This window comes from Mesorhizobium sp. B2-4-19 (assembly GCF_006441315.1).
Taxonomy (GTDB): domain Bacteria; phylum Pseudomonadota; class Alphaproteobacteria; order Rhizobiales; family Rhizobiaceae; genus Mesorhizobium.
In genome coordinates this window covers 1-56329 of record NZ_VFUV01000002.1, presented here as the reverse complement: position 1 = coordinate 56329, position 56329 = coordinate 1, and the positions used below count along the sequence as shown (strand labels likewise).

At 63.1% G+C, this 56329-nt stretch carries 52 protein-coding genes, 2 tRNA genes and 1 pseudogene (1 of these 55 cut by a window edge); 22 read left to right on the top strand and 33 right to left on the bottom strand.

The window, feature by feature from the left end; genetic code table 11:
* Positions 1-685, top strand: partial view of a pyridoxal phosphate-dependent aminotransferase gene (locus tag FJ546_RS03515; protein WP_095787326.1) — the 3' portion only. The gene continues 482 nt to the left of window position 1, outside the view; only the last 685 of its 1167 coding nucleotides appear in the window; its start codon lies off the left edge, out of view; the stop codon is at positions 683-685.
* Positions 686-718: 33 nt separating this feature from the next.
* On the opposite strand, the gene hemA is transcribed toward FJ546_RS03515, so the two are convergent.
* Positions 719-1996, bottom strand: a complete 1278-nt coding sequence (hemA, locus tag FJ546_RS03510; RefSeq protein ID WP_140888106.1) for a 5-aminolevulinate synthase — start codon at positions 1994-1996, stop codon at positions 719-721.
* Between the two features lie 278 nt (positions 1997-2274).
* Between hemA and galE the strand changes: the two genes are divergently transcribed.
* Positions 2275-3270, top strand: a complete 996-nt coding sequence (galE, locus tag FJ546_RS03505) for a UDP-glucose 4-epimerase GalE (protein WP_140888105.1) — start codon at positions 2275-2277, stop codon at positions 3268-3270.
* Between the two features lie 103 nt (positions 3271-3373).
* Positions 3374-4624 carry a D-amino acid dehydrogenase gene (locus tag FJ546_RS03500; protein WP_140888104.1) on the top strand — a complete coding sequence of 417 codons (1251 nt, stop codon included), beginning with the start codon at positions 3374-3376 and terminating at the stop codon, positions 4622-4624.
* A 28-nt stretch (positions 4625-4652) separates the two neighbouring features.
* On the opposite strand, the gene FJ546_RS03495 is transcribed toward FJ546_RS03500, so the two are convergent.
* The 7 genes from FJ546_RS03495 to FJ546_RS03465 form a co-directional block, all read right to left on the bottom strand.
* Positions 4653-6029: an FGGY-family carbohydrate kinase gene (locus FJ546_RS03495; protein ID WP_140888103.1), complete on the bottom strand. Its 1377-nt coding sequence runs from the start codon at positions 6027-6029 to the stop codon at positions 4653-4655.
* Positions 6026-6343: an L-rhamnose mutarotase gene (gene rhaM / locus FJ546_RS03490; RefSeq protein ID WP_140888102.1), complete on the bottom strand. Its 318-nt coding sequence runs from the start codon at positions 6341-6343 to the stop codon at positions 6026-6028. Before rhaM ends, FJ546_RS03495 begins: the two co-directional genes overlap by 4 nt.
* On the bottom strand, positions 6343-7338 hold the full coding sequence (locus FJ546_RS03485) for an ABC transporter permease (protein ID WP_140888101.1): 996 nt from the start codon (positions 7336-7338) through the stop codon (positions 6343-6345). The genes rhaM and FJ546_RS03485 overlap by 1 nt, the downstream gene beginning before the upstream one ends.
* Positions 7335-8312, bottom strand: a complete 978-nt coding sequence (locus FJ546_RS03480) for an ABC transporter permease (RefSeq protein ID WP_140888100.1) — start codon at positions 8310-8312, stop codon at positions 7335-7337. Before FJ546_RS03480 ends, FJ546_RS03485 begins: the two co-directional genes overlap by 4 nt.
* Entirely contained in the window at positions 8309-9850 is a 1542-nt protein-coding gene (locus FJ546_RS03475) for a sugar ABC transporter ATP-binding protein (protein WP_140888099.1), read from the bottom strand. Before FJ546_RS03475 ends, FJ546_RS03480 begins: the two co-directional genes overlap by 4 nt.
* 84 nt (positions 9851-9934) lie before the next feature.
* On the bottom strand, positions 9935-10930 hold the full coding sequence (gene rhaS / locus FJ546_RS03470) for a rhamnose ABC transporter substrate-binding protein (protein ID WP_095775218.1): 996 nt from the start codon (positions 10928-10930) through the stop codon (positions 9935-9937).
* Between the two features lie 56 nt (positions 10931-10986).
* On the bottom strand, positions 10987-11790 hold the full coding sequence (locus tag FJ546_RS03465) for a DeoR/GlpR family DNA-binding transcription regulator (RefSeq protein ID WP_010913443.1): 804 nt from the start codon (positions 11788-11790) through the stop codon (positions 10987-10989).
* Between the two features lie 184 nt (positions 11791-11974).
* Between FJ546_RS03465 and FJ546_RS03460 the strand changes: the two genes are divergently transcribed.
* From FJ546_RS03460 to ggt, 3 genes are all read left to right on the top strand, one after another.
* Entirely contained in the window at positions 11975-14077 is a 2103-nt protein-coding gene (locus FJ546_RS03460) for a bifunctional rhamnulose-1-phosphate aldolase/short-chain dehydrogenase (protein ID WP_140888098.1), read from the top strand.
* A gap of 100 nt (positions 14078-14177) precedes the next feature.
* Positions 14178-15470: an L-rhamnose catabolism isomerase gene (gene rhaI, locus FJ546_RS03455; RefSeq protein WP_140888097.1), complete on the top strand. Its 1293-nt coding sequence runs from the start codon at positions 14178-14180 to the stop codon at positions 15468-15470.
* Between the two features lie 99 nt (positions 15471-15569).
* Positions 15570-17309, top strand: a complete 1740-nt coding sequence (gene ggt / locus FJ546_RS03450) for a gamma-glutamyltransferase (RefSeq protein ID WP_140888096.1) — start codon at positions 15570-15572, stop codon at positions 17307-17309.
* A 45-nt stretch (positions 17310-17354) separates the two neighbouring features.
* On the opposite strand, the gene FJ546_RS03445 is transcribed toward ggt, so the two are convergent.
* The 6 genes from FJ546_RS03445 to FJ546_RS03420 form a co-directional block, all read right to left on the bottom strand.
* On the bottom strand, positions 17355-17696 hold the full coding sequence (locus FJ546_RS03445; RefSeq protein WP_095775222.1) for a hypothetical protein: 342 nt from the start codon (positions 17694-17696) through the stop codon (positions 17355-17357).
* 384 nt (positions 17697-18080) lie between these two features.
* On the bottom strand, positions 18081-18500 hold the full coding sequence (locus tag FJ546_RS03440) for a hypothetical protein (RefSeq protein WP_246686734.1): 420 nt from the start codon (positions 18498-18500) through the stop codon (positions 18081-18083).
* A gap of 323 nt (positions 18501-18823) precedes the next feature.
* Complete coding sequence (locus tag FJ546_RS03435; protein WP_140888095.1) at positions 18824-19264, bottom strand: hypothetical protein; 441 nt, start codon at positions 19262-19264, stop codon at positions 18824-18826.
* 213 nt (positions 19265-19477) lie between these two features.
* Positions 19478-20302: an alpha/beta hydrolase gene (locus FJ546_RS03430; protein ID WP_140888094.1), complete on the bottom strand. Its 825-nt coding sequence runs from the start codon at positions 20300-20302 to the stop codon at positions 19478-19480.
* A gap of 10 nt (positions 20303-20312) precedes the next feature.
* On the bottom strand, positions 20313-21800 hold the full coding sequence (locus FJ546_RS03425) for an NAD-dependent succinate-semialdehyde dehydrogenase (RefSeq protein WP_140888093.1): 1488 nt from the start codon (positions 21798-21800) through the stop codon (positions 20313-20315).
* A 16-nt stretch (positions 21801-21816) separates the two neighbouring features.
* Positions 21817-23043, bottom strand: coding sequence for an iron-containing alcohol dehydrogenase (locus tag FJ546_RS03420; RefSeq protein WP_140888092.1), 1227 nt, complete (start codon positions 23041-23043; stop codon positions 21817-21819).
* 202 nt (positions 23044-23245) lie between these two features.
* Here FJ546_RS03420 and FJ546_RS03415 point away from each other — a divergent pair, with 202 nt between their 5' ends.
* The 3 genes from FJ546_RS03415 to FJ546_RS03405 are packed head-to-tail and all read left to right on the top strand — an operon-like array spanning position 23246 to position 24742.
* Positions 23246-23947, top strand: a complete 702-nt coding sequence (locus FJ546_RS03415; RefSeq protein WP_140888091.1) for a GntR family transcriptional regulator — start codon at positions 23246-23248, stop codon at positions 23945-23947.
* A gap of 11 nt (positions 23948-23958) precedes the next feature.
* Entirely contained in the window at positions 23959-24183 is a 225-nt protein-coding gene (locus FJ546_RS03410; protein WP_140888090.1) for a hypothetical protein, read from the top strand.
* The gene (locus FJ546_RS03405) at positions 24149-24742 is read left to right on the top strand and encodes a DJ-1/PfpI family protein (protein ID WP_010913455.1); all 594 of its coding nucleotides are present in this window, start codon (positions 24149-24151) and stop codon (positions 24740-24742) included. Before FJ546_RS03410 ends, FJ546_RS03405 begins: the two co-directional genes overlap by 35 nt.
* Before the next feature lie 135 nt (positions 24743-24877).
* Here the strand turns inward: FJ546_RS03405 and FJ546_RS31485 are convergent.
* Positions 24878-25020: pseudogene (locus FJ546_RS31485) on the bottom strand (integrase); the annotation flags it as partial.
* Positions 25021-25343: 323 nt separating this feature from the next.
* On the bottom strand, positions 25344-26171 hold the full coding sequence (locus FJ546_RS03395) for an oxidoreductase (protein ID WP_140888089.1): 828 nt from the start codon (positions 26169-26171) through the stop codon (positions 25344-25346).
* Positions 26172-26292: 121 nt separating this feature from the next.
* Between FJ546_RS03395 and FJ546_RS03390 the strand changes: the two genes are divergently transcribed.
* Positions 26293-27183, top strand: coding sequence for an AraC family transcriptional regulator (locus FJ546_RS03390; RefSeq protein ID WP_140888088.1), 891 nt, complete (start codon positions 26293-26295; stop codon positions 27181-27183).
* 384 nt (positions 27184-27567) lie between these two features.
* On the opposite strand, the gene FJ546_RS03380 is transcribed toward FJ546_RS03390, so the two are convergent.
* Both FJ546_RS03380 and FJ546_RS03375 read right to left on the bottom strand, forming a co-directional pair.
* Positions 27568-27643: transfer RNA gene (locus tag FJ546_RS03380), tRNA-Phe, on the bottom strand.
* Positions 27644-27955: 312 nt separating this feature from the next.
* Entirely contained in the window at positions 27956-28828 is an 873-nt protein-coding gene (locus tag FJ546_RS03375; protein WP_095775269.1) for a helix-turn-helix domain-containing protein, read from the bottom strand.
* A 104-nt stretch (positions 28829-28932) separates the two neighbouring features.
* Between FJ546_RS03375 and FJ546_RS03370 the strand changes: the two genes are divergently transcribed.
* From FJ546_RS03370 to FJ546_RS03350, 5 genes are all read left to right on the top strand, one after another.
* Complete coding sequence (locus tag FJ546_RS03370) at positions 28933-30204, top strand: extracellular solute-binding protein (RefSeq protein ID WP_140888086.1); 1272 nt, start codon at positions 28933-28935, stop codon at positions 30202-30204.
* A 94-nt stretch (positions 30205-30298) separates the two neighbouring features.
* The gene (locus FJ546_RS03365; RefSeq protein WP_010914049.1) at positions 30299-31159 is read left to right on the top strand and encodes a sugar ABC transporter permease; all 861 of its coding nucleotides are present in this window, start codon (positions 30299-30301) and stop codon (positions 31157-31159) included.
* Positions 31156-31992 (top strand): carbohydrate ABC transporter permease, encoded by an 837-nt coding sequence (locus tag FJ546_RS03360; RefSeq protein ID WP_019860421.1) that lies wholly within the window; start codon positions 31156-31158, stop codon positions 31990-31992. Before FJ546_RS03365 ends, FJ546_RS03360 begins: the two co-directional genes overlap by 4 nt.
* Before the next feature lie 8 nt (positions 31993-32000).
* Positions 32001-33080, top strand: a complete 1080-nt coding sequence (gene ugpC, locus FJ546_RS03355; RefSeq protein WP_140888085.1) for a sn-glycerol-3-phosphate ABC transporter ATP-binding protein UgpC — start codon at positions 32001-32003, stop codon at positions 33078-33080.
* A gap of 35 nt (positions 33081-33115) precedes the next feature.
* Positions 33116-35143 (top strand): aldo/keto reductase, encoded by a 2028-nt coding sequence (locus tag FJ546_RS03350; protein WP_140888084.1) that lies wholly within the window; start codon positions 33116-33118, stop codon positions 35141-35143.
* Positions 35144-35166: 23 nt separating this feature from the next.
* Here FJ546_RS03350 and FJ546_RS03345 read toward each other — a convergent pair whose 3' ends face one another.
* Entirely contained in the window at positions 35167-36222 is a 1056-nt protein-coding gene (locus FJ546_RS03345; protein ID WP_181167811.1) for an AraC family transcriptional regulator, read from the bottom strand.
* A 66-nt stretch (positions 36223-36288) separates the two neighbouring features.
* Here FJ546_RS03345 and FJ546_RS03340 point away from each other — a divergent pair, with 66 nt between their 5' ends.
* The 6 genes from FJ546_RS03340 (at position 36289) to FJ546_RS03315 (ending at position 45271) form a co-directional block, all read left to right on the top strand.
* Positions 36289-37755, top strand: coding sequence for an alpha-glucosidase/alpha-galactosidase (locus tag FJ546_RS03340; protein ID WP_140888082.1), 1467 nt, complete (start codon positions 36289-36291; stop codon positions 37753-37755).
* 102 nt (positions 37756-37857) lie between these two features.
* Entirely contained in the window at positions 37858-39939 is a 2082-nt protein-coding gene (locus tag FJ546_RS03335) for an ABC transporter substrate-binding protein (protein WP_140888081.1), read from the top strand.
* A gap of 116 nt (positions 39940-40055) precedes the next feature.
* The gene (locus FJ546_RS03330) at positions 40056-41063 is read left to right on the top strand and encodes an ABC transporter permease (RefSeq protein WP_140888080.1); all 1008 of its coding nucleotides are present in this window, start codon (positions 40056-40058) and stop codon (positions 41061-41063) included.
* A complete protein-coding gene (locus FJ546_RS03325) occupies positions 41064-42203 on the top strand; it encodes an ABC transporter permease (RefSeq protein WP_140888079.1) in 1140 nt (379 codons plus the stop codon). It begins immediately after the preceding gene.
* Positions 42204-42213: 10 nt separating this feature from the next.
* Positions 42214-43881, top strand: a complete 1668-nt coding sequence (locus FJ546_RS03320) for an ABC transporter ATP-binding protein (RefSeq protein WP_140888078.1) — start codon at positions 42214-42216, stop codon at positions 43879-43881.
* Between the two features lie 19 nt (positions 43882-43900).
* Positions 43901-45271 (top strand): alpha-glucosidase/alpha-galactosidase, encoded by a 1371-nt coding sequence (locus tag FJ546_RS03315; RefSeq protein WP_140888077.1) that lies wholly within the window; start codon positions 43901-43903, stop codon positions 45269-45271.
* Positions 45272-45286: 15 nt separating this feature from the next.
* Here FJ546_RS03315 and yacG read toward each other — a convergent pair whose 3' ends face one another.
* From yacG to FJ546_RS03270, 9 genes are all read right to left on the bottom strand, one after another.
* Positions 45287-45484 carry a DNA gyrase inhibitor YacG gene (gene yacG, locus FJ546_RS03310; protein ID WP_140888076.1) on the bottom strand — a complete coding sequence of 66 codons (198 nt, stop codon included), beginning with the start codon at positions 45482-45484 and terminating at the stop codon, positions 45287-45289.
* On the bottom strand, positions 45481-46107 hold the full coding sequence (locus FJ546_RS03305) for a Maf-like protein (protein WP_140888075.1): 627 nt from the start codon (positions 46105-46107) through the stop codon (positions 45481-45483). The genes yacG and FJ546_RS03305 overlap by 4 nt, the downstream gene beginning before the upstream one ends.
* Positions 46108-46129: 22 nt before the next feature.
* A complete protein-coding gene (gene infA / locus FJ546_RS03300; RefSeq protein WP_006200926.1) occupies positions 46130-46348 on the bottom strand; it encodes a translation initiation factor IF-1 in 219 nt (72 codons plus the stop codon).
* Between the two features lie 196 nt (positions 46349-46544).
* The gene (locus FJ546_RS03295) at positions 46545-47015 is read right to left on the bottom strand and encodes a low molecular weight phosphatase family protein (protein WP_140888074.1); all 471 of its coding nucleotides are present in this window, start codon (positions 47013-47015) and stop codon (positions 46545-46547) included.
* Positions 47003-47488, bottom strand: a complete 486-nt coding sequence (locus FJ546_RS03290; RefSeq protein ID WP_140888073.1) for a UPF0262 family protein — start codon at positions 47486-47488, stop codon at positions 47003-47005. The genes FJ546_RS03295 and FJ546_RS03290 overlap by 13 nt, the downstream gene beginning before the upstream one ends.
* 6 nt (positions 47489-47494) lie before the next feature.
* On the bottom strand, positions 47495-48787 hold the full coding sequence (hisD, locus tag FJ546_RS03285) for a histidinol dehydrogenase (RefSeq protein WP_140888072.1): 1293 nt from the start codon (positions 48785-48787) through the stop codon (positions 47495-47497).
* A gap of 7 nt (positions 48788-48794) precedes the next feature.
* Positions 48795-49226, bottom strand: coding sequence for a DUF2948 family protein (locus FJ546_RS03280; protein WP_019860404.1), 432 nt, complete (start codon positions 49224-49226; stop codon positions 48795-48797).
* A 167-nt stretch (positions 49227-49393) separates the two neighbouring features.
* On the bottom strand, positions 49394-50686 hold the full coding sequence (murA, locus tag FJ546_RS03275; RefSeq protein ID WP_140888071.1) for a UDP-N-acetylglucosamine 1-carboxyvinyltransferase: 1293 nt from the start codon (positions 50684-50686) through the stop codon (positions 49394-49396).
* Between the two features lie 128 nt (positions 50687-50814).
* Positions 50815-50991 carry a hypothetical protein gene (locus FJ546_RS03270; protein WP_140888070.1) on the bottom strand — a complete coding sequence of 59 codons (177 nt, stop codon included), beginning with the start codon at positions 50989-50991 and terminating at the stop codon, positions 50815-50817.
* Between the two features lie 163 nt (positions 50992-51154).
* Here FJ546_RS03270 and FJ546_RS03265 point away from each other — a divergent pair.
* Positions 51155-51229: transfer RNA gene (locus tag FJ546_RS03265), tRNA-Thr, on the top strand.
* Positions 51230-51263: 34 nt separating this feature from the next.
* Here the strand turns inward: FJ546_RS03265 and FJ546_RS03260 are convergent.
* The 5 genes from FJ546_RS03260 to FJ546_RS03240 all read right to left on the bottom strand — a co-directional run.
* On the bottom strand, positions 51264-52016 hold the full coding sequence (locus FJ546_RS03260) for a GGDEF domain-containing protein (protein ID WP_246686732.1): 753 nt from the start codon (positions 52014-52016) through the stop codon (positions 51264-51266).
* 161 nt (positions 52017-52177) lie between these two features.
* Positions 52178-52876 carry a thermonuclease family protein gene (locus FJ546_RS03255; protein ID WP_140888069.1) on the bottom strand — a complete coding sequence of 233 codons (699 nt, stop codon included), beginning with the start codon at positions 52874-52876 and terminating at the stop codon, positions 52178-52180.
* Between the two features lie 42 nt (positions 52877-52918).
* A complete protein-coding gene (locus FJ546_RS03250; protein WP_246686731.1) occupies positions 52919-53857 on the bottom strand; it encodes an ABC transporter substrate-binding protein in 939 nt (312 codons plus the stop codon).
* 589 nt (positions 53858-54446) lie between these two features.
* Positions 54447-54815 carry a hypothetical protein gene (locus FJ546_RS03245; protein ID WP_140888067.1) on the bottom strand — a complete coding sequence of 123 codons (369 nt, stop codon included), beginning with the start codon at positions 54813-54815 and terminating at the stop codon, positions 54447-54449.
* 72 nt (positions 54816-54887) lie between these two features.
* Positions 54888-56329 (bottom strand): type I secretion C-terminal target domain-containing protein (locus FJ546_RS03240; RefSeq protein ID WP_140888066.1); only part of this gene is annotated, 1442 nt, incomplete at its 5' end.

Below are 56329 nucleotides of genomic sequence, written 5' to 3'. Positions count from 1 at the left end.
CACGCCGCGCACCAAGGCGCTGTTCATCAACACGCCGTCGAACCCGACCGGCTGGACCGCCGATCACGAGACCTTGCAGGCGATCCTCGACCTGGCGCGCGCCAAGAACGTCTGGATCATCGCCGACGAGATCTATTCGCTGTTCCACTATGGCCATGGCCGTGCGCCGTCCTTCCTCGACATCGCGACGGAGGAGGACCGCATCCTGTTCGTCAACTCCTTTTCCAAGAACTGGGCGATGACCGGCTGGCGCGTCGGCTGGATAAAGACGCATCCGAGCCTGCAGCAGGTGTTCGAGAACCTGATCCAGTATTCGAATTCCGGTGTTGCCCAGTTCATGCAGCGCGGCGCGGTGGCCGCGCTTGACGAGGGCGATGGCTTCGTCGCCGAACAGGTGGAGCGGGCGAGAAAAGCGCGCGACCTGGTCTGCGGCATTCTCGGCGCCACCGGCCGCGCGCGGTTTGCCGTGCCGCAGGGCGCCTTCTATCTGTTCTTCACCGTCGACGGCATCACCGATTCCCGCACCGCCGCTTTCGACATCGTCGACAAGGCCAATGTCGGCCTGGCGCCCGGCACTGCCTTCGGCCCGGGCGGCGAAGCCTTCCTCAGGCTGTGCTTTCACCGACGCCTCGACCAGATCGAGGAAGCGGCGCACCGGCTGGCGAAATGGATGAAGACTATTTAGCCAGCCCGCGTTGGCTGGCAGTCGAGCCGCGTTTCAACCGCCGGACTTGGGCACCAGGAGCGGAACGATCCGGTCGCTCTTGGCGACGGCGGGCCGTCCTGTCGAGCCGTAGGGAATGCCAAGCGCGTCCCAGGTCTCGACCAGCGCGTCCTGCAGCTCGGCGATCAGCGCATCCGAATGGAACGGTGTCGGCGTGATGCGCAGACGTTCGGTGCCGCGCGGCACGGTCGGATAGTTGATCGGCTGGATGTAGATGCCGTGCACACCGAGCAGGCGGTCGCTGGCCATCTTGCAGAGTTCCGGATCGCCGACCAGCACCGGCACGATATGGGTTGGCGACTCCATCACCGGCAGGCCGGCGGCCGACAGGATCTGCTTGGTCCGCGCTGCCTGCCGCTGCTGGGCGTCGCGCTCGGCCTGCGAGTGCTTGAGATGGCGGATCGAGGTGGTGGCCGCGGCCGCGATCGCCGGCGGCAGCGCCGTGGTGAAGATGAAGCCCGGCGCATAGGAGCGCACCGCGTCGATGACCGCACTGGTGCCGGTGATGTAGCCGCCCAGCGTGCCGAATGCCTTGGCCAGCGTGCCTTCGATGATGTCGATGCGGTCGGCCAGGCCTTCGCGCTCGGTGATGCCGCCGCCGCGCGGCCCGTACATGCCGACCGCATGCACCTCGTCGATATAGGTCATGGCGTTGTAGCGCTCGGCGAGCTCGACGATCTCCCGGATCGGCGCGATGTCGCCATCCATCGAATAGACGCTTTCGAAGACGATCAGCTTGGCGCGTTCGCGCCCCGCCGCCTGCAGCAGGCTTTCCAGATGCGCGACATCGTTGTGCCGGAAGATCTTCTTTTCCGCGCCCGAGCGCCGCACCCCTTCGATCATCGAGGCGTGGTTCAGCTCGTCCGAGATGATCAGGCAGTTGGGCAGAAGCCGGGCGATGGTCGAGATCGAGGCTTCGTTGGAGACGAAGCCGGAGGTGAAGACCAGGGCCGCGTCCTTGCCGTGCAGGTCGGCGAGCTCATGCTCGAGCTCGACCAGCGGATTGGAGGTGCCGGAAATGTTGCGGGTGCCGCCGGCGCCCGAGCCCATCTTGCCGGCCGCGTCCTGGAACGCGGCGATGACATCGGGGTGCTGGCCCATGCCGAGATAATCGTTGGAGCACCAGACGGTGATTTCCTCGGCGCGGCCATTGGCGCGCCAGATGGCGCGCGGAAACTTGCCCGCGATGCGCTCGAGGTCGGCGAAGACACGATAGCGACGCTCCGCGTGGAGCTGGTCGATCGCTTCTTCGAAGAACCGCTGGTAGTTCATGTCGGCTTCCCAATTTTGCGCGGGATCATAATCATTGGCCTATTGGTCGTCCACCGGGCCGTTTTGGTCAAAATGCCACGCCCCGCACCTGTTCCTAACGATGACGGATCGTGGCCTATTCCCACTCCAAGAGACGCTTTGTGGATCACTTTTGTTTCAGCACGATGCCACATTTGGTGAACGCCGGTTACCAAGGGTTCTAATGGCCATGCGGCAGGCTTTCCAGTAAGGCGGTGTTTGAGACAGTTTCCGATAAATCTTGAGATGCGAGGATGCGGATGACGGTTTTGGTGACAGGCGGCGCCGGCTATATCGGCAGCCACATGGTCTGGGAACTGCTGGATGCCGGCGAAAGCGTGGTCGTGCTCGACCGGCTTTCCACCGGCTTCGAATGGGCGGTAGCGCCGGAGGCAAAGCTCGTCGTCGGCGACGTCGCCGACAGGGAATTGGTTGGTTCGATCATCAGGGACAATCATGTCGACGCGATCATCCATTTTGCCGGTTCCATCGTGGTCCCCGAATCGGTCGCCGACCCGCTCGCCTACTACGAGAACAACACCTCGAAGACGCGCACGCTGATCGAAACCGCGGTGCGCGAGGGCGTGCCGCATTTCATCTTTTCCTCGACCGCCGCCGTCTATGGCGGCGCCGGGCTGGAGCCGGTGCGCGAGGATGCCCGCCTGGCGCCGGAATCGCCCTATGGCCTGTCCAAGCTGATGAGCGAGTGGATGTTGCGCGATGCCGGCCTCGCGCACGACATCCGTTACACGGCGCTGCGCTATTTCAACGTCGCCGGCGCCGACCCCAGGGGTCGCACCGGCCAGTCGACACCGGGCGCCACCCACCTCATCAAGGTCGCCTGCGAGACCGCGCTCGGTAAGCGCCCGTTCATGCAGGTCTTCGGCACCAACTACCCGACGCCGGACGGCACCTGCATGCGCGACTATATCCATGTCAGCGACCTGGCAGCTGCGCATCGCCTGGCGCTGCAGCGGCTGCGCGCCGGCGGACAGAGCCTCGTCGCCAATTGCGGCTACAGCCATGGCTATTCGGTGCTCGAGGTCATTGAGAGCGTGCGCCGCGCCTTTGGCCACGATTTCGAGGTGAAGATGGGCGACCGGCGCCCCGGCGACGCCGCGGCGGTGGTCGCCAATTCGGACCTTGCCCGGGCGGAACTCGGCTGGACGCCGCAACGCGACGATCTCGACCAGATCGTCAAGGATGCGCTGGCCTGGGAGCGCATCCTGACGACCAAAAATTCCGTTAGGAACTGACCTGTTGGGCCAAGGGCTCGCAGGGCGCGCCTATACGCGTTATTGAGGCTCGTTCAGGGTGGTGTGCAAAGGCGCGCTGCCAGTATGATCCTCGAGGGCGCGCATGAAGGTTTTGGTGCTTGGAGCCGGCGTCGTTGGCACGGCCGCCGCCTACTATCTGGCTAACGATGGCCACGAGGTCACCGTGATCGAGCGTCATGAGGCGCCGGCGCGGGGCACCAGCCAGTCCAATGCAGGCCTGGTGTCGCCGGGCGATGCCACCGCCTGGGCCTCGCCGTCGGCCCTCAAGACCTTCATTCGGGGCCTCTGGAACCACGACCTCGGCATCAAGGTCCGTTTGAGTCTCGATCCCTATTTTTATGCCTGGAGCCTGCGCTTCCTGCGCGAATGCACCGTGGCGCGCCTGCGTGCCAACACCAACGTCAAGCTGAGGCTCGCGCTGTACTCGCGCGACTGCATCAACGCCCTTTCTGCGACGACCGGCATCCACTACGATGAGCGAAAGCGGGGGATCCTCTATTTCTTCCGTACGCAGAAGAGCCTGGACACCGGCACCGACAATTACCGCTACCTCGGCGAGCACGGACTGCCGATCGAGATCGTCGGCCGCGACCGGCTTGTCGAACTGGAGCCGGGGCTTGCCGGCGTGAAGGAGAAGATCGCCGGCGGCGTCTACTCGCCGATCGACCAGACCGGCGATTCCCGACAGTTCGTGGAAAAGCTCGCCGCCCATGCCGTCGAAAAGCTCGGTGTGAAATTCCTCTACGGCACGACGGTCGAGGGTCTCGACATAGAGGACGACCGGGTGCGCGCGGTGATGACTTCGGCCGGACCGGTGACGGGTGACGCCGTCGTCATCTCGATGGGGCCGGAAAGCGGCCTGCTTGGCCGCCGTTACGGCATCGACCTGCCGGTCTATCCGGTAAAGGGCTACACCGTCACCGTTCCGCTCGAGGACGAGAGCAAGGGGCCGACCATGGGTGGCGCCGACGAGGACCGGCTGATCGGTTATTCGCGGCTCGGCAACCGCTTGCGCATGTCGTCCACGGCGGAATTCACCGGCTTCGACCGCAGCTTCAAGCCGCGCGATTTCAGCTCGATCCTGAACACGGGCAAGGATTTGTTTCCCGGTGCGTTCGACGAGAAGAAGGCGCTGCTTTGGGCGGGCCTGAGGCCGATGATGCCGAACTCCGTCCCCGTCTTCGGGCAGGCGAAATACCGAAACCTCTATCTCGATACCGGCCATGGCCATCTCGGCTGGACCATGGCCTGCGGCTCGGGAAAGTTCCTGGCGGACCTCATCGCCGGCCGCAAGCCGGAGATCGATCCGCAGGGGCTGCTCTACGCGAATTGATGGACATTGGTCGTGGTGTCGAACATACCTATCCCCGTGCTTCGACCGCTGCGCGCCACGCGCTGACGTAGCCGGCCCAGGCCGGGTCGGTCGGCGGTTCCAGCCGCTCGCCTTTGCCATGAGCCGTTACCTGGTCCGTTGCCAGCAGTGCCGCGCCGATGCTGGTTCCCGTGGCGGCTTCGGAGGCGACGACAGTGCGCGCGGTCGCCGCCGCCAGCATGCCGATGAACAGGCGATTGCGGGCAAACGGCCCTTCGACGGTGGTCGGGCCATCGGCGCCTATCAGGTCGAGGCAGGTCGCCGTCATCAGTGCCAGGTAGAACGAGATGGCGGCAAATCGCTGGCCATTATTCATGCCGTCGGCATTGAGCCATGTCGCCGCCTGATGCGGGAACGGCCCTGATCCCTGCTGCGTCGACGGCAGCAGCAATGTCTTCCGCGCCAGCACGGCCCGGACATCATCGTCACTCCAAGTCTCCGGCCGGCCTTCCGTCAGCACGGAAAACTCGCGACCGCCCATGAAGCGCGCTGAAGGGACCGGGTCGCCCAGCGCATTGACATTGACCAGCGTATCGCGCGCCGCATCCAACGCAATCTCTCTGCCGCCGACCGCCATCGACACCACCCAGGTGCCGGTCGAGACGACCGAGAACGGTGGCGCGTCGGACAGGAGATGCGGCAGCAGCGAGGCGTTGGAATCGTGCAGGCCGCAGATCACAGGGATTTGCGCATCAAGGCCGGTGCGCGCGGCAAGCGCCGGCAGGATCGGACCGAGGCGATCCCTGGCCGGCCGCACCGGTGCCATCAGGTGGCGCCAATCCAACCGATCGACCAGCGACGAAAAGTCAGCATGCCATGGGTCCCACAGATCGGTGTGGCAACCAAGCGAGGTCGCTTCGTTGGCGGCGACGCCGGTCAGGCGCAGCGCCCAGTATTGCGGGTACATCAAAATCGCGGCCGCATGCGCGAACGCGGCCGGAAAGCGCTTCTGCTGCCAAAAAAATTGCGCGCCGAGATTGAGGCCGAGCGGCAGGCGCGGCGTGCCGGTCTCGGCGAAGGGCGGTCGAACAGCGTCATAGTCCGCCGCCAGCCTGTCGGGGCCGTCGAACTCATAGTCGAGCACCGGCAGCACCAGTTCGCCAGAGGCGTCGACCAGCGCACCTGTCGCGCCATGGGTGGTGATCGAGATGGCGTCGATGCGCTGTTCGCGGTTGAGGCCGGCAAGGCTGTCGAGGATGAACGCCCACAGCGCCTCGACATCGTGATGCGGGTAGGGCGCTTGCCGCACAGGCGCATTCGCCATCCGGCGCAGTGCCACTTCGCTCAAGGTTGCGAGGTCGACCAGCACCACCTTGGCGTTGGTCTTGCCGATGTCGATGACGGCGATGTGGCGCAGAGCACTCATGCCATAAGGAACACAGTTTCCAGCGGCACGGCCACCGGCTCGTTGTCCGGCTTCGTTTCCATGATGTCGGCCATATATGCCCACCAGCGCTGCATCACCGGGTGCTTCGGCAATTCGGCCATGCCGTGATCGTCGCACCGCCACAGCACGCCGAACAGGATGTTGGTCTCTTCATCGAGATGGATCGAATAGTCGGACACGCCGGCCTGTTTCAAGAGCGCGACCAGCGACGGCCAGATCTCGTCATGGCGCTTCCTGTACTCGGCCTTCATGCCCGGTTTGAGCTTCATCTTGAACGCGTATTTCTCAGCCATCAGTTGCTACCTCGCAGCCGCCGCCAGACGATCGGCAGGGCGATGACGATGATCAGCAGCACGCCGATGAAGATCGACATGACGATGCCGGGCACGTTGAGCAGGCCGAGCCCAAACGTCACCAGCCCCATGATGAACGCGGCGAGCACCACGCCGACAATGCTACCGGCGCCCCCCAGAATGCTGACGCCGCCGAGCACCACCATGGTGATGACTTCCAGCTCATAGCCTTGCGCGATCGACGGTCGCGTCGAGCCGAGGCGCGAGGTGATCAGCACCGAGGCTATACCCGACATCAGCCCGGTCAGGCAGAAGAGGATGAATTTGATACGCCCGACGCGCACGCCGGAAAACTGCGCCGCGACCGGATTGTTGCCGATGGCGAAGACGCGGCGGCCGAAGCTCGTGCGATGCAGGAGGAACCAGTAGACGACGGCGGCGATGAGGAAGAGCACCAGCTCGAACGACACCACCCACCAGACATACCCCTGGCCAAAGAAGGCGAAGCTTTCGGGATAACCCTTATAGGCCTGGTCGCCGAGGATGATGAAGGCGATGCCGCGGAACAGGCTCATCGTGCCGATGGTGACGACGATGGACGGCAAGCCGAGCCGTGTCACCAACAGCCCGTTGAAGGCGCCGCAGCCAAGCCCGACCACAATGCCGATCAGCACCAGTACCGGTGTACCCGCACCCGCCTGCACCGCCATGCCCATCATGGTCGATGCCAGTGCGATGATGGCGGCGACCGACAGGTCGATCTCGCCAGAGATGATCAGCAGCGCCATGGCAAAGGCGATCAGGCCCTTCTCGGTGAAGTTGAAGGTGAGATCGGACAGCGAGTAGGGATCGAGGAAATATTGCGAGGCGAAGCTGTTGATGGCGAAGATGGCGACGGCCACCACGACCAGCAGTGCCTCCCAGGAAAAGATCGCCGAGGTGAACGGCTTGTCGAGCCGGTCGGGAATATGGCGTGGGGCAGGGATGTCGGTCATGCCGCCTCCGCCTTTCTCAGGATGATGCGGCCTTGCTGGCGTTCGCCGCGGGCGTTGAGCACGACGGCCAGGATGATGGCGCTGCCCGAAATCGCCATCTGCCAGAAGGGTGAGATGTTGATGACCGGCAGCGCGTTGGAGATGATGCCGAGGAACAGCGCGCCAAGCACCGCGCCGCCGACCGAGCCGATGCCGCCGGCGATCGAGATGCCGCCGATGACGCAGGCGGCGATGATGTTGAGCTCATAGCCGTTGGCGACCTCGACCGAGGCGATGACGTAGCGCGAGATCCAGAGGTAGCCGGCAAGCCCGCCGATCATGCCGGAAATGCAGAAGACAATGAATTTCGTGCGGCCGACATCGATGCCTGTATAGACCGACGCCGTCGGGTTGACGCCGATGGCATAGATCGAGCGGCCGAGCGCGGTGCGTGTCATCAGCACGAAGAACAGCGCGATGACCAGGATGGCGATCCAGGACAGCACCGGAATCCCGAGGAAGGCGGCGCGCTGGAAACCGATGAAATCCGGGCTCATCTTGTCGGCATTGACCCAGGCGCCGCCTGACAGGACGAAGGTGGCGCCGCGATAGATGGTGAGCGTTCCCAAAGTCACCACGATCGAAGGAATGTTCAGCCGCCACACCAGAAGGCCGTTGATGGCGCCGAGCACCAGCCCGACCGCCAGCGCGATGACGATCAGTGCCGGGATCGGGATCGCCGGGTGTGCGGCGTTCAGCATCGCCACCACCATGCCGGTGAAGCAGAGATTGGAGGCCATGGACAGGTCGATCGACCGCGTCAGGATGACCACCATCTGGCCGAGCGCCAGGATCATCAGGATAGAGGTGTCGTTGAAAACCTGGCGCAGGTTGCCGGGGTCGGCGAAGGCCGGGAAGCGGGTCGAGATCAGCCCGATCAGCACGATGATGGCCGCGGCCAGCCAGATCTCGCGGTATTTCAGAAAGGCCTTCATGCCGCGATCCCCGCTGCCGTCCGCACCAGCGTCTCGGCGTCCAGCCCCTTATTGTCATAGACCGCCGCGACAAGGCCCTCGCGCATGACCACCACCCGGTCGGACATGCCGAGTATCTCCGGCAGTTCCGACGACACCATGATCACCGACAGGCCTCGCGCCACCAGCTCGGCCATGAAGCCATGCACGGCGGCCTTGGAACCGATGTCGATGCCCTTGGTCGGCTCGTCGAGGATGATCACCTTGGGCGCGGTCGCCAGCCATTTGGCGATGACGATCTTCTGCTGGTTGCCGCCCGACAGCGTGCCGACATCCTGGCTGAGCGACGAGGCCCTGAGATCAAGCCGCTCGGTGTAGGAACGGGCGAGCGAAAATTCTTCGGCCAGCCGCAGCAGGCCAGATTTGGAGGTGCGCTTGAGCGAGGGCAGCGAGACGTTCTGGAAGATCGGCAGGCCGATCACCACGCCCTGCTTGCCGCGTTCCTCCGGCACATAGACGATGCCGGCTTCGATCGAATCCGCCGCCGATTTCGGCGCTATCGCCTTGCCTTCCAGCGTGATCGTGCCGCCCGATGTCCGGGTGATGCCCGAAATCGCCTGCATCACCTCGCTGCGGCCGGCGCCGACGAGGCCGTAGAAGCCGAGGATTTCGCCCTTGTGCAGTTCGAAGCCGATGTCGTTGAACTCGGTCGGGTGCGACAGGCCGGCGACGGACAGCACCGGCGCACCGATCTCTGCCTTGCGCTGCGGAAAGATATGATCGACCGAGCGGCCGACCATCATGCGCACGATCTGGCTCTGGCCGGCATCCTTGATCAGGCCTTCGCCAACCATCTCGCCGTCGCGGAACACCGTGTATCGGTCGGCGATGCGGTAGATCTCGTCGAACTTGTGGCTGATGAACAGGATCGCCTTGCCTTCCTCCTTGAGGAATTCGATGAGCAGGAAAAGCTCCTCGATCTCCTTCATCGAAAGGGCGGCTGTCGGCTCGTCCATGATGACGATCTGCGCGTCGATCGACATGGCGCGCGCCACCGCGACGAGATGCTTGTTGGCGATGCCGAGGTCTTTCAGACGCGCATCGGCGTCGATATGGCCGGCATGCATCGTGTCGAGCACTTCGCGGGCATTCTTGCGCATCGTGCGCCAGTCGATGGTGCCTAGCCGTGTGCGCGGCGCGTGGCCGAGAAAGATGTTTTCGGCGACGCTCAGATCGTCGAACAGCACGGTTTCCTGATGGATGGCGGTGACGCCATGGCCGAAGGCGGCATGCGCGCTGGGCAAGCTGACGGCCCGGCCGTCGATGCTGATCGTGCCCGAATCCGGCTGGTAGATGCCGGTCATGATCTTGACCAGCGTCGACTTGCCGGCGCCGTTCTCGCCGATCAGTGCCGTCACCTGGCCGGGATAGAGCGACAGGCTGACATTGTGCAGCGCGCGCACACCGGGAAAGCTCTTGGAGATGCCGGACAGCGTCAGCCGTGGCGTGGAGGCCGCTGGCCTCTCCTTCACCGTGCCGTGCTGGGCTGTCGTGTCCATGGTCGTATCAAGCCCTGAAACAAGGTCCGTTTAAAATCGCGGCGGGACGTGAGCCCCGCCGCGGCAGCCTGAGAGGGTCCCAGATCAATAGATCTTGGAGAACTTCTCGATGTTGGTCTTGTCGAACTGGAAGGGCGGAGCCATCGCAGCCGAGTTGGTATCGTCGAGCGTGACCTTGCCGACGCGGCCGATCGACAGGGTCGCACCGGGCTTGGCCTCTTCCTTCTTCACTGCCAGGTCGTGGGCGAGGTAGACGGCCGAGTAGCCGAGGTCGATCGGGTTCCACAGCGCAACCGCCTGGCTGGCGCCGTTGTCGATGAACTTCTTGAATTCGGACGGCAGCGCCAGGCCCGTGACATTGACCTTGCCGATCAGCTTCTCGTCGGTGACGACCTGGGCGGCGGCGACGACGCCGACGGTGGTCGGCGCGATGATCGCCTTGAGGTTCGGATAGGACTTCAGCAGGCCCTTGGCTTCGTCGGTGCTCTTGGCCGAATCGTCATCGCCATAGACGGTGGCGACAAGCTTGATCTTGGGGAACTTCTCCGGCAGCACCTTCTTGGCCGCGTCGATCCAGGCGTTCTGGTTGGTCGCGGTCGAGGACGCCGACAGGATCGCGACATCGCCGCCTTCCGGCAAATAGTCGGCTGCAAGCTTGATGATGGTCTCACCGATCAGGCCGGTGTCGGACGGGTTGAGGTGAAGCTGGCGGCCTTCCTTGGCGACGCCCGAATCCCAGGAGATGACAGTGATGCCGCGCTCCATGGCCTTCTTCAGCACCGGCACCAGCGCGTCGGCGTCATTGGCCGAAATGGCGATGGCGTTGACCTTCTGCGCGATCAGCGAATTGACCACTTCGATCTGCGCTTCGGCGGTTGCCTTGGTCGGGCCGGTGTAGATGATGTCGACATCGCCGAGTTCCTTGGCCGCCTCTTCGGCGCCCTTGTTGGCGGCGTCGAAGAAGCCGTTGCCGAGCGACTTCACCACCAGTGCGATCTTGACGTTCTCGGCATAGGCTGCATTCACGAACATGGCGGCCGAGAATGCGGCCGTCACCATCAATTTCTTCAAAAAGCTCATCGCATATCCTCCCTTGAGCGTTGCATTTCCATCGCCGCTGCGGGCGTGAGTTGGTCTCAGGCCTGCAGTGAAGATTCTTCCTTTGCCGTCTTGCGGGCGACGATCAGCGTCACGCCCGCGGTCTCCAACATCTTGGCTTCGCGATCCTCGATGCCGTCATCGGTGATGACGGTGGCGATGCGCGACAGCCCGCACAGGATCAGGCTGGAGCGCTTGCGGAATTTCGAGGAATCGACCAGCACCACCAGCTCGTCGGCCTGGTCGATCAGCTTCTGCTCCGCCTGGATCAGCAGCGGGTCGCCTTCCATCAGGCCGAGCGGTCCAAGCCCTTGGGCGCCCATGAACATGCGGCGCGCGTAGAAATTGCGGGTCACGTCATTGTCGAAGGGCGACAGGATGATGTTCTGTTCGCGATAGATGGTGCCGCCCGACAGCATCACCGTGTTCTTCGAGTGCTTGAGCAGATGCTCGGCGATCGGGAACGAATTGGTGAAGATCGGCATGCGCCGCCCAGTCAGGAAATGCACCATCTGGAAGGTGGTGGTGCCGCCATTGATGATGATCGGCTCGCCATCCCCGCACAATTCGACCGCCTCGCGGGCGATCGCCCGCTTCTGTGAAGCGTTGATCGTTTCGTTGACGGAAAAGGGCCGGCCGGCCAGGCCGATGAATTGCGGCGGCGAAATCGCCTCGGCGCCGCCGCGCACTCGGCGCAGGCGCTTTTGGACGTGCAGAGCCGCGATGTCGCGCCGGATCGTCGCCTCGGACGACTCCGTCAGGTCGACCATCTCCTGCACCGTCACCACAGGCTTTTCCTGGACGGCGGACAGAATGATCCTGTGGCGCTCTTTTTCGTGCATGGTTCCTCCCTGCCTGGCCATCTAGGCACTCAAAACGAGCATTGTCAATCATTTCCGATCATATAATTTCATTGTGCAGTGCAATATGATCGATCTTGATCGTTTGTGATTGACAAGCGAGGCGCTTGCGTAGACATTCCCGGCAAAATGGACTGCGGCTTTTGCGTCCCAGGGAGGATACCTTATGCTCGACAAGCGCTCCGGCTCGCGCCTTGCCAATCTGTGGGACGATGCGACGGCCAAGGGGATGAGCGATCCCGAGCTTCTGGTCTATCGCTCGAACACGCTGGGTTCCGACAAGCGCGTCACCAACTATGGCGGCGGCAACACCTCCTCCAAGATATGGCAGAAGGATCCGCTCAGCGGCGAGACCGTCGAAGTGCTGTGGGTCAAGGGTTCGGGGGGCGACAGCGCCTCGATCAAGCTCGACGGTTTCGCCACCCTCTACATGGACAAATTGCGCGCGTTGAAAGGCCTTTATCGCGGCGTCGAGCATGAGGACGAGATGGTGGGATATCTGCCCCACTGCACCTTCAACCTCAATCCGCGCGCGGCCTCGATCGACACGCCGCTGCACGCCTATGTGCCGAAGCCTTTCGTCGACCACATGCATCCCGATGCCATCATCGCGATTGCCGCGGCGAAGGATTCCAAAGCGCTGACCAAGGAGATCTTCGGCGATGCCATCGGCTGGCTGCCATGGAAGCGGCCGGGCTTCGAGCTTGGCCTTTGGCTGGAGAAATTCTGCCTCGAACATCCCGCCGCCAAGGGCGTCATCCTCGAAAGCCACGGCCTGTTCACCTGGGGCGACACGCCCAAGGAATGCTACGAGACGACGATTTCGGTGATCAACCAGGCGATCGAGTGGTTCGAACGCCGCTCCGAGGGCCTCGCCATCTTCGGCGGCGAAGTGGTCAAGTCGCTCGATGCCGCCACCCGCCGCGCCATCGCGGCGAAACTGATGCCGAAAATCCGCGGCCTGATCTCGGAAAAGAGCCACAAGCTTGGCCATTTCGACGATTCCGCCGCCGTGCTCGAATTCGTAAACTCCAGGGATTTGCGCCCGCTGGCGGCACTCGGCACCTCTTGCCCGGACCATTTTCTGCGCACCAAGATCCGCCCGCTGGTCATCGAGTTCGATCCGGCAAAACCTGATGTCGATGCGGTCATTGCGCGCCTCGCCGACGACATCGCCGAATACCGCGTCGGCTACCAGGCCTATTACGACAGCTGCAAGCATCCGGACTCGCCTGCCATCCGCGATCCCAACGCCGTGGTCTATCTGATGCCCGGCGTCGGCATGTTCACCTTCGCCGGCGACAAGGCGACGGCGCGAATTTCCGGCGAATTCTACGTCAACGCCATCAATGTCATGCGCGGCGCCTCGACGGTTTCGTCCTATGTCGGCCTGCCCGCCCAGGAAGCCTTCGACATCGAATACTGGCTGCTCGAGGATCTGAAGCTGCAGCGCATGCCGAAGCCGAAATCGCTCGCCGGCCAGATCGCGCTGGTCACCGGCGGCGCCGGCGGCATCGGCCGGGCGACCGCCAACCGCCTGCTGCGCGAAGGTGCCTGCGTGGTGCTGGCCGACATCGATGAGGCTGCACTGGCCAGCGCCAATGAAGAACTGGCCAAGGCCTACGGCAAGGATTTCGTCCGCCCGGTGGTGATCAACGTCACCTCGGAAGACCAGGTGGTCTCGGGCTTTGCCGAGACGGCGGTCGAGTTCGGCGGCATCGACATTCTGGTCTCCAACGCGGGTCTCGCCTCCTCGGCGCCGATCGAGGAGACGTCGCTGGCGCTGTGGAACAAGAACATGGACATCCTGTCGACAGGCTATTTCCTGGTCTCGCGGGAAGCGTTCCGGCTGTTCCGGGTGCAGAAGATCGGCGGCAATGTCGTCTTCGTCGCCTCCAAGAACGGTCTTGCCGCCTCACCCAACGCCGCCGCCTATTGCACGGCCAAGGCCGCGGAAATCCATCTCGCCCGGTGTCTCGCCCTGGAAGGCGCGGAAGCGCAGATCAGGGTCAATGTCGTCAATCCGGACGCCGTGCTGCGCGGCTCGAAGATCTGGACCGGCGAGTGGAAGGAACAGCGCGCCGCCGCCTACAAGATGTCCACGGACGACCTCGAGGAACATTACCGCTCGCGCTCGATGCTGAAGCGCTCGGTCTTCCCGAAAGACATCGCCGAAGCGATCTATTTCTTTGCCTCCGACATGTCGGCCAAGTCGACCGGCAACATCATCAACGTCGACGCCGGCAACGCGCAGAGCTTTACGCGCTGATTTGGAGCGCTTCCCTTCTCCCCGTTTACGGGGAGAAGGTGCCCGAAGGGCGGATGAGGGGGCGGCGCCAGCCGCACACATTCTTGGGAGGAACCAGCACTTGTCCGAAACCATCATTTCCGCCGAAATCCTCGAAAAAGATAACACCGCGCGCAAGCCCGGCCTCGAGCGCGACTATGCCTCGCTCGGCGAACGTCTCGACCGCCGCGGCATCGCCATCGACGCCATCCGCGACAAGGTCGAGAAATTTGCGGTTGCCATCCCCTCCTGGGGCGTCGGCACCGGCGGCACGCGCTTTGCCCGCTTTCCCGGCGCCGGCGAGCCGCGCGATATCTTCGACAAGATCGAGGATTGCGCCGTCATCAGCCAGCTGACGCAGGCGACGCCGACCGTCTCGCTGCACATTCCATGGGACAAGGCTGACCCGAACCGGCTGAAGCAGGCGGCCTCGCGCTTCGGCCTCGGCTTCGATGCCATGAATTCCAACACCTTCTCCGACGCCAGGGACCAGAAACTCTCCTACAAATTCGGTTCGCTGTCGCATGCCGACGCCGGCACCCGCCGGCAGGCGGTGGAGCACAATCTCGAATGCATCGAGATCGGCAAGACGCTCGGCTCCAAGGCGCTAACGGTGTGGATCGGCGACGGCTCGAATTTTCCCGGCCAGGTCAATTTCGCCAAAGCCTTCGAGCGCTACCTCGACGCCATGAAGGAGGTTTATGCCGGGCTGCCCGCCGACTGGAAACTCTTCACCGAACACAAGATGTACGAGCCGGCCTTCTATTCCACGGTCGTGCAGGACTGGGGCACCAATTACCTTATCGCCAAGGAACTGGGCGACAAGGCTTTCTGCCTCGTCGACCTCGGCCACCACGCGCCCAACGTCAACATCGAGATGATCGTGTCGCGGCTGATCCAGTTCAAGAAACTTGGCGGCTTCCATTTCAACGATTCGAAATATGGCGACGACGACCTCGACGCCGGTTCGATCGATCCTTACCGGCTGTTCCTGGTTTTCAACGAGCTGGTCGATGCCGAACTGTCCGAGGCCGAGGGTTTCGATCCCGCCCACATGCTCGACCAGAGCCACAACGTCACCGATCCGATCGAAAGCCTGATGTTGTCGGCGGTCGAGCTGCAGCGCGCCTATGCACAGGCGCTGCTGGTCGACCGCAAGGCGCTGGAAGGTTTTCAGGACGGCAATGACGCGCTGATGGCGACCCAGACGCTGAAAGCGGCCTACCGCACCGATGTCGAGCCGATCCTCGCCATGGCGCGGCTGAAAACCGGGGGTGCCATCGATCCGGTCGCCACCTACCGGGCGGCGGGCTACCGCGCCAAGGTCGCGGCCGAACGCCCGGCTGTTGTCGGCGGCTCGGGCGGAATTGTCTGACACGCCTGACATCTGAATTGATCCGCCTGGCCCACCGTCGATGGTGGACTCGGCCGCTGCGACGGGCTCTTCTAGGCGTTCCCGCCAGGAGAACCCGCCATGCACCTCACCCGTCGGACGCTGATCGCCGCCAGCCTTTCCATCACTTTCGCGCTGGCGCCTTTGACGAGCGTCTTTGCCGCGTCGCCGGCACCTGTCAAGGGCGAGCACGGCATGGTGGTGACGGCCCAGCATCTGGCGTCGGAAGTCGGCGTAGAGGTCTTGAAGAAGGGCGGCAATGCCGTCGATGCGGCGGTCGCTGTCGGCTATGCGCTGGCCGTCGTCTACCCCAATGCCGGCAATATTGGCGGCGGCGGCTTCATGACCATCCGTTTCGCCGATGGCAAATCGACCTTCCTCGATTTTCGTGAGCGCGCGCCGCTGGCCGCGACCAAGACCATGTATCTCGACAAGGATGGCAACCCGGTGAAGGGCGCCAGCCTCGACGGCTATCTCGCCGTTGGCGTGCCGGGCTCGGTGGCCGGTTTCGAAATAGCGCGCGAAAAATATGGCACACTCTCAAGACAAGAGCTGATGGCGCCGGCGATCGCCTATGCCAAGGACGGTTTCATCCTCAATCAGGGCGATGCCGCCTCGTTCGCCGGCAACGCTGAAAGGTTGGCGCAGGATCCGGCGGCGGCGGCCGCCTTCCTGAAACCCGATGCCAAGCCCTATGGCATTGGCGAGCGGCTCACCCAACCGGATCTTGCTGCTTCGCTCTCGGCGATATCCGAGAAAGGCCCCGACGCCTTCTACAAGGGCGCCATCGCCGACGCCATCGTCAAGGCGTGCGGCGCCAGGGGCGGCATCCTGGCCAAGCAGGATTTCGAGCAATATGCGGTGCGCGAACTGAAACCGGTCACCTGCTCCTATCGCGGCTATGAGATCACTTCCTCGCCGCCGCCAAGCTCCGGTGGCGTCATTATCTGCGAAATCCTCAACGTGCTGGAAGGCTACCCGCTGTCCTATCTCGGCGCCGGCTCGGCCGAGACCGTGCATGTCATGGTCGAAGCGATGCGCCATGCCTATGTCGACCGCAACTCCGCGCTCGGCGATCCCGATTTCGTCGACAATCCGGTCTCGAGATTGCTGGACAAGAGCTACGCCAAGGACATCCGCGACAAGATCGACCCATTCCGGGCCGGCGTGTCGCAGGATCTGATGCCGAAGGGTTTTGGCGAATCGAAAGAGACGACGCACTATTCCATCATCGACAAGGACGGCAACGCGGTCGCCGTCACCTACACGCTGAACGGCTCCTTCGGCGCCGGCGTCGTCGCCGACGGCACCGGCATCCTGCTCAACAACGAGATGGACGATTTTACCCAGAAGCCGGGCGTGCCCAACCTCTATGGGTTGGTCCAGGGCGAGGCCAATGCCATTCAGCCGAAGAAGACGCCGCTGTCATCGATGAGCCCGACCATCGTGGCCAAGGACGGCAAGCCGTTCATGGTCATCGGCAGCCCCGGCGGCTCGCGCATCATCACCATCACGCTGGAAGCGATCGTCAACGTCATCGACCACGGCATGAACATCCAGGAGGCGATCGACGCGCCGCGCATCCACCATCAATGGCTGCCCGACAAAGTCTATGTCGAGCCGTTCGGCCTGTCGCCGGACACCGAAAGACTGCTGGCCGGCATGGGCTACCACCTCGATCTGAGTGACCAGACCTGGGGTCAGGCGGCCGGCATTCTCGTTGGTGGCAAGAGCCTGGCGGAGATCGAGAAGGGCGGCGGCGCGCGCTACAATGGCGCCATCGACAGCCGGGCGGCCTCAGGCGAGGCGCTCGGATATTGATGCCGGGGTGGACTCTTGGACAGGGTCGCGGCCCGGCAAGGACCGTCAGGTAACCAGCGTGATGGTCGATGCGATCAGCATCAGGGCGGCGATGCCGACGAACAGCGCGTAGATGCGCGGCCGGTCAAGCAGAAGCGCGTTTCCGGAGATCCAGGCCGAGGTGGCGCCGCCGAGCGCGAAGAGGAACCCGTTGCGATGGCCGAAGGTCAACGACGCGGCCATCAGCCCGCCGATGATCAGGGCACCGAACACGATGATCACGGCGACCGCGTATTTCTCGAAATCATTGTTGCCGATCCCTGGTCCGATCGCATTCAGATTGGGCAGGTCGTCCGGATCGAAAGGGTTCGCCGACCCATATTCGTCTTGACCGATCGATTCTCGCATCACTCGTTCTCCGCAGACCGGCAACAAACCATCAACACTTGCCGAGTGCAACCCGATGGCACATCCCTCTCTGTGTCGACCGTCACCTTCAACACGTTCCGGCGGCGCTTGTCACCGATTTTCCGGCCGACTGGGTCGAATGCAACACGTGTCCGCGTTCCGATGGCGCGCCATCATCCTATTCTATTTGGACCATGTTCGCGGGAAAAAGATGATGCCGCGCGTCAATTTCAGCGCCGCAGCGTCCTGCGCGACTGCGGCGGGGAGTCGCAGCGCTGGGCGTGAGGCGGGCAATTGTTGACTGGGAAGGCGTTCGCGGTGCGGGAAAGGAACATCGCCCTTGCTCAACGCCTGCCTCGGTAGGATGGTGGGCACCTCGCGCCCTCATTCCTGTGAAGGGGAGGCGCTCAATCGACGATAGGGCACGCCATCGAAGCTTGCCGTCACAAAATCAGTGACGGACATCTTGCGATTGCGTCCGTCGCTGCAGGCGTAGACCGGCCAACCGGCATCGCTGCATTCGCTGGCAGCGCAGATACGCGCTACGCAGTTACCGATAGTCAATCGGAAGCCGCCCTTGCCGGCGAAGCCTTGCAACAAGCTGCCGTCCGCCGAGCGCCAGGTCCGCGCACGGAATTCCGCCCGCAAAAGCGATGGTTCGAGAGAGACCGCAAGATTGGTTTCGCCGGCACGTCCTGCGAACTGCAGACGGAAGCGCGCCATCGCAGTCGTGTATGCGGTCACAAGATCCGATTCGCGAAGATAGGAGATCGGCAGGTTGGAGCGGTCAAGCAGATGAGACATGCGCTCGCTTGCCTCTACCGGCGTCAGCAAGACGACAAAGGTAAGAAGGGCGAAGCGGGCTCGCGACATTTTCCAGCAGCCATATCGATCTCGGCCTGCCGGGTTGGCCCCGGTTGCCCTGAGTAACATCCCGCCAATCGTCGCCCCGTGCAAGCCGCTTGCTGAAGCAGTCCAAGGCGGCCGAGAGTGCAATTCGCAAGGCCACCGAGTTAATGCGCTTGGAGCCGAAGAGATGACACCGCATCGACGAATTTGCGCGGGCGATGGCGAGGAATGCTCGGCGTTTGCGGCAAGCAGGAACACCTGCCGCCAGCCGGGGTTCCTTAGCTGGCGCGGGCCGGCGGCAGCTCAAACAGGTTGGCGCCGTTCTCCTGGCCGCGCTTGGCATAGCCGATAATGCCGAACCATCGGGCGACGTCAGGCCCCTGCAGCCAGCTGCGCGAATGGATGGGAAGGTTGCCGGCAAGTGCCTGGATGTGCCTGATATGTCGCTTGCAGAAGCGCACCGTCGAGGCGCGGAAAAAGTCCTCCTGCGCGGCAAACAGCGTATCGGCGGCGTCGCTGTTCTCATGCCAGGCGATGATCGCCACGGCCTTCTCGCCCTCCACCAGCGCGTGCGCCCGGCCTTCCTTCAGATTCATCATCAGATTGTCGTAGGCGACCTTGCTGTCCTTGCCGGCCGCCGCGTACTCCTCCGACATCCGCTTGGACAGGCCATGAAACACATCCTCGAGATCCCCGAGCGTTGCTGCGCGTGCTCTCATTTCACCTCCTGCAGCCCCGGCAGGGAGTTTGCCCTAAGGGTGAGGGATCACCAAGCAAATCGAATCCGCCGAATGGCCAATGAGAGCAAAGCTGTTTCGCTCGGCGAGTCGCCTGGTCGCGCAATAGGGCCAAGTCCCGAGGTTGCGCAACTGCCCACTGAGCCGCGCACATCACACTGCGACCTCCTCATTCGGGTCGGCTCGGCATTGCCTTTAGAAGAGGGTCGTTTCAATCATCTGCATCAGGCAATCGCCAACTTGCGTACCGATGATGCCCAGATCCCGTACGCTCGTCATATGGTTCCGGTCATTCAGGCAGAGGTCGCGGACACCGTGCCCCCGCGCGCGCAGGAGCGTTCCGAAGTCGGCCGCCTGCTGATGAAAAGGGGGCGTTTCCTGGTCCCCGACGAGAATGATCACTGCCGTCTTCGGGTCATGCTGCCGCATCGTTGGCGTGAAGGCAGCTGCCTCCTCGTCGGTGATGCCGATCAACGGCTCGAGGAAGGATTTCTGCAGGGGCTTCAGGTCGTAGAGGCCGCCCAGCAGCAGCGCTGCGTGGATGCGTGACGGCATTGGCGCCTTTTCAAACAGGAATGTGGCCAGGTGCGCACCGGCCGAATGGCCGCTGACGCTTATCCGGCCGCGATCGCCGCCATGGTCGACGATGTTGTCCATCACCCATTGTTTGGCGCGCCGGACCTGTTCCACGATCGCCGCCATCCTGAACTCGGGCATCAGCGCATAATCGACGATGACCGCGATCGCACCGGCTTGGGTGACTGTATTCGCCACATAGGAATAGTCACTCCTTGAAAACATCCGCCAGTAGCCGCCGTGGATGAAAATATGAACGGGAAGATTCCGACGCTCGCCCGGCGGAAAGAACAGGTCGAGCCTCTCGGCCTCGCCGTTGCCATAGGCGACATCAGCCACCATCGGCAGCGTCGCCCGGGTCGTGGCGCTGCGCGCCACGATATCGGCCACGATGTCATCAAAGTCGGCAACGTGGTCGCGGGTGCGGAAGGGGTCTTTCTGCATGGCTGCCCGATCAGAAGGTAACGGCGATATACTTCGCCTCCATGAACTCGGCGATGCCGTGGTGCTGGCCGCCCTCGCGACCCAGGCCGCTCTGCTTGACGCCGCCGAACGGCGCCGCGGGATCCGACATCAGCCCCCGATTGAGGCCGATCATGCCGGCTTCGATCCGCGATGCCACCCGCAATCCTCGGCCCACATCGCGCGTATAGATATGGGCGGCAAGGCCGTATTCCGTGTTGTTGGCGTGCATGATGGCTTCGGCCTCGGTCTCGAATCGCGTGACGGGCGCTACCGGCCCGAAGATCTCCTCATGCGCCATGTCGGCATCGGGCGGAACCTGCGACAGGACCGTCGGCGGATAAAAGAAGCCTTCCTCTTCCGGGATAGAGCCGCCGCAAAGCACCCTGGCGCCCCGGCCCACGGCGTCCTTGATCAGGCGGTCGATCTTGTCGACCGCCTTTCTGGTGATCATCGGCCCGCACTCGGTGTCCGCACTCATGCCTGGTCCGACCTTGAGAGCTGCCATGCGCTTGCGAAGGCCGTCGGCGAACGCGTCATGGATGCCCGACTGAACATAGATGCGGTTGGCGGCTGTACAGGCCTCGCCGGCATTGCGCATCTTCGCGATCATGGCGCCGTCGAGCGCGGCATCGAGGTCGGCATCGTCGAAAACGACAAAGGGTGCATTGCCGCCGAGTTCCATCGAGCAGGAGACCACATGCTTGGCCGCTTCGCCAAGCAAGGTTCGTCCGACGCCAGTCGAGCCGGTGAAAGAGAGCTTCCTGACGCGCGGATCGGCCAGCATGGCCGAGGTCAGCGGACCGGGACTGGTCGTGGTGAGCACGTTGACGACGCCGGCCGGCACGCCGGCCTCGCTGTAGAGCGCGGCCAGCGCATAGGCCGTCAGCGGCGTCTCGCTGGCCGGCTTCAGGATCACCGTGCAACCGGCCGCCAACGCCGGTGCGATCTTCCGTGTCGCCATCGCGGCAGGAAAATTCCAGGGCGTGATCAGCACGCAGATGCCGACCGGCTCATAGTCGACCACTATGCGGTTGGTGCCGGACGGCGCGGTGCCGAACTCGCCGGTGATGCGGACCGCTTCTTCCGCGTTCCAGCGGAAGAACTCGGCGGCGTACGCAACCTCGCCGCGCGCGTCGCGCAGAGCCTTGCCGTTCTCCAGCGAGATCAGCATGGCGAGCGTTTCCGACCGCTCGACCATGAGTTCGAAACAGCGCCTGAGGATTTCCGAGCGCTCGCGTGGCGCTGTCTCCCGCCATGCCGTCGCCGCCTTGGCCGCCGCATCGACGGCTGCCAAGGCGTCCTCGAGCGTCGCGTCGGGAACCGCTGCGATGACGGATCCCGACGAAGGATCGACGACGTCGATGACCCGGCCATCGGAAGATGGTCGCCATCTGCCGTCGATGTAGAGTCCGTGCGAAAAGCCGCGAACATCATAGTCGTCCTGGTCGATCCACAGCGCATTGGGAGGAAGGTTCATGGTCTTGTTCCGTGGACTACATGGCGCAGGCTGCGAGGTCGCCGTCATGGGCGGCCTGGACCAGGCGCCGCATGGCGGTGAGATCGAAGGGGCGCGGGTTGTTCTTGATCAGGCGATCGATGCCGAGCGCCTGATCGGCGGTCCAGTCGAGCTTGTCGGCGGGAAGGCCGAGATCGGCCAGCGTCGGCGTGATGCCGATCGCCGTGAATAGCCGTCGGATTTCCTCGATTGTGGCGTCCGCCATCTCCCCGGCGCTCCGCCCCTTGGCCTCAAGGCCAAGCGCTGCGCCGATCTCTGCCATTTCCGCGGCGACCACGCGGCTGTTGTAGGTCATGACGTAGGGCATCATCGTTGCGACGCCCAATCCGTGCGCCGTGTGGGTGAGGGCGCCCGCGGGATATTGCACGGCATGCGCCGCCGCCGTGCCGGCGGTGCCGAATGCGCAGCCCGCCGCCAGCGCGCCCATCATCACATCGGCGCGCGCATCGGCATCGGTGCCGTCGGTGCAGACTTTCTCCAGGCTGCGGCCCAGCAGTTTTATGGCCAGCAAGGCGAAATGGTCGGTCAACGCGGTCTTGCCGATGAAAACATGCTGTTGCGTCAGGCTGGGGTCCTCGCCGCGCCGCTTCGCGGTGAAGGCCTCGATCGCATGGGTCAAGGCATCGGCGCCGGCTATCGCGGTCAGGGCAGGGGGGCAGGTCATCGTCAGTTCGGGGTCGCACAAGGCAACCGCCGCGATCAGATAGGGGCTCGATATGCCGACCTTGAGCGTCCGGTCCGGATCGGAGATCACCGCGACGGGCGTCACTTCGGAGCCGGTGCCCGCAGTGGTGGGCACGGCGATGAGCGGCAGCGTCGGGCCGGGCACCTTGAACTCCCCATAGTAGTCCTGAAGCTTGCCGCCATGGCTGAGCAGCAAGCCGGCGCATTTGGCGAAATCGAGGCAGCTGCCGCCGCCGATGCCGATCACCATCTCGGGCTGGAATTTCGCGGCCTCGTCGACGCAAATGCCGACGCTGTCGCGCGGCACGTCGGGGAGCACGCGGTCATGCACCAGCACCTCGATCGAGGCGGCCTGGAGCGATTTGACAATTTCCGCGAACACCGCCGTGCCGGCGAAACGCTCGTCCGTACAGACCAGGGCGCGCCGGCCGAACCTGCCGGCGACTGTCGGCAGCACATGGCGCTGGCCTTTCCCAAAAAGGATTTCACGCGGAAGCCGGAGGGCGGCGAAGAGGCTCATGGATATCTTTTGTCCTTTGGCGGCGCCTGAACTGGGAAGGATTGTCACGACGGATCCACCATCTGTCCGCAACGGCGCCAGCGACATTCTGCAGCACCATGTAATGGCTCGAAAAGCATATCCGCTTTAGAATCGTATAGGATATAGGATTGCATCGGTTGGAGCATCGTGATAGCAGTCCGCACTGTCAAGAGGTAAAAAGATGCAGGCCGCGAGCCCGATCGACACGACCGAAACGGCCGCCGGCAGCGGTCGCATCCAGCGCTCCAACAGCCTGGTCGAGGATGTCTATGAAGCGATCTTCGCGCAGCTGATGGCGCTGAAGATCGCGCCGGGTTCGCGCATCACCGTCGACAGCCTGGTCAAGGAATTCAACGTCTCGCACACGCCGATCCGCGAGGCGCTCGGCCGCCTCGAAGGCGAAGGCCTGGTGCTCAAGACTCACCTGATCGGCTATCGCGCGGCACCGCAAATCACACGCCGCCGGTTCGATGAATTGTACGAGATGCGTCTTCTGCTTGAGCCGCATGCCGCGGCGAAGGCCGCCGCTGCCATGGATGAAGCCAAGCTCAACATTTTGCTGGAAGCGGCCGGCGTGATGTCACGGCGCGAAGGCAAGGACGATCGCCTGCGTTATTCGAATTTCGCCCGGCAGGACGCGATCTTCCACGACAAGATCATGGAGTTTTCGCAAAACGAACTCATTCGGCAGACGTTGAGCCACCAGCATGCCCACTTCCATATCTTCCGCCTGATGTATCATGCCCGCGTGACCGAGGAAGCGCTCGACGAACACGAGGCGATCCTTGCCGCGTTCGGCGCGGCCGATTCCGACGCCGCCCAAAAGGCGATGCTCGTCCACATCGAGCATTCGCGCGATCGCTTGCTTCCGGCCTTCGATTGAGGTCGGAGCCGATGTCCATTGCCGCCAATATCGCCGGAGAGGGACGAAGCACGCTGCCCATTGGTGCCGTGCCGGGCGCCGTCGAACCGATGCTGCGCGCCGAGCGCCTATTTCCCGGATTCGCCAGTCTGATCCGACCCCATTTCGAAGACAGGCGAGCCGCGATCCGCGCCTCGCCCAGCCGCAACAGGAGGAAGAGCCATGCCAGGCAAGAAAATACTGATGCTGACCGGTGAGTTCACCGAGGAATACGAGATATTCGTCTATCAGCAGGCGATGGAGGCCGTGGGCCACACGGTTCATGTGGTATGCCCCGACAAGAACGCCGGCGACCTGATCAAGACCTCGCTGCACGACTTCGAGGGCGACCAGACCTACACCGAAAAGCTCGGTCACTACGCGCTGATCAACAAGACGTTCTCGGAAGCCGAAAGACAGCTCGACCAGTATCATGCCGTCTACTGCGCCGGCGGCCGCGGGCCGGAATACATTCGTACCGACAAGCGCGTGCAGGCGATCGTGCGCCATTTCCATGAGACCAAAAAGCCGATCTTCACGATTTGCCACGGCGTCCAGATTCTGATCGCGGTCGATGGCGTCGTCCGCGGCAAGAAGGTTGGGGCTCTCGCGGCTTGCGAGCCGGAGGTGACGCTTGCCGGCGGCACTTACATTGACCTGTCACCCACCGATGCCTATGTGGACGGGACGATGGTTTCCGCCAAGGGTTGGACCGCGCTTGCCGCGTTCATCCGCGAATGCTTGAAGGTGTTGGGAACGGAGATACGCCACGCCTGACGCCAGACTGTTGGCGCGCACCAGCGCGCCGGCCATCTGAGCAGTTCCCGGAAAAGCACAATGCTTTCCCGTGGGAATGGCGTCAAACAAAGAGTTGGAGCAGGTTGCCGTTTGCGTGAAACGGTGAACGGCTCAAGGATCGGCAACGGCCGCACGGGCGTGGCCGTTGGTCTGACAAGCGCGCCTCTCGGCGTCGACGTCGGATCTGCGGCGGCCCGTGCGGTCGCGATCGCATGGCGAAAGACGCAGCCAATCGTCGAGCGCAGTCGTCTCGCCGAGACCGGCCGCGCGCCTCCTTCTTCAGCTTGTCACACCAATCGAATGTATAGCGAGCGTGCAGTCGCAAACGCCGCAGTGGAGGAGCCTCGTCGGGGCATTTATCGCTGCCGCAGCGGACGCTGCTGAGCTATTGGTGCCAGAGGCGGAATCCAAGTGATGGAGATCTGCCTTTGTTTCCAAATGGTTGGCGCGCAGGTGACAGCAGGGCTAACCAACAAAAATACCAACAAAATATTTCTGTGGATTGGTTCGGTTCTGGAGCGGCGTCGCTCCGGTACTTGGATCAGCGAGCGTTTTCGGTTCCTTTGCCATGCCAGCGCCGTCAACCATCGGTCGAGATGGTAACGGAATTCCAAGCTTTGATCTCATGTGTAAGGCGTTCAACCCTATCCGATACAAATCCAAGGGCATCGCTGCCGAGCAGGAGCTGTGGTGGAGGGTTGTCGGATTCGACCAAGGTTAGCACGGCTGCCGCAAGCTTGCCGGGATCGCCGAGTTGCTTGCCGCTTTTGGCCTGCCTCGCCTGCCGGATCGGATCGAACAGCGCGTCGTAGTCCGCGATCGATCGCTCGGTCCTGACCATTGAGCGTCCGGCCCAGTCCGTCCGGAAGGAGCCGGGGCAGAGCGCAGTCACGTAGACGCCGAACGGCGCCATCTCCGCGCGCATGACTTCCGAAATGCCCTGAAGAGCGAACTTGCTTCCGCAGTAGTACGCGATGCCAGGCATGGTGATCATGCCGCCCATCGAGGTCACGTTCACGATGCGTCCGCTCCGCCTTTCGCGAAATCGCGGCAGGAAGGCTTTGGCAACCGCCACGGCGCCGAAGACATTCACATCGAACTGACGCCGCATTTCTTCGAGAGGCGACTCCTCGAGGATCCCCTCGTGACCGTAGCCGGCATTGTTGATCAGCACGTCGACCGGCCCATGGTCTTCCTCGGCCTGTCGGACGACATCGGCTATCCGGTCGAACTCCGTCACATCGCAAACGACGGACGGCACCGCAGGCAGGCGTTCCGCAAGGGCTGCACGCGACCGTTCCGAGCGGACGGCGCCGACGACTTTATGGCCCTGACTGCTCGCGACCGCTGCAATCGCGAAGCCGAAGCCGGAGTTCGCGCCGGTGATGAAAAAGGTCTTTCGAGACATATCTGACGTTCTCTTCTTGATTGATCGATGCCTTTGATCAATAGTTTTCGGAGAGCCGCTAATCGATCGCAATACCGATGATTCTCTTGCCAAATCCTATCAAGATGGGGAGCGGGGGTCAGTGCATCACGAGCTGATCGAACTGGCTGGGCTTCTTGCCCCCAACCACGGATACAATCTGACAGGGCTTGACGGAGTCCGCATTCTCAGGACCGAGACGGTGCTTCACAACACCCCCGTGCTCTACAAGCCCGGCGCGGTGTTCGTGCTGCAGGGCCGTAAGCAGGGCATGCTTGAAGGTGAGGTCTATCTCTACGATGAAGAGCACTATCTGGCCGTGTCGGTGCCCGTTCCGTTTCGGATGGAATCAGTGGCCAGCGCGGGACGGCCCCTGCTTGCGGTCTATGTCGAGTTCAATATGCGCCTGGCTGCCGAGATCGCCTCGGAAATAGCGGGAAGACGTTCCGCACCGACAGCCGGCAAGGTGAGAGGTCTGGTTTCGAGCAGAATGGAGCCGAGTATCGAGGATGTCGTGCTACGTCTGCTGCGGGCGTTGCGCGATCCTGTCGAGGTTGCGGTTCTGGGAGCAGGCATCCTGCGCGAGCTGCACTACCGGGTGCTCGTAGGCCCGCAAGGCGGTGCGATGATCTCAGCCCTGCAGCAGGGGGGCGCTTCCGGGCGGATCGTGCAAAGCCTCGCCCGGTTGCGTGAAACCTACAGTTCGCGGATTTCGGTCCCCGCGCTGGCTGCTGAAGCAGGCATGAGTGTCCCCTCCTACCACGTCCACTTCAAGGCCCTGACGGGCAGCAGCCCGATCCAGTACGTGAAGGCGATACGGCTCCACGAGGCGCGGCTGATGATTGCGCGCAAGGACAAGACGATCGCAGAGGTCGCGGCATCGGTTGGCTACACCAGTCCTGCCCAGTTCAGCCGTGACTTCAAACGACACTTCCGGCGCACGGCATCGGACGAGGCCGAATGGGTTCGAGGGCATCTGGGTGAGTTTGCCTGAACCGTCTTGGCATGAAAATCGCTGCCTAGGGGCGCAAGGCTGTCGTGCAATGCGTTCGGAGATGGGGAAGAAATTACTCCCGATTCTACTGGCGATGCGCGAGATCTCGCCTGAAGGGCAGGCTTTCGGGTCCCCTTTGCTGACCACAAACCAGGCGGGCTCCATATGGAGCAGCACCGCCTACAATGACAGTCGTGGGCCAGCCCGTCACTTCAAGACCTTCGTAGGGCGTATAGTCTGCGCCGTCATGCAACTCGTTGAGCTTATGGTCATGGGTGCCTACGGTCATTCGGCATGGATTTTAAGTCGCGCTATAGTTGTACCAAAGAAATTATATCGAAAAAACAAAAGCTTACACGGAGTAAAAATACAACTTAAGGTTGTTGGTGCCCAGAGGCGGATTCGAACCACCGACACGCGGATTTTCAGTCCGCTGCTCTACCAACTGAGCTATCTGGGCCTGTTCCGGCAAACGAAAACGCGTGAACCGGATTTCATGAAGGCGCCGTGGGCGCCCCTTGAAAGCGCGTGGGTTATAGCACGGGAATTTAGCCTGTCCAGCGCCTAGGTGGCGATTTCCGGCAGGAAAAGCGAGGCTGTGGAAAGGCTGGCTTCCTCAGGCGCTTTCATTGCCGTTAAGGCGCGCGGGCTGGGCCCTTCCGGCCTTTTTGCCGGTCCCGGCGTCGCAGCAACTGCGGGATCCGTCCTTGGCCAATGATCGAGATGCCGCAATGCATTCGCTTCGATGGCAAGCCGGCAACGAGCCCTCACTCTACCTCGCGCCGGCCACACCCTTGCGGAAGTCGGAGGGTGTCATGCCGGCCAACTTGCGGAAGGATTTGTTGAAGGCGCTGAGCGAGCCGAAGCCGGAGTCCATGGCGACGCGCAGCACATTGGCATCCTGATGCATCAGCAATGCCTGCGCGTAGCTCAGCCGCAGAAGGTTGACGTATTCGTTGAGCGTCATGCCGGTCGATTTCTTGAACAGGCTCATGGCGTATTTGGGATGGATGTCGGCCGCCGCCGCTATGTTCATGCAATCTATGTCGTAGAGGAAATTCTCGGCGATGAAGTCGCACATGCGCCCGACATTGCGCGAGGATTGCTGGTCGAAGGCGCTGCCGGCTTCCTGCCCGGCCGCCGTCTCGGGCACCAGTCGGTAGGGTTCGAACCGCACCCGCTCCAACCGCAGCAGAAGCTCGTTGACGGCATGCTCGGCCTTGGCCGGATCACCCGAGCGGGCATAGCTGTTCCAGCGGGCGAAATTGTCGTTGTCGGATTGGTCGGTGGCGCTGGTCACCAGTGTCGCACCGGTCATCAGCCGGTGGCGCACGTCGGCCGGCAGATGCAGGCGGAAGAAATGCACCAGCGGCAGATGCGCGCCGGCATAGATGGCGTCGTCGCTGAGATCGTCCATCTGGTGCGGCAGGCCACCCCAGAAGAAGCACATCTCGCCAGCCGAAAGCGAGATTTCGTGCTCGTTCATGCGGTAGTGCACGCTGCCGCGGACGATGAAATTCACCTCGACCTGGGCATGCCAGTGCGGTTTGAGCATTACCAGCGGAGCGGTGTGAAACATCTGCAGGAGCAGCGGCAGGCCTTCCACGCTGCTGGCGCCTGGCTGGTAAAACGGCCGCTCCGGCATCTTACTTTCCGCCAATTCCGTATTCCCTTTGTCGGCGACAAGCCTTCCGCGCCGAATAGTGTAGCCACGCTCGCAGAGAGAGCAAATGAAATGGGAGGATTTCAATGCGCATCACACTGACCTGCGCCGCGCTCGCGCTTGCCCTGGGCTCAGCCCCGGCCTTTGCGCAGTCCGGCGAAATCACCATCTGGAGCTGGAATGTCGCCGCTTCGTCGCTGAAGGCGACGGTTGCCGGCTTCAACAAGCTGCATCCCGACATCAAGGTCACGGTTCAGGATCTCGGCAACCAGCCGACCTACGACAAGTCGATCGCCGGCTGTGCGGCCGGCGGCGTCGGCCTGCCCGACATCGTCACCATCGAGAATGGCGAAGCCGAGAATTATTGGAGCCAGTTCCCCGACTGCTTCGTCGACCTGCATACGCTGGGCTACAGTGCCGAGGACCAGAAGAAATTCCCCGATTTCAAGCGCACCGAGCTCGAGGTCGGCGACAAGGCCTATGCCATGCCGTGGGATTCCGGCCCGGTCGCCGCCTTCTATCGCCGCGACTTCTACGAGAAGGCTGGGGTGCATCCGGCATCGATCAAGACCTGGGACGATTTCATCGCCGCCGGCAAGAAGATCCAGGCCGCCAATCCCGGCGTCTCGATGACCAACGCCGATTTCAACGGCGACACCGAATTCTTCCGCATGATCTCCAACGAGCAGGGCTGCGCCTATTTCGCCGAGGATGGCCAGTCGATCACGGTCAGCGAACCCAAATGCGTCGACGCCCTGACCAAGGTCAAGGAGATGAAGGACGCAGGCATCGTGTCGTCCGCCGACTGGAGCACCAAGATCACCAATAACACGGCGGGCACAGTCGCCACCCAGGTCTATGGCGGCTGGTATGAAGGCACCATCCGCACCGAATCGGCTGGCGAGAACGGCAAATGGGGCGTCTATCTGATGCCGAGCCTAACGGCCGACGGTCCCCGCGCCGCCAATCTCGGCGGCTCGTCGCTGGCCATTACCTCGGCCTCGAAGAACAAGGAGGCGGCTTACGAATACCTGAAATACACGCTCGGAACCAATGAAGGCCAGATCACCATGCTGAAGGAGTTTGGCCTGGTCCCCTCGCTGGTCTCGGCGCTGGATGACCCCTACGTCAGCCAAGGCCTGCCCTATTGGGGTGGCCAGGCGGTGTGGAAGGATATTCTGGGCACCTTGCCCAAGGTCGTCCCCAGCCGCGGCACGCAGTTCCAGAGCGATGCCGAAATCATCGTCCGCGCGGTGCAGACCAAATATCTGGCCGGTGGCTATCCCGACGCCAAGGCGGCACTCGACGACGCCGCAAAACAGATCGCGGCGGCGACCGGATTGCCGGTCAAATCATAACCTCCCAGGGACGGGGTCCGGGACGGCTCTTGCCGCCCGGACTCTGCGCCTGCGAGCTTGTCTGAAACACCGGATATGAGGGAGAAGCAGCAGGATGCGCAACCGCAACGCCACGGCCTATCGTTTCCTGGCGCCTTATCTGCTGATCTTCTCCGTCTTCTGGGTATGGCCGATCATCTCGTCGTTCATGATCTCCTTCCAGGCGACACGCACCGTTCCCTGGCGTTTCGCGCCGGGCTTCAACTGGGGCCGGCTGATCGGCGATCCGGCCTTCTTCAACGCGCTGAAGAACACGCTGCTCATTCTCGTCATCCAGGTGCCGGTGATGATCGCGCTGGCCATGGTGATGGCCGTGCTTTTGAATTCGCCGCTCTTGAAGGCGAGGGGTCTCTACCGCTTTGCGTTCTTCGCTCCGGTCGTCGTCGGCGAGGTCGCCTATTCGGCGGTGTTCCGGCTGATGTTCAGCCTCGATTTCGGCATCGTCAACAAGCTTCTGAACAGCGTCGGGCTGCCCAAGATCGACTGGTTCTCCAATGTCACGCCGGCCATGGCGCTGATCATGATCGCGGTCACCTGGCGTTGGGCCGGCTACAACGCCATCATCCTTCTGGCCGGCATGCAATCCATCCCCGAGGATGTCTACGAGGCGGCGACGCTCGACCGCGTCAGCAAGCTCAAGCAGTTCTTCTACATCACCTTGCCGCTCTTGAAGCCGGTCATCGTGTTCTGCCTGGTGCTCTCGATCATCGGCACCATGCAATTGTTCACCGAGCCCTTCCTGATCACCGAGCGCGGCGGACCGGGCGGCGGCACCGAGACGCTCGGCCTGCTGCTCTACCGCCAGGGGTTCCGGTCGCTCAATTTCGGCTATGCCTCGGCCGTCGCCTACACCATGGCGGCGCTGGCGATCGCGATCACACTGGTGCAACTGTGGCTGACGAGGGAAAAGCAATGAGTTCGCTCTCCTCCGCCCGCCTGAGGCGCAGCATCGCGCTGCATCTTTTCCTCACCCCGCTGGCGCTGATCTGGTTGTTCCCGCTGTGGATGATGGTGGTGTTCTCGACCATGCCCGACAACGGCATCTTCAGCCCCGGCATCGAGCTTTTGCCGCACGGCAATTTCGTCGACAATTTCAACAATCTGCAGCGCGACACCAATTTCGTCGGCGCCATCGGCATCTCCGTCTCGGTGGCGGTGACCTACACCTTCCTGTCGGTGCTGTTGACGTCGATGGCCGGCTGGGCGCTGGCGCGCTACCAGTTCTTCGGCAAAGGCGTGGTCGTCGGCATCATCTTCGGCACCATCACGCTGCCCTATGCGGTGGTGCTGATCCCGCAATTCATCATGGTGGCGCGCGACTTCCAACTCGCCAACACCTGGGTGGCGCTGATCGTGCCGCCGCTTTTCAATTCGCTCGGCGTGCTGTTCATGCGGCAAAGTTTTTCGATGATGCCGGATGATCTGTTCGACGCCGCCCGTGTCGAAGGCGTGAAGGAGTGGCGTATCTTCCTCTTCGTCGCGCTGCCGCTGGCGCGACCGATGCTGGCCGCACTCGCCATCATCCTGTTTCTCGCCTCGTGGAACAATTACCTCTGGCCGCTTTTGATCAACAGTCAGCCCGGTTCGATGACGGCGCCGGTGGCGCTCGGCACGCTGATCGGCCTCACCAAAGTGTCGTGGGGCGGCATCATGGCGGGCGCCGTGATGCTCACCGTGCCGATGCTGATCGTCTTCGTGCTCCTGCAGCGCCATTTCATCGCCGGCATCGCCGCCGGCGCAGTCAAGTAAGAGGCAGCATGGCAACCGTTACGCTGAGCAATGTGGTCAAGCGCTTTGGCGCCTTCGAGGTCGTCCATGGCGCCAACATCGACATCAAGGACGGCGAGTTCGTCGTCTTCGTCGGTCCGTCCGGCTGCGGCAAGTCGACCCTGCTCAGGATGATCGCCGGGCTCGAGGACATCAGCGGCGGCGAGATTGCCATCGGCGGCAAACTGGTCAACGATGTCGAGCCGGCCGATCGAGGCATCGCCATGGTGTTCCAGTCCTATGCGCTCTATCCGCATATGAGCGTCGAGCAAAACCTCTCCTTCGGGCTGCGCATGACCGGCAATCCCAGGGCCGACACCGACCGGCGGGTGAAGCGCGCGGCCGAGATCCTGCGCATCAGCGAATTGATGGACCGGCGCCCGAAGAAACTCTCCGGCGGCCAGCGCCAGCGCGTCGCCATCGGCCGCGCCATCGTGCGCGAGCCGCAAGTGTTCCTGTTCGACGAGCCGCTGTCCAATCTCGACGCCGAACTGCGCGTCCAGATGCGCGTCGAGATATCGCGCCTGCACAAGGAACTCGGCGCCACGATGATCTACGTCACGCACGACCAGACCGAGGCGATGACGCTCGCCGACCGGATCGTCGTGCTGCGCGCCGGGCATATCGAGCAGATCGGCCGGCCGCTCGATCTCTATGACGATCCCGACAATCTGTTCGTGGCCGGCTTTGTCGGCTCGCCGAAAATGAACTTCGTCAAGGCGCAGATCGTCGGGCACGATGCGCGTGGGGTCGTGGTCGAGCTTGCGGGCCAGGAGAAAACCCGTATCACCCAGCCGCTGGCCGGCGCCGCGCCGGAAATGGGCAGCAAGGTCATCGTCGGTGTGCGGCCCGAGCATTTCGGCAGTGCCGGAGAAGGTGGCACCGACCTCGTCGTTGCCATCGACGTGGTCGAGCATCTCGGCGGCACGAGCTTTCTCTACGCCCGAACGGCCCATGGCGAAGACGTGGTGATCCAGCGCGACGCGGCGAAGGTTCCCACCACCTCCGAGGTCACCGTTTCCATCCGCAAATCCTACCTGTTCGACGAAAAAGGGCTGCGGCTGCGCTGACCGGCCGCCCCTTCCAGCCTTCAAGGAGAATGACAATGACCGCAACCACGCCCATTCGCTGGGGCATTCTCGGCCCGGGCAGCATCGCCCAGGCCTTCGCCGGCGGCGTGGCCGCTTCCCGCACCGGAAAACTGGTCGCCATCGGCGCGCGCAATCCTGACAAGCCGGGCCTTGCCGGGAAATTTCCCGGCGCCCGCATCGTCCACGGTTATGAAGCGCTGCTTGCCGATCCCGACATCGATGCCGTCTACATTGCGATCCCGCATCCCGGCCACGCGCAATGGGCGATCCGGGCTGCGGAAGCGGGCAAGCACGTGCTGTGCGAAAAGCCGCTGGCACTGACCGCCTTCGAGGCCGACGCCATGTTCCATGCCGCGCGCAAGGCCGGCACTTTTCTCGGCGAAGCCTTCATGTACCGGTTGCACCCGCAGACGCTGAAGCTGGTGGAACTGATCAAGTCGGGCGTCATCGGCGAGGTCAGAATGATCAAGTCGAGCTTCGGCTTCGCCATGCCGGGCTTCATGCCGGAGCACCGTCTCTATGCCAATGATTCTGCCGGCGGCGGCATACTGGACGTCGGCGGCTATACCGTCTCGATGGCGCGGCTGATTGCCGGGGCCGCATCGGGACAACCTTTCGCCGAGCCCGACAAGGTGGTTGGCACCGCTCATCTTGGCCAGTCCGGCGTCGACGAATGGGCCTCGGCGCTGCTGCATTTTCCCGGCGGCATCGTCGCCGAGGTTTCCTGCAGCATCTCGCTGAACCAGGACAATGTGCTGCGCATCCTCGGCACCAAGGGCCGCATCGAAGTGCCGGACTTCTGGTTCGCCGGGGGAAATCGCGATGTCGGCCTCGGCCGGATCGACGTGATCGGCGCCGACGGTTCGCGCGAGACGATCAGCGTCGACGAAAAGCGACATGTCTATTCCTTCGAGGTCGACGGCGCCGGCGAGGCCATCCTTGCCGGCCGGCAGGAGCTCGCCTGGCCGGGCATGGATTGGGCCGACAGTCTCGGCACCTTACGCGTGCTCGACAGATGGCGCGCAGCCGTCGGACTGGAGTACGAGATCGAAAAGGCCCCGCTGCGCACCAGCACCATCTCCGGCCGGCCTCTGCGGTCGGGCGGCACGGCGATCGGCAAGCGCGCCATTCCGGGCCTAGCGAAGCCGGCATCGGTGGTGGCGCTAGGCTTCGAGGATTTCCGCACGTTCTCCTCGGGCTCGATCCTGCTCGATGCCTTCTTCGAGGCCGGCGGCAATCTCTTCGACACCGGCTATGTCTACGGTGGCGGCTACACCGAGACGCTGCTTGGCCAGTGGTTGCAGAACCGCGGCGTGCGCGAGCAGTCGGTGATCATCGCCAAGGGCGCGCATTCGCCGCTCTGCTATCCCGACGTGATCGGCAAGCAGCTTGCCCAGTCGCTCGATCGCCTGCAGACCGACCATGTCGACATCTATTTCATGCACCGCGACAATCCGGACGTGCCGGTCGGCGAGTTCGTCGATGCCATGGACCGCGAGGTGAAGGCCGGTCGCATCCGTGGCCCGTTCGGCGGCTCGAACTGGACGATGCAGCGCATGGACGAGGCGATTGCCTATGCCGAGCGCACCGGCAAGCAGAAGCCCGGCGCGCTTTCCAACAATTTTTCGCTTGCCGAAATGCTGGAGCCGATCTGGGCGGGTTGTGTCGCCTCTTCCACCGACGACTGGAAGGCCTGGCTGACATCCAGGCAGATGCCGAATTTCGCCTGGTCGAGCCAGGGCCGTGGCTTCTTCACCGAGCGCGCCGGGCGCGACAGGCGCGACAGCGAGGAACTGGTGCGGGTCTGGTATTCGGAGCGCAATTTCGGCCGCCGCGACCGCGCCATCGAGCTCGCCGCGCGGCTGCGCAAGAGCCCGATCCATGTTGCTCTGGCCTATGTGCTCAACCAGCCTTTCCCGTCGGTTCCGCTGATCGGGCCGCGCACGCTGGGCGAGCTGGAAGACAGTCTGCGGGCGCTGGACATCGCGCTTTCGCCTGCCGAAATCGAGTGGCTGGACGGCGGCAGCCTGCACGCGGCCTGATGGAACAGGCCTCAAAAGCGGCATCATATCTCGTCGTCCGACACCCTGACGCCGCGCCTGGCCGGCGTTCGCAGATTGGCATACATGCCGGTGGTGCGGAACTGGCTGGGCGTGGTGCCGTAGAGGCGGCGGAAGACCTTCGAAAAATAGTTCGCATCCTCGAAGCCGCACAGGATGGCGACTTCCTTCACCGGCAGGAAGTCCGCCTTGGTCAACAGCTTCGCCGCCCGCTGCAGACGCTGCTGCAGCACGAATTCAGCGGGCGGCAGGCCTTCGCTCTCGGCGAAGCGGCGCGAGAAATGGGCCCGGCTGAGGCCGCTGATCTGGACGAGCTCCGCCACCGGCAGCGGCTTGTCGAGATTGGCGTTGATATGGTCGATGACCGGCTGCATGGCGCTTTGTTTTTCGGCAAAGGCATGCGAGCCGAAGACATCGTCGTAGAGCGCCATCGCCGCCTCGTAAGCGATAGCGGACGCGGCACCCGCTGAGGCCGCCCCCTTGATGAGGCGCAGGCTGCAATCGGCAAGGTGGTCGATCGTAGCCGGCTTAAGCCGGAACACCGGACCGGAGATGCTGAGGATCGACTTGTGGATGCGCAGCGCCTCCTCGCCGTTCATCGAGATCCAGAAATATTCCCAGCGCTCGTCGCTCGCCAGCCAATAGCGGTGGTTGTGCGGCACCAGCACCAGCAGCGTGTCGTTCTCCTGCAGGCGGTAGTTGCGGTTCTCGTAGCGCAGCCGGCCGGTGCCGCTGATCGTGTGCTGGAGGACGGTGAACGGCGTCTGGCCGCGTTTGCGTCCGTCCCAGTCATAGATCTCGTCCTCGCGCACCTCATAGCCGGTGCTTGTCGGCATGGCATGCAGGCGCTGCCGGCCGCGCGGCAGCGAGATCGTGCGCATCGACTGTCCGTTGGCGATCAAATCTCGTAGCACAAAATTACCCTTGAAAGCATAATCCTTCTCTGGTCGCGCTCGTGAATAAGGGCATAATCCCCCTCGAAAAGCGAGAGAGATCCGCAGGCGAGGAGCGGACAGGGAGGTTGACAGGCCGGAATCCGGCTTGTCCCGCACACATGCCATGGCATGTGGCTGCGACCCGCCCCTGTCACCTCCGGCCTGTCACTGGAATAGGATGAGGTGCGGCAGATGAGTTTCAAAATCGCTATCATCGGTGCCGGCAGTGTCGGATTCACCAAGAAACTGTTCACGGACATCCTGTGCGTGCCCGAATTCAGGGATGTCGAATTCGCGCTGACCGACCTCAGCGAACACAATCTCGGGATGATCAAGGCGATCCTCGACAAGGTCGTCGAGGCGAACGGATTGCCAACCAGGGTGACGGCGACAACCGATCGCCGCAAGGCGCTCGAAGGCGCGCGCTATATCATCAGCTGTGTGCGGGTCGGCGGTCTGGGGGCCTATGCCGACGACATCCGCATTCCGTTGAAATATGGCATCGACCAGTGCGTCGGCGACACGATCTGCGCCGGTGGCATCCTCTATGGCCAGCGCAACATCCCGGTGATCCTCGACTTCTGCAAGGACATACGCGAGGTCGCCGCGACGGGCGCCAAATTCCTCAACTATGCCAACCCGATGGCCATGAACACGTGGGCGGCGATCGAATACGGCAAGGTCGACACGGTCGGCCTCTGCCACGGCGTCCAGCATGGCGCCGAGCAGATCGCCGAGGTGCTGGGTGCGAAGTCCAGGCACGAGCTCGACTATGTCTGTTCCGGCATCAATCACCAGACCTGGTTCATCGATTTGCGGCTGAATGGCCGCAGGATCGGCAAGGATGAGCTGATCGCCGCCTTCGAGGCGCATCCGGTCTATTCGCAGCAGGAAAAGCTGCGCATCGATGTCTTGAAGCGCTTCGGCGTCTATTCGACCGAGAGCAACGGCCATCTCTCCGAATATCTGCCCTGGTACCGCAAGCGTCCCGACGAGATCACGCGCTGGATCGACATGTCGGACTGGATCCATGGCGAGACCGGCGGCTATCTCCGCTATTCCACCGAAACCCGCAACTGGTTCGAGACGGAGTATCCGCAATTCCTCGAAGCGGCGTCGAAGCCGATCGATCCGGAGAAGCGCTCCAACGAGCATGCCAGCCACATATTGGAGGCGCTGGAGACAAACCGCGTCTATCGCGGCCACTTCAACGTCAGGAACAATGGGGTGATCACCAATTTGCCGCAGGACGCCATCATCGAGTCGCCCGGCTTCGTCGACCGTTTCGGCATCAACATGGCCGCCGGCATCACGCTGCCGGAAGCCTGTGCGGCCACCTGCATGTCCTCGATCAACGTCCAGCGCATGTCGGTCCATGCCGCGATATCAGGCGACATCGATCTCCTGAAGCTCGCCGTGCTGCACGACCCGCTGGTCGGTGCGGTGTCGACGCCGGAGGAAGTCTGGCAGATGGTGGACGAAATGGTCGTCGCCCAGGCCCAATGGCTGCCGCAATATGCGCATGCGGTTCCGGCCGCCAAGGAGCGGCTGTCGAAATCCGCGGTCAAGACCCGCGAATGGGCCGGTGCTGCGCGGCGAAACGTGCGCTCGATCGAGGAATTGCGCGCCGAAAAAGCCGCGCTCAAACAGGCCGGCTGAAAAATCCGGCGCGGCGGCGAACCCACGGGAGGCAGGTCCACCGCAGTCAGTTTCGGGCAGAAGACGAGCAGCAGAAAACGTCTGAACATGAGGGAGGAGATTATGAGAAACCTACGCAGCATTGGCATTGCCGCCGGACTGGCGCTGAGCGTCTCGGTTCCGGCACCCAACGCTTTCGCTTCAGAGCCGACAGTCCCGCCGGTGCCGGCGACCTTTCCGGCCGAGGGCAAGATCAAATACGTCGCGCGCGACTCCATCCTGGAGTTCAAGGCCCTGCCGGAATATCACGAGCCGGATTGGGTGACCGAAAAATACGTCAAGACCGGCAAGCTGCCGCCGGTGAAGGACAGGCTGCCGAAGGAGCCGCTGGTCTTCAAGACCGCCAACATGCCTGACGGCGTCGGCGTCTATGGCGACACGATGCGCCATGTCATCGGCGGCCGGCCGGAAGGCTGGAACTATGGCGCCGGCCAGACGCAGGGCTGGGGCGGCATCGATATCGGCCTCTCCGAATGCCTGACGCGCACGGCGCCGCTGTTCCAGGTCGAAGCCAAGGACACCGAGCCGCTGCCGAACCTCGCCAAAAGCTGGGAGTGGTCGAAGGACGGCCACAAGCTGACCATGCATCTGATCGAGGGCGCCAAATGGTCCGATGGCGTGGCCTTCAACGCCGACGACGTCATGTTCTATTGGGATGACGAGGTGGTCGACCCGAACGTCTCGCCGCTCAATGGCGCGACGCCGGAAACCTTCGGCGTCGGCACGACGCTGAAGAAGATCGACGACTACACCGTCGAGTGGACGTTCAAGGACGCCTTCCCGAAACAATACCTCTACGCCATGGCCTACGGCACCTTCTGCCCGGGCCCCGCGCACATACTGAAGCCGCAGCATCCGAAATATTCGAAGAACACCTACGACCAGTTCAAGAACGCCTTCCCGCCGGAATATATGAACATGCCGGTGATGGGCGCCTGGGTGCCGGTCGAATACCGGCCGGACGACATCATCGTCATGCGCCGCAACCCCTACTACTGGAAGGTCGACGAGAAGGGTAACCAGCTGCCTTATCTCAACGAACTGCAATACAAGCTGTCGACCTGGGCCGACCGCGACGTCCAGGCGGTTGCCGGCTCGGGCGACTTCTCCAACCTCGAGCAGCCGGAAAACTTTGTCGCCTCGCTGAAGCGCGCCGCTGAAGCCAACGCGCCGGCGCGGCTCGCCTTTGGTCCACGCCTCATCGGCTACAATCTGCGCCTGAACTATTCCGCCAATGGCTGGGGCAACCCGGACGAGCGAAGCCAGGCAGTCCGTGAGCTGAACCGCAATGAGGACTTCCGCAAGGCCGTCACCATGGCGCTCGACCGCAAGGCGCTGGGCGACTCCCTGGTCAAGGGGCCGTTCACCGCCATCTATCCCGGCGGCTTCTCCTCGGGCACCAGCTTCTATGACCGCAGGTCGACCGTCTACTATCCGTTCGACCTCGCGGGCGCCAAGGCCGAACTTGCCAAGGCCGGCCTCAAGGATACCGACGGCGACGGTTTCGTGAACTTCCCGGCCGGCACCGCCGGCGGCAAGAACGTCGAGATCGTGATGCTGGTCAACAACGACTACGGCACCGACAAAAGCCTTGCCGAAGGTGTCGTCGCGCAAATGGAAAAGCTGGGCTTGAGGGTCGTGCTGAACGGCCTCAACGGCACCCAGCGCGATGCCTCGCAATATTCCGGCCGTTTCGACTGGCTGATCCGGCGCAACGACCAGGAACTGACCTCGGTCGTGCAGAACACCGAACAGCTTGCGCCTGTCGGCCCGAAAACCAGCTGGAATCACCGTGCGCCGGAAAGCGGCGAGGTCGACCTGATGCCCTTCGAAAAAGACCTCGTCGACATCGTCAACAAGTTCGTCGCGTCAGAGGACAACGACAAACGCGCCAGTCTGATGAAAGAGTTCCAGAAGATCTCGACCGAACACGTCTACAATGTCGGCCTGACGGAATATCCCGGCGCGCTGATCGTCAACAAGCGCTTCTCGAACATTCCGCAGGGCACGCCGATCTTCATGTTCAACTGGGCCGAGGATTCGATCGTCCGCGAACGCGTCTTCGTCGCGGCCGATAAGCAGGCGAAATACGAATTGTTCCCGCAGGAACTCCCAGGCAAGCCCGGAGACAAGGGTCCGATGTAAGTTTACCTCCCCTGACCAAGAGAGACCCGGTCGCGCCGCAGGCGCGGCCGGGACAGATCAACCCTCCGAACGACCCTCAATGAGAGCGTCCGGCGAAATGAGGAAGCCGACCGTCCATGCTGCGATTCTTGGCTATGCGCATAGCGTCGGCAATACCGGTCCTCGCAATCCTGAGCCTCGTCACCTTCGCCATCATCCAGGCGCCACCTGGCGACTATGCCGACTACATCCGTTCGCAGCTGATCAACCAGGGTGGCGCGTCCTTCGCCGAGGCCGATGCGCAGGCGCAGGCCTACCGCGTCGAACACGGCCTCGATAAACCGCTGCCCGTCCAGTATCTCAACTGGATCGGCGGCATCATCACCCGCGGCGATTTCGGCTACAGCCTCTACTACAACAAGCCGGTGGCCGATGTCGTCGGCGAGCGCCTGCCGCGCACGCTGCTCCTGGCGCTGGTCTGCCATCTGCTGGCCTCGGTGCTGGGCATCACGTTCGGCATATGGGCGGCGACAAGGCAATACACCTGGATCGACTCGACGCTCTCGGCCATCTCCTTCCTCGGCATGACCGTGCCGCGCTTCCTGATGGCGCTGATCATCGTCTACCTCCTGGTCTTCCAGTTCAACGTCTCGGAGATCGGCTCATTCTTCTCGCCGCAATATGGCGGCGCGCCGTGGTCGTGGGCGAAGTTCGTCGACCTGGTCAAGCATGTCTGGCCGGTCGTGGCGATCGCCACTTTCGGTGGCCTCGCCTACAATATGCGTGTCATGCGCGGCAATCTCCTGGATACGCTCAACGCGCAATATGTCGAGACGGCGAGAGCCAAGGGACTGACCGGCAGCGCTGTCGTCATGCGCCATGCCGTGCCCAATGCGCTGCATCCCCTCGTCATGTATCAGGGCGTGGTGTTGCCCTACATGCTCACCGGCGAGATCGAGACGGCGATCATCTTCGCGTTGCCGACCGTCGGCCCGGCGATCGTCGGTTCGATGGCGGTCGGCGACGTCTATGTCACCGCTACCTTCATGATGGTGCTGTCGGCGACGCTGATCGTCGGCAACATCATCGCCGACATGCTGCTCGTCCTGCTCGACCCGCGCATCCGCCAATACGGAGAGAGCTAGATGCTGGCCCGCGATCCGTCACCCCCACCGCTGCCGGCCGAAGGATCCATCGTCGCCAAGCCGGCACGCGGCAATGAGAGCTATGTCGCGCTCGTCTGGCGCCGGCTGAAGCGCTCCTGGACCGGCATGGCCGGGCTTTGGCTCGTCGTGCTGCTGCTGGTGATGGCCGCGTTCGCCGAATTCCTGGCGCCGATGGATCCGAAGGCGACCGATGTCGGCTTCGCCCCGCCGCAGTTGCCTTCCTTCCACGACAAGGACGGCAATTTCGTCGCGCGACCGAGGGTCTATGCGCTGGCCGATTCGGTCGACCTCGATCCGGTCACCTTCCAGCCCGTCGTCGGCCCCGACTACGACCATCCGAGGCTGCTTGGCTTCTTCGTCGAGGGCGCGCCTTACAAGCTCTTCGGGCTGATCCCGGCGGACCGGCATTTCTTTGCTTCGACGGACGGCCAGCCTGTACATTTCCTCGGCACCGACAAGTTCGGCCGCGATGTGCTGTCGCGCGCCATCCACGGCTCACGGGTCTCGCTGATGATCGCGCTGACCGTCGTCTTCATCATCACCGTCATCGGCACCACCGTCGGCATGGTTTCCGGCTATTTCGGTGGCCGGTTCGACGTCTGGATGCAGCGCTTCGTCGAACTGGTGCTGGCCTTCCCGCAGCTGCCGCTCTATCTGGCGCTGACGACGCTGATCCCCGTCACCGCGCCGACCAACGTCTTCCTCGCCTTCGTCATCATCGTCATGTCGGCGCTGGGCTGGGCGCAGATGTCGCGCGAGGTGCGCGGCAAGACGCTGGCGCTGGCGCGCATCGAATATGTGCGCGCCGCCATGGCGGTCGGCGCCACCGACCGGCGCATCGTCCTGCAGCACATCTTGCCCAATGTGATGAGCCACGTGATCGTCGCCGTCACCTTGGCGATCCCGACGGTGGTGCTGCTCGAATCCTTCCTCGGGTTCCTCGGCTTCGCGGTCAAGCCGCCGCTGATCTCGTGGGGCCTGATGCTGCAGGACACCGCGACCTATTCCGTCATCGGCACCTATCCCTGGATCCTGTCGCCGGTCGGTTTCGTGCTCGCCACCGTTTTTGCCTTCAACGCGCTGGGCGACGGCCTGCGCGACGCCGTCGATCCGTATTGAGGTGGCCGGGATGACCGTCGTACTCGCCGATTCCTTCGCCCCAACCGTTCGTCATGACCATGGCGGGCGCCAGGACCAGCCCATCATCGACGCCCGCAACATCGAGGTCGCATTCAAGGTCGAGCACGGTGTTGTCGAAGCGGTCAAGGACACCTCGTTCCAGCTCTATCGCGGCGAGACGATTGCCATCGTCGGCGAATCCGGTTCCGGCAAGTCGGTGACGGCACGCGCCGTCATGGGGCTGCTGTCGCGGCGGGCCACCGTGTCGCCTCGGTCGAGCATTTGTTACGACGGCCAGAACATCCTGAAATTCCCCGAGAGCGAGCGGCGCAAGCTGCGCGGCAACCGCATCTCGATGATCTTCCAGGAGCCGATGAGCTCGCTCAACCCGATCTATACGGTCGGCAGCCAGATCGTCGAGGCGATCCGGGTGCACCGCAAGGTGAGCCGCCGGCAGGCCTGGGCACGGGCGCTCGAACTGCTGCGGCATGTCCAGATCCCCGAGCCGGAGGCGCGGCTCAAGCAATATCCGCACCAGCTTTCGGGCGGTCAGCGGCAGCGCGTGATGATCGCCATGGCGCTGGCCAACGATCCCGACGTATTGATCGCCGATGAGCCGACCACCGCGCTCGACGTCACCGTCCAGGCGCAGATCCTGAACCTGATCCGCAATCTGCAGAAAGAGCTGCGGATGGCGGTGATCCTGATCACCCACGATCTCACCGTGGTGCGCAAATTCTCCGACTATGTCTACGTCATGCAGCATGGCGCGATGTGCGAGCACAACGTCACCGAACGGTTGTTTGCGGATCCGCAGCATCCCTACACGCAGCGGCTGCTCGCCTCGGAGCCGCGCGGACGTCCGCAACCGCTTCCTGAGGGCAGCGGCGCCATCCTCGAGGCCAATGACGTGCGCGTCTGCTTCATGCTGCGCCACGGCGGTTTCCTGAAGCCGGACTGGCGCGAGCTGGTCGCCGTCGACGATCTCGGCCTCAGGCTTTGCCGCCACGAGACGCTGGGGCTGGTCGGCGAATCCGGTTCCGGCAAGACCACATTCGGCCAGGCGCTGCTGAGATTGATCGACGCCAGGCGCGGCGAGATCCGTTTCGACGGCCAATCGATCCAGGGCCTGTCGCGCAACGAGATGCGGCCGCTGCGCTCGCGCATGCAGATCGTCTTCCAGGATCCGTTCTCCTCGCTCAATCCGCGCATGACGATCGGCCAGATCATCGAGGAAGGGCTCATCGTCAACAGCATCGGCGCGACGCGAGCCGAGCGGGTCGACCGGGTGCGCGAGGCGCTGGTCAGCGCCGGCATGCCGGGCGATATCCTGTCGCGGTTCCCGCACGAATTCTCCGGCGGCCAGCGCCAGCGCGTCGCGATCGCCCGCGCCATCGCGCTCGAGCCCGAATTCATCCTGCTCGACGAGCCGACATCGGCGCTGGACCTGTCCGTCCAGGCGCAGATCATCGACCTCTTGCGCAAGCTGCAGGACGAGCGCGGCCTCAGCTACCTCTTCATTTCGCACGATCTCAAGGTGGTGCGCGCGCTGTGCCACCGCGTTATCGTCATGCAGCACGGCAAGATCGTCGAGCAGGGACCCGTCGACGAGGTTCTCACCAATCCCAAGACCGCCTACACCGAACGGCTCGTCCGAGCCGCTTTCGATGTGGCTTGAACGTATGCCGGAGGTTAGCATGGCAAGACATCCCAGGATCACTTTCATCGGCGCCGGCTCGACCGTGTTCATGAAGAACATTGTCGGCGACGTGCTGCAGCGGCCAGCTCTCTCGGGCGCGACGATCGCGCTGATGGACATTAATCCGCAGCGGCTGGAAGAGAGCGCCATCGTCGTTAACAAGCTGATCGCGACGCTCGGCGTGAAGGCGAAGGCCGAGACCTATTCCGACCAGCGCAAGGCACTTGCCGGGGCCGATTTCGTCGTCGTCGCCTTCCAGATCGGCGGCTACGAGCCCTGCACCGTCACCGACTTCGAAGTGCCGAAGAAATACGGCCTGCGCCAGACGATCGCCGACACGCTCGGCGTCGGCGGCATCATGCGCGGCCTGAGGACCGTGCCGCATCTGTGGAAGATCTGCGAGGACATGCTCGCCGTCTGCCCTGAAGCGATCATGCTGCAATATGTCAACCCGATGGCGATCAACACCTGGGCGATTTCGGAGAAATACCCCACCATCAAGCAGGTCGGCCTCTGTCATTCGGTGCAGGGCACGGCGATGGAACTGGCGCATGATCTCGGCCTTCCCTACGAGGACATCCGCTACCGCTCGGCCGGCATCAACCACATGGCCTTCTACCTGAAATTCGAGCACCGCCAGCCCGACGGCTCCTACCGCGACCTCTATCCGGATCTCGTGCGCGCCTATCGCGAAGGCCGCGCGCCCAAACCCGGCTGGAATCCGCGCTGCCCCAACAAGGTGCGCTACGAGATGCTGACCAGGCTCGGCTATTTCGTCACCGAAAGCTCGGAGCATTTCGCCGAATACACGCCCTATTTCATCAAGGAGGGTCGCCCCGATCTGATCGAGAAATACGGCATTCCGCTCGACGAATACCCCAAGCGCTGCATCGAGCAGATCGAGCGCTGGAAAGACCAGGCGCAGGCCTACCGCTCGGCCCAGCGCATCGAGGTCGAGGAGTCCAGGGAGTATGCCTCCTCGATCATGAACTCGGTCTGGACCGGCGAACCGTCGGTGATCTACGGCAATGTCCGCAACAATGGCTGCATCACCTCGCTGCCCCGCGACTGCGCCGCCGAAGTGCCATGCCTGGTCGATGCCTCCGGCATCCAGCCGACCTATATAGGTGACTTGCCGCCGCAATTGACGGCGCTCATCCGCACCAACATCAACGTCCAGGAACTGACGGTGCGGGCGCTGATGAGCGAGAACCGCGAACACATCTACCATGCGGCGATGATGGATCCGCACACGGCGGCCGAACTCGACCTCGACCAGATCTGGTCACTGGTCGATGATCTCCTGGCCGCTCACGGCGACTGGCTGCCGGCCTGGGCGCGCGTGAGCCGCAAGACCGAGGCCGCCTGACGGGCGATCCCGGTCTTACTTGGGCTTGTCGGCGTCGGGTTCTTCCTCGTCGTCGCGGGCCTTGATGACATAGGCGCCCTTCAGCCAGCGGTTGAGGTCGATGTCCTTGCAGCGGGCCGAGCAGAACGGAAAGGTGTCGCGCGCCGACGGCTTGCCGCATTCGGGGCAGGGGCGCTTTGGCCGCAGCGGCGTGATTTTGGAGTCGGAATTCATGGCCGTGCGCTCAGCCAGCTCTGATGGATCTTGAAGCCTTCGCCCGATAGCAACGCCACCGTCTCATAGAGCGGCAGGCCGACGACGTTGGTGTAGGAGCCGACGAGCTTGACGACGAACGAGCCGGCGAGACCCTGGACGGCATAGCCGCCGGCCTTGCCGCGCCATTCGCCCGAGGCGACATAGGCTTCGATCTCCTCGCGCGGCAGCCGCTTGAAACGCACCCGCGTCTCGACCAGTCGCTGGCGCAGCTTGCCGCCCGGTGTGATCAGGCAGATGCCGGAATAGACCCGGTGCGAGCGGCCGGACAACAAGCCGAGGCAGTTGGCGGCATCGTCCAGCGTCTCGGCCTTAGGCAGGATGCGCCGCCCGACCGCGACCACGGTGTCGGCAGCCAGCACGAAGCTTGGCGCATGATCCGTCTCGGTGTTCAGCGAGGCGAACGCCTTCTCGGCTTTTTCCTTCGACAGCCGCTTGGCCAGTGAGCGTGGATGCTCGGCACGCAGCGGCGTTTCGTCGATATCGGCTGGCAGGATACGGTCCGGCTCGATGCCGGCCTGCTGCAACAGTTCGATGCGGCGCGGCGAACCCGAGGCAAGCACCAGCTTCTGCAAAATGCTCATCGCGTTCCGGCCAAGCCTGATCTTACTTGAAGCGGTAGGTGATGCGGCCCTTGGTCAGGTCGTATGGCGTCATCTCGACCAGAACCTTGTCGCCGGTCAGCACGCGGATGCGGTTCTTGCGCATGCGGCCGGCCGTATGGGCGATGATCTCGTGTTCGTTTTCGAGCTTCACCCGGAACATCGCGTTGGGCAACAATTCCGTCACGACACCCGGAAACTCGAGGACTTCTTCCTTCGGCATTCGATACCTTTGCTTGGATTGCAGTTCCAGCGCTTAGAGCATGATGCCGAAACGTGCGAAGCGGTTTTCGGACGACATCATGCTCTACTTCTTGGTTTAGAGTCGGATGATTTCAGGTCGAACAGACCTGAAATCATCCGACTCTAGCCGGAATTTCGGCGGAACCTATATGATAATCGTCCGCTTGTGAACACGCTTAATCAGCCGCGTTTTTTGCCTCTGAAGTCAAGAAACGTCGGCTTATGCGCAACTTCAGCCGCTCGCGCACGTCGCGGTAGGCCGCCATGATCTGCTCGCGTGTGCCGCCGGCATTGGTCGGGTCCTGTGTCGGCCAGTATTCGACCTCGACGGCGAGCGAGCGGGTGAGCTCCAGAGCGGCATGGTGCGCTTCCGGCGCCAGCGTCACGATCAGGTCGAAATAGTCGTCCTCGAGATCGTCCAGCGTCCTGGGATGACGCTCGCCCAGCGACAGGCCTTCCTCCGCCAGCACGGCATCGACGAACGGGTCGCGCTCGCCGGCGCGCACGCCGGCCGAGGCGACGAAGATGGTGGCAGGCAGCATCCGGCGCGCCAGTTGCTCGGCCATTGGCGAGCGCACGGCATTCATGCCGCACACGAACAGGATCGAGCGGGGCAGGGCGCCGGTTACCAGGGCTAGCCCCGCCAGTGCAGCACGCAGACCAGCGTGAACAGCCGGCGCGCCGTATCGAAGTCGATGTCGATCTTGCCGGACAGCCGGTCCATCAGCGTCTGCGAACCTTCATTATGCAAGCCGCGCCGGCCCATGTCGATCGCCTCGATATGGCTCGGCGTCGAGGAGCGGATGGCGTCGTAATAGCTTTCGCAGATCATGTAGTAATCCTTGACGATGCGCCTGAGCGGCGTCAGCGACAGGATGTGAGTGACCACCGGGGTACCGTTCTCGCGGGTAACGGCAAAGACCAGCCGCTGCTCGGCCAGCGACAGTTTCAGCCGGTAGGGGCCGGCCCCGCTGTCGTTTACGGGCTGAAAGCTGTTCTCTTCGATCAGGTCGAAGATCGCCACCGCCCGCTCATGCTCGACATCGGGCGTCGAACGGCCGATCGATTCATCGAGTTCGACATCGATCAGTTTTGCGCGGGTTTGATCGGAGCCCGTCATCTCAGCCTACATGTTCAGCCGGATAGCGACGGACCGGCCATGCGCGTCGAGCCCTTCCGCCTTGGCCAGCGCGATCGCCGCTGGCGCGAGCACGCGCAACTGCTCCGGCCCGAGCTTCAGGATCGAAGTCCGCTTGACGAAATCGAGCACGGACAGGCCCGAAGAGAAGCGCGCCGAGCGCGCGGTTGGCAGCACGTGGTTGGAGCCGCCGACATAGTCGCCGATGGCTTCCGGCGTGTGGCGCCCGAGAAAGACGGCGCCGGCATTGCGCATCCGCGACAGGAAACCTTCGGCATCGTCGATGGCCAGTTCGACATGTTCGGCGGCGATGCGGTCGACCAGCGGCAGCGCGGCCTCGATGGTCGCGACCTCGATCACCGCGCCAAAATCGCGCCAGCTCGCCGCTGCCGTTTCAACGCGCGGCAGGGTCTGCAACTGGCGTTCGACCGCCTGTTCGACCGCCTTGCCGAAGGACGGATCGTCGGTGATAAGGATCGATTGCGCCGACACGTCGTGTTCGGCCTGGGCGAGCAGATCGGCGGCGATCCAGTCGGGATTGTTGCTGCCGTCGGCCACCACGAGCACCTCCGAGGGGCCGGCGATCATGTCGATGCCGACCGTTCCGAACACCTGGCGTTTGGCCGCCGCGACATAGGCATTGCCCGGTCCGACGATCTTGGCAACCGGCCTTATGGTCTCTGTGCCATAGGCAAGGGCGGCGATCGCGTGCGCGCCGCCGACGCGGTAGATTTCGGTCACGCCTGATATGTCGGCCGCCACCAGCACCAGCGGATTGATGATGCCACCCGGGGCCGGCACAACCATGACGACGCGCTCGACACCGGCCACCCGGGCCGGTACGGCGTTCATCAGCACCGAGCTTGGATAGCTCGCCGTGCCGCCCGGCACATAGAGCCCGACAGCCTCGATAGCCGTCCAGCGCCAGCCGAGCTCGACGCCGGCGGCATCCGTGTAGCGATCGTCTTTCGGCTGCTGCCGCTCGTGGTGGGAGCGGATGCGATCGCGCGCGAATTCGAGCGCTTCGATCGCCCTTGGATCAGCCGTCTCGTAAGCGGCTGCAATGTCTTGCTTCGACACGGCAATGCCGAGGCTCGTCAAATCGGCCCGATCGAACCGTTGCGTGTAGTCGATCAGGGCCGCGTCACCCTCGGCGCGCACGCGCGCGATGATCTGGCGAACCGCTGCGTCGACATCCTCGGACACTTCCCGCTTGGTCGTCAGGAAAGCGGCGAAGCGCTGCTCGAAATCGGCGTCGGACTGGCGAAGCGTGATGGCCATGGCGCGCTCAAGCCTTGTGAATGGGGCGCGACGTGGCTTCCCACGCGCCGCCTATATCGGCAAGGCGGGCCTCGATGCATTCGACATCGAGCATGATGGTGCCGCCGCCCGAAAAGATGAGTTCGACGATGCCGGCCGGCTTGCTGATCTCGATGAAGCTGATCGCCAGCAGGGACAGCACTTCGGCCGGCTTGTCGCGGGCAATGCCGTTGGTCTTGGCGCCCAGCACCCGGTCGAAATGCAGCACGGCCTGCCGCCGCTCATTGTGCTGGCGGAACAGGCCGGATTTGGCCTCCCAGACGAAACGGTTCATGGTCAGCACGAAACGCTTGGCCGCAGGCAGGAATTCGAGATCCGACACCTTCATCACGGCGTCCTGGACATGAGCCGAGACGATGCTCAGATCCTGGTCGTCGAGCGCGATAAGCTTGAGGGCCATGCGGAATTTGCACCTAAGGTTGGTTTCAGCCCTCTGTTAGGCGGTCTTTCCGGCCGGTGCAACCGCGACACGACTTCCACCCGAGGCAATTGCCTCGGCTTTGCGGTGCCGGCAAGGGATGAAAGCCCTACGGGGCCGTCTCCGTCCGAAGCGGCTGCCGTCGGTCGTCAGGCGGAAATGCGCTCGATCACCGCGCCGCAGTTGGACAGTTTTTCCTCCAGCCGCTCGAAGCCGCGGTCGAGATGGTAGACGCGGTTGACCGTGGTCTCGCCTTCGGCGGCGAGGCCGGCGATGACCAGAGAGACGGACGCGCGAAGGTCGGTGGCCATGACCGGCGCGCCTTTCAGCTTCGCCACGCCGTCGACGATCGCCGTCTGGCCCGAAAGCGTGATATGGGCGCCGAGTCGGGCCAGCTCCTGGACGTGCATGAAGCGATTCTCGAAGATCGTCTCGGTGATGCGCGACTTGCCCTTGGCCATGGTCATCAGGCCCATGAACTGCGCCTGCAGATCGGTCGGGAAGGCCGGGAAGGGCGCCGTCGTCACGTCGACCGGCGAAATGCCGGCGCCATTGCGCTTCACGCGGATGCCGGAATTGGTCTGGGTGATCTCGGCACCCGTCTGCGAAATCACGTCCAGCGCGGTCTGCAGCAGCTCCGGCCGCGCGCCTTCGAGCACGACGTCGCCGCCGGTCATGGCGACGGCCATGGCATAGGTGCCTGTCTCGATGCGGTCGGGAATGACGCGCACGCGCGCGCCCGACAGCGACTCGACGCCGTCAATGGTGATGGTCGGGGTGCCGGCGCCGGAAATCCTGGCGCCCATGGCGTTGAGGCATTCGGCCAGGTTGACGATTTCAGGCTCGCAGGCGGCGTTTTCCAGCACTGTCTCGCCCTTGGCCAGCGAAGCCGCCATCATCAGCACATGGGTGGCGCCGACCGAGACTTTGGGGAAGACGTAGCGGTTGCCGACCAGGCGGCCATTCTTGGTCTTGGCGATGACATAGCCAGTGTCGACGTCGAGATCGGCGCCAAGCGCCTGCAGGCCTTCGAGGAACAGGTCGACCGGGCGCGTGCCGATGGCGCAGCCGCCGGGCAGCGATACCTTGGCCTCGCCCATGCGAGCCAGCAGCGGCCCGATCACCCAGAATGACGCCCGCATCTTCGACACCAGTTCGTAAGGCGCCGTCGTGTCGACGATGTTGCGGGCGGAGAAGTTGATGGTGCGCGAATAGCCTTCATTCTGCTTCTCGCGGCGGCCATTGACCGAGTAATCGACGCCGTGATTGCCGAGGATCCGGGTCAACTGCTCGACATCGGCCAGATGCGGCACGTTTTCCAGCGTCAGCGTGTCGTCGGTCAAAAGCGAGGCGATCATCAGCGGCAAAGCGGCGTTTTTCGCGCCCGAGATCGGAATGCTTCCGGCAAGCTTGTTGCCGCCGACGATTCTGATGCGATCCATTGGAGAATGTCCCTCTCGGCCAAAAAGGCCGGTTCAATCGTTTGAGTATCGGCCCCTCTAGACCATTGGCCGGTGTGGTTCAAGAAATAGGATTTCCACGCATCCGGGCCAAGAGTGGCCGATTTGAGTTAATCTTTCCGTATTTCCTTAGCCGCACCGAGCCCGTCCGGCCTCAGGTCGGCTTCACCCGTGCGGCGCGAGCGCGATTGCGCCTTGCGCTTCTGCAGATTGGCGCGCAACTGCTCGGCGAGCCGGTCCTTGCGGTTCGTGCCGCCCTTTTTTGGTGATATCGTCTTGTCGCTCATCGTCCCGTCCCGGCCGGCGACCCGGCCAAATCTGCCGTTCAGGGATAGCCAACATTGTGGCGCCGCCATGTCATTGAAAGCTATCCGGCAAAGGCTTTCACAGAAGCGTTGTTCTTGGCCTTGCGCTTGCCGGTTCGATATGGCAGAAGCCCCGCCATCAGCGGCTGCGGTAGCTCAGTGGTAGAGCACTCCCTTGGTAAGGGAGAGGTCGAGAGTTCAATCCTCTCTCGCAGCACCAGTTCCTCTGAATTGACCCGCTTCCCTGGTCGTCGTCAGCTGTGGAGATGCGTCAGTTCGAACCCGCCTTCATCCTGCACGTCGGACAGGTGCTGTTCGGCGGACCGGAACATGTCCGAGAACTCCATTTCGTTCTCCAGCATCACGCCGCCGACCTTGATAGTGAGGACATCCTCGGTGCCTTTTGGCGCGAAATAGACTTGCGCGATACGCGTGCGGATGCGCTCGCCGATCTCCTTGGCCTCCGCTTCGGTCGCGCCAGGGAGGAAAACCCCGAACATCGAGGCCCCGATGCGTCCGATCAGGTCCTCCTCACGCACCGACGACTGGATGGTCGAGACGATGAGCCGCAAGGCCTCGTCGCCCCATTCAAGGCCAAAGCGCATGTTGATGGATCGAAGGTGTTCGGGGTGGATGATCAGGAAGGCGCCCGAGCGCGGTCCTGGCCCCGATCGCCTGGCTGCCCGTCGCTCGACCATCGACGTGAAAACCGGCCCGTTCAGGCAGCCCGTCAGCCTGTCATACGTCCCGGACCTGTTGAGTTCCTGCCGGTAGCGGTGGATTTCGACCCGGTTCCAGCCGATCAGCGCGAAAAGCGGCAGGCCGATGATGACCGGCAGCAGTCCCGCGGTGATCATGCTGCGGGCGAATGGCGTTAGCGCATCGCTGAACAGAAGCAGGTAGTTGAGGCCAAGGGAAAGGCCGAGGCTTCCGGCGGTCCCCAGCAATGTCAGCCATGCGACCTGCTTCCAGGCCTGGGCAGTTGTGGTCGCCATCGGTCTCGTCATTGGCCAATCTCCTGTCAGGTCGGCTGGTATAAGGCCTGCCTGCCGTAATTTCGGTTTCGCCGAACTGTACAATTTGATGGAAAAAAGCCGAATGCGTCTTCGATCTGCCCCCGACGAAGCCGGTTTGTGAGAAATTCCGCGTTTTGACGGTCAACTTCTGCCTATTGCGGCGGTCCGAAGATACCCATCTCGGCGTTCCTGGCAATTGTTTCCGCCTTGCCATAGATACCGCCGGCCAGCGCCATCGCCCAGCCATTGGCGACGAGCCAGGCGCCGACATCCTGCTTGCCCAGCCGGCACGGCGCGGCAATGGCGAAACGCTCGGTTTCCGGCGGCAGGAAACAGTTCAGCGCGCGCCCCCGCAGCCAGGCATTGAAGGCCGCGCGGGCCCGCTGGCCGCAGGGCCAGACCTCGTCGCGAAACGAACAGGTATGGTCCACGCCGATGTCCTGAGTTCCGCTGATGACCACCTTCCACCCCATCGATTCGAAAACCGCCGACGACGTTGCAATCGGACGATAGAGCAGGGTTTCCCGCCAGTTTTGCGGCATAGGTGTTGGGGGGCGTACGGCCAGGCCGAGTTCTCCCAGCGGCGGCCGGGCTTCGACCCGCTCGATCTCCGACACGTCGACCGGCGGCGGGGCGATCAGGCTCTCGGCAATCCGCCGCGCCGGTTCCCGCAACTGTCCGTCGGGAATGGCCGCGGCCGTCGGGCTTGCTTGCTTGCCGGCAATTTCCAGGGACGGCGCACCGGCAGGCCGGCCGAGAGAAAGCAAGGCACCGGCCTGCATGATCAGGACAATTCCGAGCATGAGCTCGAGGCCCCCGATCGCGATCACCAGGCGGGCATGCCGGTCCATCAGGCCGGCTCGGCGTTCGCGCAAGGTCCCGCCGGCGGCCGGTCAGAAGCCCGACGTCGATTTGGCAACCAGTTTGAGCGCACCCTTTTCTATCCGATAGAATGGCATCGATCTTTGGCTGGAACCGTCAGCGCGAAAACGGAACAAACCAGTCGATCCGCGAAACCCGTTCGGGTTTTCGAGGGTCTGTTTGCTGAAGCCGTCGGGTCCGACCGCGCTGGCAATCCCTGCTGTCAGGGCAACCATATCATAGGCATAGGCCACATTGATGTCGGCCGGGTAGTTGTATGTCGTCCTGAAGCGGTCGGCGATCGGTCCAGTTTCGCCTGGATCGAGCGTGGCGATGTATGCCCCCTCGAACAGTGGATCCATCGGGCGCTCCAGCCAACGGTCGGTTCCGACGACTGAAACCGCTTTCCCCGGAATGCCCTTTGATTTCAGGGCGGCAAGGACTGGCGCGGGGCTGGCATCGCCGCTGGCAATAATGACCGCGTCGGGAGCGTCGACGAGTGAGCCCATCTGGTCGACAGCCTTGGTGCCCCCGTCACCGGCCGGATAGGCCAGGGTAACCGCGAGCGTCGCGCCATAGATGCTGAGGCCGTTCGCCACCCGCTTCTCCACGGCGCTGGCGTTCGAGCCTTCCGCGACAAGCAACACGAACTTCTTGCGGCCTTTCGCGGCGAGCCCCGCGGCACCTGCCGCGGCGCTGTCGGCTTCGCTGAGGCGTACGGCATAAACCCCGGCGCTGCCGGCGAAATTGTCGGCAAGCGCCAGAACCGGGGGGCGCGTCGAGCCGGACAGCGTGGCAATGTGCTGGGCAGCCGACAGTTCGGTCGGGCCGATGACGACCTTGGATCCCGTCGTGATGGCTTGCACGGCCAATTTTCCGGCCTGCGCGCTGTCGCCTTTCGTGTCCTCTATCGTCAGCGTCAGCAACCCATTGCCGATATCCGTCATCGCCAGCTTGGCGCCGTCGAGCATCTTGCGGCCGGTTTCCCCTGACGGCCCGGGAGCCGACAAGGGCAGCAGCATCGTGACTTTGGCCGAACCGGTGCCGAGCGACTGGCTCGCCTGGGCCGGAGCGACGCCGGCGACGCCATTCTGTCCCGCGGGTGCGGTGACGGCAGCCGGATCGAGCACTTCGGAAACGCCGCCTTTCGACTGGCAGCCCGACAACGGCATGGCGAGCGCCAGGGCGATTGCCCAGATCCGCGGACTGCGGCCCTGCCGGACAGCTTCCATGATTGCTCCACCCCGTCTGCCGCCGGATATTGCCCGGTCTGGTCCTCAATGCATGTTACGGCGGACTTGCCGCGCCGTCTTGCTGTTCTTTAATCGGTGAAAGCCGGGAGTCGGCGCCTTGACGCGCCTGGCGGCGCGATGGTCGGCAGCATTTCATGTGTCGTGGCCCGGGTACGAACACGCCGCGCACGCAATCGGCACCGGCCCAGCCGGTTGGCGCCGACCTCCGCGGCGGACAGATCAAGGCTGAACAGGGCGATCGTTGCGGCGATCGCCCATGAAATTGATCCGTCCGATGTCATGATGGCAACAGGCGCGGCCCATCCGGTCAGTGCATGTACTCGACCATGCGATCGTGGAAACACTCGCATTTGTTGAGCGTGTCTTCGTCCTTGTAGTTCGTCTTCAGATAGCCATAGGCCATGCCGCAGGCGACCTTGGCTTCCGAAGCCCAGACGAAAGCAGGCCGGGATGAGTTGATCCATTCCGGGCTCTTGGCGACGGCAACCGATTCGTCCATCAGCTTTACCACCTGCTGCTTGAGGTCGACGATGTTGTCGTCCAGCACCAGGTTGGACGTGCCGACGGTGCGGCAATAGTCGCCTACAGGTCCCTCGATGATGTCCGCGGCGAAGCCCGTCGATCCCGCCAGCAGCAGCAGCGCGGCCGAAGCCAGCAATTTTGTACAACGCTTCATATAAGTCCCTCTCCAAACCGCCATTTTATTCTTCTCTAATATGTAGCACGGGAGCACGACCACGCATAAGTGCTAAATCGTGGCCGTGTGCTGCACGTGGTTCGAGTCATCGTAGAGAATGTTGATCGTTCCGGCGGCAGGTGCGTTTTGCAGAACGGCAACATCCACGAAGTTGGCCGCATTGCCGGAGCCGCTGGTGTCGACGCTCACAGTACTGGTCGCACTGTTGTAGTGCACGTAGTTGCTGATGCTATTGGCTGGCGCCGTGTCGAACAGCGCGCTCAAGTCGATCTTGTCGCCTTCGCCGCCATGGTAGTCGGCGATCAGATCCTTGATATCGAGATGGTCGAGCTTGAACGTGTCGGCGCCTGTGCCGCCGGTCATCGTGTCCTGACCGAGACCGCCGATGATCAAGTCGTCACCGCCGGCGCCATATATGATGTCGTTGCCGCCGCCGCCGCTCAGCACGTCGTGACCGGAAGTGCCATAGATCTGATCGGGCAAGGTCGCGTCGCCCGTCACCGTGATGCCGGGATCGCCCGGATCATGGGTGAAGAAATCGAACTGCAGAGTACGCGCCTGATATGGGCCGCCGGCATTATCGGTGTAAAGCAAGGTCCAAGTGTCGCCAGCTGATGGCGGATGGTCGATCAGATAGTTTGCAAGCGATTGTCCAGTGCCATTGAGCAGGATGTTGTCGTAATTCACCGTCGCCTTCATCATGCCGCTGGCCGAGTCATAGAACCAGCTCTGCTCGAATTTGGCTGCGGTCGTATCAGCTTCCACCACGACGAAGTGGTTGCCGTTGATGACGATCTCGGCCTGCACTTCCTGCTCTCGGTGCGAACCAGTACTGCCGTCGTTAAATGTACCAGGATTTTGCTCGCTGGCTGGGATCGGGGTAGTGATTGGCGTGTTCTGAAAATCGGTGTAGACGACGACCGTCGAGCCATGCGGGTCGGCAATAATGCCGTTGACGGTCGTTTGCGATATTGTGAGGTCGTGGGTCTGGCTACTGCCGGAGGTCAGCGGGTGACCGTCGTTGCTGACCTCCGATGAGTCGGTCGGCAAACGGTTGGGTGCAACCTCGTGGATTCCTACGTTCTCCGTCGTCGTGACGAGACCGTCTGAAACGTTGAGCGAGAGGTTGAGGTTTACTGTGTCGTTGGCGGTCGCCGTCGGCCGATAAACAAGGTCATCCAGCAGATTGATGCCACCGGTCTGGAACAGCGTCATACCCGAAGTTACCACGTGGTAGGCGGCCCCATCGAAGTAATAAACGCCGATAGGTACACTCGCTGCCGTGACCGTGAGATTGTTGCCGTCCGGATCGGTCGGGATGTTGACGAGCAGAGGATAGCCGTCGGGATGCCCGGTCGCCGCCTGCTGTGACGGGTCGCTCGACATCCAGTTGTGGCTATTTGTCACGACCGGCACGTCATTGGTGCCGTTGATGACGACGGTGACCTGCTGGTCGTCCCAGGCGCCCTTGTCGTCGGTGACGCGCACCGTGT

Bases quoted from the DNA above. Each gene is read 5' to 3' on its own strand.
- hemA (WP_140888106.1), bottom strand. From the start codon at position 1,996: ATGAACTACCAGCGGTTCTTCGAAGAAGCGATCGACCAGCTCCACGCG.
- galE (WP_140888105.1), top strand. From the start codon at position 2,275: ATGACGGTTTTGGTGACAGGCGGCGCCGGCTATATCGGCAGCCACATG.
- FJ546_RS03500 (WP_140888104.1), top strand. From the start codon at position 3,374: ATGAAGGTTTTGGTGCTTGGAGCCGGCGTCGTTGGCACGGCCGCCGCC.
- FJ546_RS03495 (WP_140888103.1), bottom strand. From the start codon at position 6,029: ATGAGTGCTCTGCGCCACATCGCCGTCATCGACATCGGCAAGACCAAC.
- rhaM (WP_140888102.1), bottom strand. From the start codon at position 6,343: ATGGCTGAGAAATACGCGTTCAAGATGAAGCTCAAACCGGGCATGAAG.
- FJ546_RS03485 (WP_140888101.1), bottom strand. From the start codon at position 7,338: ATGACCGACATCCCTGCCCCACGCCATATTCCCGACCGGCTCGACAAG.
- FJ546_RS03480 (WP_140888100.1), bottom strand. From the start codon at position 8,312: ATGAAGGCCTTTCTGAAATACCGCGAGATCTGGCTGGCCGCGGCCATC.
- FJ546_RS03475 (WP_140888099.1), bottom strand. From the start codon at position 9,850: ATGGACACGACAGCCCAGCACGGCACGGTGAAGGAGAGGCCAGCGGCC.
- rhaS (WP_095775218.1), bottom strand. From the start codon at position 10,930: ATGAGCTTTTTGAAGAAATTGATGGTGACGGCCGCATTCTCGGCCGCC.
- FJ546_RS03465 (WP_010913443.1), bottom strand. From the start codon at position 11,790: ATGCACGAAAAAGAGCGCCACAGGATCATTCTGTCCGCCGTCCAGGAA.
- FJ546_RS03460 (WP_140888098.1), top strand. From the start codon at position 11,975: ATGCTCGACAAGCGCTCCGGCTCGCGCCTTGCCAATCTGTGGGACGAT.
- ggt (WP_140888096.1), top strand. From the start codon at position 15,570: ATGCACCTCACCCGTCGGACGCTGATCGCCGCCAGCCTTTCCATCACT.
- FJ546_RS03445 (WP_095775222.1), bottom strand. From the start codon at position 17,696: ATGCGAGAATCGATCGGTCAAGACGAATATGGGTCGGCGAACCCTTTC.
- FJ546_RS03440 (WP_246686734.1), bottom strand. From the start codon at position 18,500: ATGTCTCATCTGCTTGACCGCTCCAACCTGCCGATCTCCTATCTTCGC.
- FJ546_RS03435 (WP_140888095.1), bottom strand. From the start codon at position 19,264: ATGAGAGCACGCGCAGCAACGCTCGGGGATCTCGAGGATGTGTTTCAT.
- FJ546_RS03430 (WP_140888094.1), bottom strand. From the start codon at position 20,302: ATGCAGAAAGACCCCTTCCGCACCCGCGACCACGTTGCCGACTTTGAT.
- FJ546_RS03425 (WP_140888093.1), bottom strand. From the start codon at position 21,800: ATGAACCTTCCTCCCAATGCGCTGTGGATCGACCAGGACGACTATGAT.
- FJ546_RS03420 (WP_140888092.1), bottom strand. From the start codon at position 23,043: ATGAGCCTCTTCGCCGCCCTCCGGCTTCCGCGTGAAATCCTTTTTGGG.
- FJ546_RS03415 (WP_140888091.1), top strand. From the start codon at position 23,246: ATGCAGGCCGCGAGCCCGATCGACACGACCGAAACGGCCGCCGGCAGC.
- FJ546_RS03410 (WP_140888090.1), top strand. From the start codon at position 23,959: ATGTCCATTGCCGCCAATATCGCCGGAGAGGGACGAAGCACGCTGCCC.
- FJ546_RS03405 (WP_010913455.1), top strand. From the start codon at position 24,149: ATGCCAGGCAAGAAAATACTGATGCTGACCGGTGAGTTCACCGAGGAA.
- FJ546_RS03395 (WP_140888089.1), bottom strand. From the start codon at position 26,171: ATGTCTCGAAAGACCTTTTTCATCACCGGCGCGAACTCCGGCTTCGGC.
- FJ546_RS03375 (WP_095775269.1), bottom strand. From the start codon at position 28,828: ATGCCGGAGCGGCCGTTTTACCAGCCAGGCGCCAGCAGCGTGGAAGGC.
- FJ546_RS03370 (WP_140888086.1), top strand. From the start codon at position 28,933: ATGCGCATCACACTGACCTGCGCCGCGCTCGCGCTTGCCCTGGGCTCA.
- FJ546_RS03365 (WP_010914049.1), top strand. From the start codon at position 30,299: ATGCGCAACCGCAACGCCACGGCCTATCGTTTCCTGGCGCCTTATCTG.
- FJ546_RS03360 (WP_019860421.1), top strand. From the start codon at position 31,156: ATGAGTTCGCTCTCCTCCGCCCGCCTGAGGCGCAGCATCGCGCTGCAT.
- ugpC (WP_140888085.1), top strand. From the start codon at position 32,001: ATGGCAACCGTTACGCTGAGCAATGTGGTCAAGCGCTTTGGCGCCTTC.
- FJ546_RS03350 (WP_140888084.1), top strand. From the start codon at position 33,116: ATGACCGCAACCACGCCCATTCGCTGGGGCATTCTCGGCCCGGGCAGC.
- FJ546_RS03345 (WP_181167811.1), bottom strand. From the start codon at position 36,222: ATGGCATGTGTGCGGGACAAGCCGGATTCCGGCCTGTCAACCTCCCTG.
- FJ546_RS03340 (WP_140888082.1), top strand. From the start codon at position 36,289: ATGAGTTTCAAAATCGCTATCATCGGTGCCGGCAGTGTCGGATTCACC.
- FJ546_RS03335 (WP_140888081.1), top strand. From the start codon at position 37,858: ATGAGAAACCTACGCAGCATTGGCATTGCCGCCGGACTGGCGCTGAGC.
- FJ546_RS03330 (WP_140888080.1), top strand. From the start codon at position 40,056: ATGCTGCGATTCTTGGCTATGCGCATAGCGTCGGCAATACCGGTCCTC.
- FJ546_RS03325 (WP_140888079.1), top strand. From the start codon at position 41,064: ATGCTGGCCCGCGATCCGTCACCCCCACCGCTGCCGGCCGAAGGATCC.
- FJ546_RS03320 (WP_140888078.1), top strand. From the start codon at position 42,214: ATGACCGTCGTACTCGCCGATTCCTTCGCCCCAACCGTTCGTCATGAC.
- FJ546_RS03315 (WP_140888077.1), top strand. From the start codon at position 43,901: ATGGCAAGACATCCCAGGATCACTTTCATCGGCGCCGGCTCGACCGTG.
- yacG (WP_140888076.1), bottom strand. From the start codon at position 45,484: ATGAATTCCGACTCCAAAATCACGCCGCTGCGGCCAAAGCGCCCCTGC.
- FJ546_RS03305 (WP_140888075.1), bottom strand. From the start codon at position 46,107: ATGAGCATTTTGCAGAAGCTGGTGCTTGCCTCGGGTTCGCCGCGCCGC.
- infA (WP_006200926.1), bottom strand. From the start codon at position 46,348: ATGCCGAAGGAAGAAGTCCTCGAGTTTCCGGGTGTCGTGACGGAATTG.
- FJ546_RS03290 (WP_140888073.1), bottom strand. From the start codon at position 47,488: ATGACGGGCTCCGATCAAACCCGCGCAAAACTGATCGATGTCGAACTC.
- hisD (WP_140888072.1), bottom strand. From the start codon at position 48,787: ATGGCCATCACGCTTCGCCAGTCCGACGCCGATTTCGAGCAGCGCTTC.
- FJ546_RS03280 (WP_019860404.1), bottom strand. From the start codon at position 49,226: ATGGCCCTCAAGCTTATCGCGCTCGACGACCAGGATCTGAGCATCGTC.
- murA (WP_140888071.1), bottom strand. From the start codon at position 50,686: ATGGATCGCATCAGAATCGTCGGCGGCAACAAGCTTGCCGGAAGCATT.
- FJ546_RS03270 (WP_140888070.1), bottom strand. From the start codon at position 50,991: ATGAGCGACAAGACGATATCACCAAAAAAGGGCGGCACGAACCGCAAG.
- FJ546_RS03260 (WP_246686732.1), bottom strand. From the start codon at position 52,016: ATGACGAGACCGATGGCGACCACAACTGCCCAGGCCTGGAAGCAGGTC.
- FJ546_RS03255 (WP_140888069.1), bottom strand. From the start codon at position 52,876: ATGGACCGGCATGCCCGCCTGGTGATCGCGATCGGGGGCCTCGAGCTC.
- FJ546_RS03250 (WP_246686731.1), bottom strand. From the start codon at position 53,857: ATGCTCGACGGCGCCAAGCTGGCGATGACGGATATCGGCAATGGGTTG.
- FJ546_RS03245 (WP_140888067.1), bottom strand. From the start codon at position 54,815: ATGAAGCGTTGTACAAAATTGCTGGCTTCGGCCGCGCTGCTGCTGCTG.